Here is a 57671-nt window from a genome sequence, read left to right on the forward strand (position 1 = left end):
CTGGAGGGGCGTGGGTTCAGGACGAGGCGGTTGCGGGTGTCGCACGCTTTCCACTCGTCGTTGATGGATCCGATGCTGGAGGATTTCCGTGCGGTCGCTCGCACGTTGACGTACAACTCGCCGCGGATCCCGATCGTCACCACAGGGGATGTGTGCTCGCCGGATTACTGGGTGGACCAGGTTCGGGACACGGTCCGGTTCGCCGACGCCATCAGGGATACGGATGCGCAGGCGTTCCTGGAGCTGGGCCCGGACGGCGTGCTGACCGCCATGGCTCAGGAAACGGTCACTGAAGCGGTGCTGGTGCCCGCGCTGCGCCGAGACCGGGGCGAAGAGCACACGATCATGTCGGCGCTGGCCGCCCTGCACGTCCATGGCGTCCGGCTCGACTGGTCCGCCGTGTTCCCCGGCGCGACCCGCGTGGACCTGCCCACGTACGCCTTCCAGCGGCGGTGGTTCTGGCCCGGCCCCGCAGGCACGGGGGATGCCCGGAGACTGGGCCTGGCCGCCGCGAGCCATCCGCTGCTGGGCGCGGCCGTGGGACTGGCCGACACCGATGAAGTCCTGCTGACCGGCCGGATCTCCCTGGGATCACATCCCTGGCTGGCCGATCACGCGGTTGGCGGCACCGTGGTGTTCCCCGGCACCGGTTTCCTGGAGCTGGCGATCCGGGCAGGGGACCAGGTCGGATGCGACGTGGTCGAGGAACTGACCCTCACCACGCCCCTGGCGCTGGGGGGCGACGAGGCCGTCACGGTGCAGGTGCGGGTGGGACCGGCCGGTGAGGCGGGCCGTAGAGAACTGAGCGTGCACGCCAGGACGGGCGAGCACGACGCGTGGGTACGGCATGCCGAAGGGGTCCTGGCGAGCGGCGCGGGGCCCGAGCAGGAGCCCGGCGGCGCGCAGGAGTGGCCGCCCCGGGGCTCGTCCGTGATCGAGCTGGACGGGCTGTACCGGCGGCTGGCCGAGATCGGGCTCGGCTACGGGCCAGTGTTCCAGGGGCTGCGGGCGGCCTGGCGTGGCACCACTGGTGAGGTGTTCGCCGAGGTCGTGCTGCCCGAGCCGGTGACTGACACTGGTACGTTCGGGATGCACCCGGCGCTGCTGGACGCGGCGTTGCACGTGGTGCCGTTCGCCGGGTTGGGCGGTTTCGAAGGTGTCCTGTTGCCCTTCTCCTGGGGCGGTGTGCGCCTGTATGCGGGCGGCGCGTCGGTGTTGCGGGTGCGGTTGGCCCGGGAGGGTGATGACGCGGTCTCGCTGAGCGCGGTGGACGCCTCCGGCGAGCCTGTGCTCTCGGCGCGGTCGCTGGTGTTGCGGCCGTTCTCTGTTGGTGACCTGCCCGTCTTCGGCGATCAGGAGTTGTTACACCTGGAGTGGGCGACGTTGCCCGAGCCTGTGTCCGGACCACGCGGCGACGTGGCCGAGTTGGCGGCGGCTCCGGGCGCCGACCTCGCGGCTGGATTGGCTGCTCTTCAGATGGTGCCGGACGTGGTGACGGTCGCGCTCGGATCGGACGGTCGCGGCGACAGGGGCGGGGCGGTTCACGAGCCGGCCGCCCAGGTGCTCGGACTGGTGCAGGCGTGGCTGGCCGACGACCGGTGCCGCGACTCCCGCCTGGTGTTCGTGACCTCCGGTGCCGTGGCGGTCGATGGCAGCGAGGACACGATCGATCTGGCCGGCGCGGCGGTGTGGGGCCTGGTACGGAGCGCGCAGACGGAGAACCCTGGCAGGTTCGTCCTGGTGGACATCGGGGAGCCCGGGCCGGGGGCGCCGTTGCCCGAGGTGCTGGCCGCGGTGCTGGCATCGGGCGAGCCGCAGGCAGCGGTGCGTGACGGGGCGGTGACGGTCCCCCGCCTGGCACGGCTGGTGACGGCCGGTGCCCCTGCAACTCGCGCGTGGGACACGGAGGGCACCGTGTTGATCACCGGTGGCACCGGCGGTCTGGGAACGTTGGTGGCGCGGCATCTGGTGGCCGAGCGAGGGGTACGGCACCTGCTGCTGGCCGGCCGCCGTGGAATGGCAGCTCCAGGCGCGGCGGAGCTGCGGGCCGAGCTGGTCGCGCATGGTGCCGAGGTCACCGTCGCCGCCTGTGACGTGGCCGACCGGGACCAGGTGGCCGCGTTGCTCACGCGGGTGGATCCCGCGCACCCGCTCACGGCGATCGTGCACACCGCCGGTGTGCTGGCCGACGGCACCGTCCCGGCACTGTCGGCGGAGCGGCTGGCAGCCGTACTGAAGCCGAAGGCGGATGGTGCCTGGCACCTCCACGAGCTGACCCGCGATCTGGACCTGGCCGCGTTCGTGCTGTTCTCATCGGTGGCGGGCACATTCGGTACGGCAGGCCAGGCCAACTACGCTGCTGCGAACGCCTTCCTGGACGCTCTGGCCGAGCACAGACGTGCTCTGGGCCTGGCCGGATCGTCGCTCGCTTGGGGCCCATGGGCACTGGACACCGGGATGACCGGTGGGCTGAACGACGCCGAGCTCCGCCGTATGACGAGAGCCGGGATGCCGCCGCTGACTGCCGAGCAGGGGCTGGCGCTGTTCGACGCGGCGATTACGGTGGATCGTGCGGCGGTGGTGGCGGCCAGGTTCGACGAGGCGGCCGCGCGGGCGCAAGGCTCGGTGCCTCATCTGTTGCGGGGACTGGTGCGCGGAGCACGCCGGTCGGCGGCTTCGGCACCGGTAGTCGACAGGGCGCTGGCCGGCCTGGGACGGGCTGACCAGGTCCGGTCCGTGATGGACCTGGTGCGGGGCCAGGTGGCGGCGGCGCTGGGGCATGCTTCGCCGGAGCAGGTGGAGATGCGGTGGGAGTTCCGCGAGCTGGGCTTCGACTCCCTCACCTCGGTGGAACTGCGCAACCGGCTGAGCACGGCCACGGGGCTGCGGCTGCCCGCGACGCTGGCGTTCGACTACCCGACACCGGTGCAACTGGCCGATTTCCTGCTGGCGGAACTGCTGGGCGAGCAGGCCGGCCCGGTGGCTCCTGCCGTCGTGGCCCCGGTCGCGGACGATTCGGTCGTGATCGTGGGGATGGCGTGCCGTTATCCGGGTGGGGTCGAGTCGCCGGAGGATCTGTGGCGGCTGGTCATGGACGAGACCGATGCCATCACCGATTTCCCGACGAATCGGGGTTGGGACCTCGATGCGGTGTACGACCCGGACCGGGAGAGCCGGGGGACGTCGTACACCCGTCATGGTGGGTTCCTGCACGAGGCTGATGAGTTCGACGCGGGGTTCTTCGGGATCTCGCCGCGTGAGGCGTTGGCGGTTGATCCGCAGCAGCGGTTGTTGCTGGAGGTGTCGTGGGAGGCGGTGGAGCGGGCGGGGATCGAGCCCGGGTCGTTGCGCGGCAGCCGTACCGGCGTCTTCACCGGGGTCATGTACAACGACTACAGCGTGCCCCTGGCCGCCGCTGCGCAGGGTGAAGAGTATGAAGCCACCGGGAGCGCGCTGAGCGTGGCCTCCGGGCGGGTGTCGTACACCTTGGGGCTGGAGGGCCCGGCGGTGACCGTGGACACGGCGTGCTCGTCGTCGCTGGTGACGATGCATCTGGCGGCGCAGGCGCTGCGGTCGGGCGAGTGCTCGCTGGCGCTGGCCGGAGGCGTGACGGTCATGTCCACGCCGCAGACCTTCATCGGGTTCTCCCGTCAGCGCGGGCTGTCGGAGGACGGGCGGTGCAAGTCGTTCTCCGACAGCGCCGACGGGGTGGGATGGTCCGAGGGCGTCGGGGTGCTGGTGCTGGAGCGGCTGTCGGACGCCCGGCGCAACGGTCATCAGGTGCTGGCGGTGCTGCGCGGGTCGGCGGTGAACCAGGACGGCGCGTCCAACGGCCTGACGGCGCCGAACGGGCCGTCGCAGCAGCGAGTGATCGCTCAGGCCCTGTCCGGTGCGGGGCTTGCCCCGGCCGATGTGGACGCGGTGGAAGGCCACGGGACCGGGACCACGTTGGGCGACCCGATCGAGGCCCAGGCGCTGCTCGCGACCTACGGGCAGGATCGGGAGCATCCACTGTTGCTGGGGTCGATCAAGTCGAACATCGGTCACTCACAGGCTGCGGCCGGTGTCGCGGGTGTGATCAAGATGGTCATGGCGATGAGACACGGCATCCTGCCCAGGACGCTTCATGTGGACGCGCCGTCGTCGCACGTGGACTGGTCGGAGGGTGCGATCGAGCTGCTGACAGAAGCCAGGTCCTGGCCCGAGACCGAGCGACCCTGGCGGGCCGGCGTGTCGTCGTTCGGGATCAGCGGGACCAACGCGCACGTGATCATCGAGCAGGGGCCGGCGGTTCCGGGGACGGGTGCGGGACTCGTGCCGGCGCCGGTCCCCGTGGTGGTGTCGGGCCCGACCGTGCAGGCGCTCCGGGCGCAGGCCGGGCGGCTCGCGTCCTTCCTGGACGGTGGGTCCGGCTTGGCCGATGTGGCGTTGTCGCTGGCCACGACGCGAGCGGCGTTCGAGCACCGGGCCGTGGTCGTCGCCGGAGACCGAGAGAGCGCGCAGGCGGAGCTGAGCGCGCTCGCCGAGGACCGCCCAGGCACCGGCGTGGTGCGCGGCGTGGCCGCCTCGGAGCCACGGCTCGCCTTCCTGTTCACCGGACAGGGCAGCCAGCGGGCGGGCATGGGCCGCGAGCTGTATGACCGGTTCCCGGTGTTCGCTCGGGCGTTTGATGAGGTGGCGGCCTGGTTTGGTCCTTTTGTCGAGGAGGATCTGGATCGGACGGGGGTGGCGCAGCCTGCGCTGTTTGCGTTGGAGACGGCGTTGTTCCGGTTGGTGGAGTCGTGGGGCCTCAGGCCGGATGTGCTGGTGGGGCATTCGATCGGTGAGCTTGTGGCTGCGCATGTGGCTGGGGTGTTGTCGCTTGAGGATGCGTGCACGCTGGTTTCGGCCAGGGCTCGGTTGATGCAGGCGCTTCCCGCCGGTGGAGCGATGGTGGCGGTGCAGGCTGGCGAGGCGGAAATATCCAGCTTTACCGGGGTATCGGTCGCGGCGGTGAATGGCCCGTCGTCGACGGTGATCGCGGGTACCGAGGCAGCGGTGCTGGAAGCGGCTGCCGTTCTGGAGGGGCGCGGACACAAGACCCGGCGGCTGCGGGTGTCGCACGCTTTCCACTCGCCGCTGATGGATCCGATGCTGGAGGACTTCCGGGCCGTCGCCGAGACGCTCACTTACCACCGGCCGACCATCCCGGTCGTGTCCACCTCGTCCGGAGACCCGTGCTCGCCTGACTACTGGGTGAACCAGGTCCGCCATGCCGTACGGTTCGCCGACGCCGTCCGGGACGCGGACGCCCAGGTGTTCCTGGAGCTCGGCCCCGACGGCGTCTTGAGCGCGATGGCCCAGGAGACGGTCACTGACGCGGTGCTGGTGCCCGCGCTGCGCCGAGACCGGGGCGAAGAGCACACGATCATGTCGGCGCTGGCCGCCCTGCACGTCCACGGTGTGCGGCTCGACTGGGAGACGGTTCTTCCGGGAGCCCGCCGCGTGGACCTGCCCACCTACGCCTTCCAGCGTCGTCGTTACTGGCCGAAGCCCGCCCCCATCCGTCCGGGAGACGTGACCGCCGCAGGTCTGCGAACCCCGGATCACCCCTTGCTGGGCGCCGCCGTCGAACTGGCTGGCGGCGACGAAGTGATCTTCACCGGCAAGCTCTCGGCCCGATCCCACCCCTGGCTCGCCGACCACATGGTGTCCGGCCAGGTGGTCGTCCCCGCGACCGTCTTCCTCGAACTGGCGGTCCGGGCCGGCGACGAGGTCGGCTGCGCCAGGGTTGAGGACCTGACCCTCGCGGCACCGCTGACCCTGCCGGACCAAGGCGTCCAGGTGCAGGTACGCGTGGGCGGACCCGATGCGGCCGGCCGCCGCCCGCTGAGCGTGCACGCGCGGTCGGAGGGCGAGAAGGACCGTCCCTGGGTACGGCACGCGGCCGGCCACCTGGCGATGGAACTCACCACGATGCCGCCCTTCGACACCATGGCATGGCCACCGCCCGGCGCCGAGCCGGTCTCCTTGGAAGGCTTCTACGAGGAACGGTCGGCCAGCGGGTTCGACTACGGGCCCTCGTTCCGTGGCCTGACCGCGGTGTGGCGGCACGGCGCCGACATGATCGCAGACGTGGCCCTGCCAGAGGACGCGGCCCAGGAGGCGGCGTCGTACGGCCTGCATCCCGCGTTGCTCGACGCGGTGCTGCAGTTGTGCCTGCTGCTGGACCGGAGCGATACGGCCGGACGCAAGGTGCCGTTCGCCTGGGAGGGCGTGTCGCTGGCGATGACGGGCGCCTCGGCTGTCCGGGTACGGATGTCCTGGGCGGGGCCGGACACGATGTCGATCGCCATCTCCGGCGCCGGAGGCCCCGTGGCCTCGATCGAGTCACTGACCATGAGAATCCTCGCGGAGGAGGAGAACACCGGCACACGCACGATCGGAAGGGACTCCCTGTTCCGGCTGGACTGGGTCCCGCTGGCCGTGCCGCAGCCGGTGGTGGACGACGAGAAGCCCGTGGAGATCAGGTCGGTCGACGACCTGCGGTCACTCGGCGAGGTGCCGCGGACACTGCTGTTCACCGTGACCGGCGCTGATGCCGTGCCCGCGTCCGCGCACAGCCTGGCGCCGTCCGCGCTGGCTCTGGTCCAAGCCGCGCTCGCAGAGGAGCGGTTCGCGGAATCGCGCCTGGTGTTCGTCACCCGGGAGGCGCTGGACGGCGGCGATCTGGCGGCCGCGACCATCTGGGGTCTGGTCCGGGCAGCACAGGCGGAGCATCCCGGTCGCTTCTTCCTGATCGACCTCGACCAGGAAGCCGGAGGCCACCAGGTGGTGTCGGCTCTGGCCGCGGGTGAGCCGCAGGTCAAGGTCAGGAACGGCGTCGTACTCGCAGGTCGACTGGCCAGAGTCGCCCCGCCCGCCGAGCCGGCAGGCCCGGCCTGGGATCCCCAGGGCACCGTCTTGATCACCGGCGGCACCGGCGGCCTGGGCGGCACGCTGGCCCGCCACCTCGTCACCAGGCACGGCGTCAAGCACCTGATGCTGGCGAGCCGGAGCGGAGACAGAGCCAAGGGAGCCCGGGAGCTGGTGGGGGCGCTCGCCGGAGCAGAGGTGACCATCGTGGCCTGCGATCTGGCGGATCGTGCCGCCGTCGCGGACCTGCTGGCCAAGGTCCCGGCCGAACACCCGCTGACCGCGGTGGTCCACGCCGCCGGCGTGCTGGACGACGGTCTCATCGACACTATGACACCGGAGAGCCTGGAGAAGGTGTTCCGGCCCAAGGTGGACGCGGCCTGGCACCTGCACGAGCTGACCCGTGACCTGTCCGCGTTCGTCCTGTTCTCGTCGGTGGCGGGTACGTTCGGTACCCCAGGACAGGCCAACTACGCCGCGGCCAACGCCTTCCTGGACGCGCTCGCGCGGCGCCGCCGGGCAGAGGGGCTGCCTGCCCTCTCGCTGGGATGGGGCCCGTGGGCCCAGAACGAAGGCATGACCGCTGCCCTGAGCCAGGCTGAGATGGACAGGCTCGCCAGGCGCGGCATGATCCCGTTGGCTCCCGAGCACGGCCTGGCCCTGTTCGACGTCACGGTCACGGGCGAAGAGCCGGCCCTGGTGCCCGCCCGCCTCAGCCTGGCGGCATTCCGCGCGGACGTCCCACCCCTGCTCCGTGGGCTGATCCGGCCGACGGCCGAGCGATGGACGCCTGCCGTACTGAGTGACCGGCTCGGCCCGGACGCGCGGCGGGCCGCCCTGCTCGACCTGGTCCGCACCGAGATCGCCCTGGTCCTCGGCCACGACGACGGTGCCTCCATCGAGCCGCTGAGCGGTTTCCAGAGCATGGGATTCGACTCGCTGACGGCCGTCGAGGTGCGGAACCGGCTGGCCGCGGTCACCGGGTTGCGGCTGCCGGTCACCTTGGTGTTCGACTACCCGAACGTCACGGCACTGACGGACCTGCTCCTGGCCGAGTTGTACGGCGAGGCGCCCGCTCAGGAGACGGCGACGCTCACGCCCACCGACGATGATCCCGTGGTGATCGTATCGATGGCCTGTCGCTACCCGGGCGGAGTCACGTCGCCCGAGGAGCTGTGGCGGCTGGTCGCCGAGGGCGGCGACGCGATCTCGGCGTTCCCCGACTCCCGGGGCTGGGACCTGGACGCGTTGTACGATCCGGCCCGCGAGCGACCAGGCACCAGCTACGTTCGTCAGGGCGGGTTCCTCCATGAGGCGGGGGCGTTCGATGCCGCTTTCTTCGGCGTCTCGCCACGCGAGGCGCTCGCGATGGACCCGCAGCAGCGGCTGCTGCTTGAAGCGTCGTGGGAGGCGATCGAGCGGGCGGGCATCGACCCACTCGCCCTGCGCGGCAGCCGCACGGGTGTGTTCGCCGGAGTGATGTACCACGACTACGCCACGAGCGCGGAGTTCCCGCCCGACGTGAAGACCTTCATGGGCACCGGCACGGCAGGCAGCGTCATGTCGGGACGCCTGTCCTACACCCTCGGCCTGGAAGGCCCCGCGGTCACGGTGGACACCGCCTGCTCCTCCTCGCTGGTGGCGTTGCATCTCGCGGCCCAGGCACTGCGCAGCGGGGAATGCTCCCTCGCCCTGGCGGGCGGGGTCACCGTGATGGCCACACCGGGGGCGTTCGTCGATTTCAGCGCGCAGGGCGGGCTGGCCGGTGACGGCCGCTGCAAGTCGTTCTCCGAGGCGGCCGACGGCGTCGGCTGGTCGGAGGGCGTCGGCATGCTGGTGCTGGAACGGCTGTCGGACGCCCGGCGCCACGGCCACCAGGTGCTGGCCGTCGTGCGCGGGTCGGCGGTCAACCAGGACGGCGCCTCCAGCGGGCTGACCGTGCCGAACGGGCTGTCGCAGCAGCGGGTGATCCGGCAGGCGCTGGCCTCCTCCGGCCTCTCCCCGGCGGACGTGGACGCGGTCGACGGGCACGGGACGGGGACGAGGTTGGGCGACCCGATCGAGGCTCAGGCGCTGCTGGCCACGTACGGGCAGGATCGGGAGCAACCGCTGCTGCTCGGCTCGGTGAAGTCGAACCTCGGCCACACCCAGGCCGCCGCGGGTGTCGCCGGTGTGATCAAAATGCTCATGGCCATGCGTCACGGCCTGCTGCCGAGAACCGTGCACGTGGACGCGCCCTCATCCCACGTCGACTGGGAGCGGGGCGCGGTGCGGCTGCTCACCGAGGACACCCCGTGGCCGGAGACCGGGCGGCCGCGACGGGCCGCGGTGTCGTCGTTCGGCATCAGCGGCACCAACGCTCACGTGATCATCGAGCAGCCGTCGGAGCCGGTACCGGAGCCGCGGACCGAGCCGGCACCGGGTGTGGTGCCCGTGCTGCTGTCCGGGAAGACCCACGACGCGCTTCCTGCCCAGGCCGCGGCCCTGCTGGCGCGGATCCAGGACGATCCGGACGTGTCGCTCGCGGACGTGGGCTTCTCGCTCGCGACGACCCGCTCGACGTTCGAGCACCGGGCGGTGGTGCTGGCGGGTGACCGGGAGGAACTGCTGGTCAAGCTGGCCGACCTCGCGGGCGGTCAGGCAGTGCACGGTGGTGTCGCACGGCAGGGCAGGCTCGCGCTGTTGTTCACCGGGCAGGGGGCGCAACGGGCCGGCATGGGTCGTGGGCTGTACGAGCGCTTCCCGGTGTTCGCCGACGCCTTCGACGCCGTTCTCGCCCACCTGGGGCGTCCGCTCCGTGACGTGATCTTCGGCGACGACGACCTGCTGGACCAGACCGCGTACACCCAGCCGGCGATGTTCGCGCTGGAGGTGGCCTTGTTCCGCCTGATGGAGTCCTGGGGCATCAGGCCGGATGTCCTGGCCGGGCACTCGATCGGTGAGATCGCGGCCGCGCACGTGGCGGGCGTGCTGTCACTGGAGGACGCGTGCCGGCTGGTGGAGGAGCGTGGCCGGCTGATGCAGACGCTGCCTCCCGGTGGCGCGATGCTTGCCGTACAGGCTGCCGAACAGGACGTCCTGCCGCTCCTGGACGGGCAGGAGGTTTCGCTCGCCGCTGTGAACGGTCCCGCCTCCGTGGTGATCGCCGGTGCCGAGGCGGCGGTCGGCAGGGTCGCGGCGCTCCTGGAAGCGGACGGGCGCAAGACGACGCGGCTGAAAGTGAGCCACGCGTTCCACTCGCCCCTCATGGAACCGATGCTGGGCGAGTTCCGCCAGGTAGCCGAGGGGCTGACCTTCTCTCCGCCGCGGATCCCGATCGTGTCGAGCGTGACCGGCGGACTCGTCACCGGCGAACTGTGCTCGCCTGACTACTGGGTGGAACAGGTGCGGCGCCCGGTCAGGTTCGCCGACGCGGTGGCGGAACTGCACCGGCAAGGGACCACCGCCTACCTCGAACTGGGACCCGACGCCGTGCTGACCCCGATGGCCGCGGACATCGTCACGGCCGAGCCGGTCTCGGCGCTGCGCAGGGACCGCGACGAGCAGACCGCGATCATGACGGCGGTGGCCGCGCTGCACACGAGCGGGGTGACGGTGGATTGGCCGGCCGTGTTCGGAGCCGGTTTCGCCGGTGCCCGCCGGGTGGAGCTGCCGACGTATGCCTTCCGGCGCCAGTGGTTCTGGCCGAGCGGACGGCGTGTCGGCGACGTCCGTGACCTCGGGCTGACCCCTGCGGCGCACCCGCTGCTGGGCGCCGTCACGACGCTGGCAGGGGCGGAGGCCCTCGTGCTCACCGGCCGGCTCTCACCACGGGCGCAGCCGTGGCTCGCCGATCACGTCATCGGCGGCACGGTGGTGTTCCCCGGCACGGGCCTGCTGGAGCTCGCCATCCGGGCGGGGGACCAGTCCGGGTGCGACCGGGTGGAGGAGCTCGTCCTGGCCGAACCGCTCGTGCTCGGCGAGGGTGAGACGGTGGCCATCCAGGTGTCGGTGGGCGCACCGGACGCGTCGGGTCATCGCGCCCTTGGCATCTACGCCCGGCCCGCCGACGACGAGCCGTGGACGCTCCATGCCAGCGGCGCGCTCTCGCACGGCGAGCACGTGACCGGCGATCGGGCCGAGGCGTTCGAGGTGTGGCCGCCCCATGGCGCGTCGCCCGTCGAGCTGGAAGGTCTCTACGACCGGTTGGCCGAGGGCGGCTTCGACTATGGACCGGTGTTCCAGGGGCTTCGCGCGGCCTGGCAACGCGACGGCGAGATTTTCGCCGAGGTCACCCTGCCTGACGACGTCGGTGCGTACGCGATGCACCCGGCACTCCTGGATGCCGCCCTGCACGCGGTGCCGTTCCTGGAATCGGCGGAGCCCGAGGTGGGGCGCGTGCCGTTCGCCTGGAGCGGGGTGCGCCTGCATGCCTCGGGGGCGACGGCCCTGCGCGTGCGGGTGACCAGGACCGGCGAGGATGCCGTGTCGATGACCGCGGTGGACCCGGCGGGCGCCGCCGTGCTCACCACCGAGTCGCTGGTCACGCGTACGGCCCCGGCGGCCGGTGATCGGCGCTCGGCGCGGGATGCGCTGTACCGCCTGGAGTGGACGCCGTTGCCGCAGGCGACCGGTGCCGTCGCCGGACCGTCCGTGGAGATACTGACCGGCGACTGCGACACCACGGAGAGCCTGGCGGCCGTGGTCGTGAGCCCGTCCTCCCGTGCCGACGTCATCGCCGGGACGCGCGAGGCGACCACCCGGGTCCTGGGGCTTCTGCAGCGACGGCTGGCGGGAGACGCCCCGCTCATCGTGGTGACGAGCGGCGCGGTCGCGGTCATGGACGGCGACGACGTGACCGACCTGCCGGGCTCCGCGGTATGGGGCTTGGTCCGCGCCGCGCAGGCCGAGCACCCCGGCCGCTTCGTGCTCGTCGATCTCGATGCGCGGCAGGAGCCGTCCAGCGCGCTGCTGTCGGCCGTTCTGGCCAGCGGCGAGCCGCAGATCGCGGTACGCGACGGGGTCCTGAGAACGGCGCGCCTGGTAGCCGCGCCGCCGGAACAGGGCGCCGCCCGACCGTGGGATCCCGAAGGCACGGTGCTGATCACGGGTGGCACGGGCGGACTCGGCGCCGAGGTGGCCCGCCATCTGGTGCGCAAGCACGAGGTGCGGCACCTGCTGCTGGCCGGCCGCCGGGGGCCGGACGCGCCGGGCGCACCCGAGCTGCGAGCCGAGCTGGCGGACTGCGGCGCCGAGGTCACCATCGTCGCGTGCGACGCCTCCGACCGGGACGCTCTCGCCGCCCTCCTGGCCACCGTCCCGGCCGAGCATCCGCTGACCGCGGTGGTCCACGCCGCCGGCGTGCTGGACGATGCGACGATCACCTCCCTCACGCCCGAGCGGCTGGACCTCGCGCTGAGGCCCAAGGCGATCGCAGCCTGGCACCTGCACGAGCTCACCCGGGACCTGGATCTGGCCGCGTTCGTGCAGTTCTCGTCGATGGCGGGCCTCGCGGGCGGCGCGGGGCAGGGCAACTACGCCGCCGCCAACGCCTTCCTCGACGGCCTGGCCTGCCACAGACGGGCCGTCGGGCTGCCCGCCCAGTCCCTGGCCTGGGGCCCTTGGGCCGGGGGCACCGGGATGACCGGCGGACTCGACGATCCCGGCCGGAGACGGATGGAGCGCGCGGGCATCCGCCCGCTCTCGGTGGAGCAGGGATTGGAGCTGTTCGACGCCGCCTGCGCCGTCGACCGCCCGGTCCTGGCACCGGTCCGGCTCGATCCGCGTCCGCGCGAGGCCGTCCCACCGCTGCTGCGCGGCCTGGTGTCCACCAGACGCCGCACGGCAGCGGGCCGTCAGGAGGAGCCGGACATCCTGGTCCGCCGGCTGACCTCGCTGGGCATCGCGGAGCGAGCCGAAGCGCTGGTGAGTCTCGTACGGGCCGAGGTGGCCGGCGTGCTCGGGCATGCCGGCGCCGACACCGTCGAATCCGACCGCGCATTCGCCGACCTGGGCTTCGACTCCCTCACCGCCGTCGAACTGCGCAACAGGCTGAACGACGCCACCGGGCTGCGCCTGCCGGTCTCCCTGGTGTTCGACCACCCCACGCCGCTCGCCCTCGCCGGCCATGTGCTCGACCGCCTCGGCCTGAGTGAGCAGGCCGGGTCCGCGGCGCTCCTGGCCGAACTCGCGAAACTGGAGAAGGCTTTCACCGAGCTGACCATCGACATCGATGTTCACAAGCAGGTCGCCGCACGTCTGGACGTCTTGAGAAGCAAATGGGCGGCACGTCTGCACGATTCAGGCGACGTGAACCCTGACCTCGACGCGGTCACGGACAGCGAGATGTTCGACATCCTCGACAACGAACTCGGCCTGTCATGAAGACGGGAAATCTGGTCGCGGTGAGCGACCTTCACGTCGCGTATGCCGAGAACCGGCTCTTCGTCGAAGGATTCAGGCCGGAGCACGAGGACGACTGGCTGATCGTCGCCGGTGACGTAGGTGAGCGCACCGAGGACATCGAGTGGGCGCTCGGCCTGCTGGCACGCCGCTTCGCCCAGGTCATCTGGGCGCCCGGCAACCACGAGCTGTGGACGCCGAAGGACGACCCGATCCAGCTTCGCGGCGAGAGCAAATACCGCCATCTCGTGGCGATGTGCCGCCGCCTGGGTATTCGCACGCCCGAGGATCCGTACCTGGTCTGGGAGGGTTCCGGGGGCCCGGTCACCGTCGCGCCGCTGTTCGTGCTGTACGACTACTCGTTCCGCGTCCCCGGAGTGAGCACGAAGGCGGAGTCGCTGGCGCGGGCGTACGAGACCGGCGTGGTGTGCACGGACGAGATGCTGCTGGATCCCGCTCCCTACCCCAGCCGGGAGGAATGGTGCTGGGCCAGGGTGGCACAGACCGAGCGCCGGCTGGCCGAGTGCGATCCCGATCACCCGCTCGTGCTCGTCAACCACTATCCGCTGGTGCGCCAGCCCACTCGCGTGCTGCGCCATCCGGAGTTCGCCCAGTGGTGCGGGACGGAACTGACCGCCGACTGGCACCTCAGATACCGGGCGGCCGTGGTGGTGTACGGCCATCTGCACATCCCGCGCACCACGTATCACGACGGCGTTCGCTTCGAGGAGGTCTCGTTGGGCTATCCACGGGAGTGGCGGCGGCGCGGCATGCTTCCCCGCCCGGCACGGCAGGTCCTCCCGACCCGCGAGTTCACGCGATGATCGAGGCCCTGCTCCCCGGCGCGATCATGGCGTCGGAGGCGTTCGACGACGCGCAGCCCTGCCCGTTGTTCCCCGAGGAGGAGGCCGTCATCAGCGGGGCGGTGGACAAACGGCGGCGCGAGTTCGCCACCGCGCGCCGGTGCGCCCGCGACGCCCTCGGCCGCCTCGGCCACCCGCCGGCGCCCGTGCTGCCGGGTACGAGAGGCGCACCGATCTGGCCAGAGGGGATCGTCGGCAGCATCACCCACTGCGGCGGATACCGCGCCGCCGCCGTTGCCCGGTCGAGCGACATCGTGACCCTGGGGATCGACGCGGAGCCGAACCTGCCGCTACCCCGGGGGGTTCTGGAGGCCATCGCGGTCGAGGAGGAGCTGTGCTGGGTGACCGACTTCCTGCGCCGTGATCCGTCGGCGCGGTGGGACCGGTTGCTGTTCAGCGCGAAGGAATCCGTCTACAAGTCGTGGTTCCCGCTGGCCCAACCCCGGCAGGCGCACCTCGACTTCACGGAGGCGTCGATCACCTTCGACCCGGCCGGGGGCGGCTTCCTGGCCCGATTACTGGTCAAGAGCCTCAGGCTGAGCGACGGCAGCGAACTGAAGGAGTTCGCCGGCCGCTGGCAGGTGCGACGGGGCCTGATGACGACGGCCATCGCTGTCGCGGCCCCGAATCGCATGTACCCACAGAATCGGGTATAAACAAACGCAAAGCACCATTGAAACGGCGGTGAATCCACACCATGTACGCCGAGGAACGACAACAGGACATCCTGAACGCGGCACGGGCCGTCGGTCGGGTCGACGTTGTGACGCTCGCGGAGCAGTACGGCGTGACGACGGAGACGATCCGCCGCGACCTGACCGCGCTCGAACGCGCGGGCGTCCTGCGGCGTGTGCACGGTGGCGCGATCCCGGTCGAACGGCTCGGCTTCGAACCCGCCCTCTCCGCGCGGGACGAGGTCATGACGGTGGAGAAGGAGCGCATCGCCAAGGCTGCACTGGCCGAACTGCCGCAGGACGGCGCGATCCTCATCGACGCGGGTTCGACCATGAGCCGCCTGGTCCAGTTTCTGCCGCACGACCGCGAGCTCACCGTCGTCGTCAACTCCCCGCCGCTGGCCGCCGCCCTCGCGACCCGTCCCGCGCTCACGGTCCTGATGCTGGGTGGCAGGGTCAGGGGTCGCACACTCGCGACCGTCGAAGGCTGGGCGCTTCAACAACTTTCGCAGTTGCACGTGGACGTGGCCTTCATGGCGACGAATGGCTGCTCGGTGGCGAAAGGGCTGACCACGCCCGACCCGGCGGAGGCGGCCGTCAAACGGGCGATGATCGCCTGCGCGCAAAGGTCCGTGCTGCTGGCCGACCATACGAAGTTCGCCGGAACCTACCTGGCTCGTTTCGCCACGTTGTCGGAGATCGACATGATCATCACGGATGTGGAGCTCGACCCGGAACTCGCCGCCGCCCTGGCCGCCTCAGGCCCGGAGGTCGTCCGGGTGTGACCGCCCAGGGTGCGGCGAGTCGCCATGCCGCGAGCCGGTCTACAGCACATCGGCGGCCGCGGCACGGCACTCGTCGAGTGTGACCTCGGCCAGGGCCTCCCGTACGGCGGGCACGCTCGTGGCGGACATCGACAGGCTGGTGACGCCGAGCCCGACCAGGACGGGAGCCAGCCGGGGGTCCCCGGCCGCCTCGCCGCAGACGCCGACCGGCTTGCCCGCCTCCTGCCCGGCCCGCGCGCACGCGCCGACCAGCCGGAGCAACGCCGGCTGCCACGGGTCGAGCAGGTCGGCCAGCGCGGCGTGCTGCCGGTCGGCCGCGAAGGTGTACTGGGACAGGTCATTGGTGCCGATGCTGAGGAAATCGACGTGTTCGAGCAACTCGCGTGCCATCAGGGCGGCGGCGGGCACTTCGATCATCACGCCGGCGCGGGTCACTCCGTGTGCCCTGGCCCGGGAGGCGAACGCGGCGGCCTCCTGCCAGGTGGTGACCATCGGCGCCATGACCCACACCTCCGCCGACGGGTGCGTGGCGGCGGCGCGGACGATGGCGTCGAGCTGGGTGTCCAGGACCTGGGGCAACACCCGGTCGACGCGTAGCCCGCGGATGCCGAGCGCCGGGTTGTCCTCCTCGGCCAGGCTCAGGAAGGGGAGTGGCTTGTCGGTGCCCGCGTCGAGTGTGCGGACGACGACCTTGCCGCCGCGCGAGAAGACCGCGGCGTAGGCAGCCTCCTGCTCCTCCAGGCTGGGTGCGGTGCGCCGGTCGAGGAAGAGGAGCTCAGTACGGAAGAGCCCCACCCCTTCCTCACCGACCGGGTCAGCGGCCGAGCCGATGTTGCTCATCAGCGGCACCGCGTGCCCGTCGGCGGTACGGCCGGGGCCGCGGGCGGCCAGCAGGCGTGTCCTGGTGGACTGGAAGGCGTCGCGGATCTCGGTGACCTCGCCTGCGGTGACGTCCCGCCGTACGGTCCCGAGAGAGCCGTTGACGGCGATCAGTTCGCCGTCGGCGAGTGCTCCGGCGGCCGGGCAGGCGACGACGGCGGGGATGCCACGGGCCCTGGCCAGGATGGCGGTGTGGCTGGTCGGTCCGCCGCGCCGGGTGACGATGGCCAGCACGGAGGAGTCCAGCGTGGCGGTGTCGGCGGGTGACAGGTCGTCGGCGACCAGGATGTACGGGTGGCCGGGCTCGGGCAGTCCGGGCATGGGCTGCCCGAGCGCTGCGGCGACGGCCCGGTGACGCAGGTCCTCCAGGTCGGCGGCGCGTTCGGCGAAGTAGCCGCCGAGGTCGAGCATGACCTTCTCATGGGCGGAGAAGGCCCGGTCGAGAGCGTGGGCGGCGTCCAGGCCCTCGGCGGTGAGCCGTTCGGCCTCCTGCCGCAGCTCCGGGTCCTCGACCATCATGATCTGGGCTTCCAGGATCTCCGCCGCTTCGCCGATCGCCCGGCCGCGGAGCTGAAATGCCACTGTGGAAAGCGCCTCCGCGACGTTGAGCACCGAGGAACCAGTGAGTGTGGGAGGCCCGGCCATCCGGGCCACGGGTCCGGCGATCAGGCCGGGGCTCACCCCGATGCCGGTCAGCCGCTCACTCATCGTCGAGATCCCTTGCCAGTAGCGTGGTCAGCACGTCGAGAGCGTGCTCGGAGTCGGAGCTCAACGTCACCACGGTGCCATGGGTCGCGCCCAGCGACAGCACGCCGAGCATGCTGGTCGCGGGCACGCTCTTGGCGCCGGAGGCGATGCGCACCGGAACCCCGAGCTGCTGCGCCGCCTGGACGAAGATCTTCGCAGGGCGGGCGTGCAGGCCGCTGCGCGAGGCGACGGCCACGGTCCGTTCGGACATTCTCAGCTCCCCGGCTCGATGGTGACCTTGATGGCCGCGCCGCGGGCCACCAGGTCGATCGCGTCCAGGACGCGGTCGAGGGGCAGCCGGTGGGTGATCAAGTCGGAGACCGGCACGGCCCGGGACGCGATCAGCTCCAGCGCGGCGGCGTTGTGCGCGGGGGAGGACCCGTTGGCGCCGACGATGGTCAGCTCCCGGTAGTGCACCAGGTTGGAGTCGATCGAGGTGATCGGGTTGTCCTTGGGCAGGCCGCCGAAGAAACTGATGCGTCCCTGGCGAGCGGCGATCCGGACCGCGGACTCCTGGGCGGCGCCCGAGGCCGCCGCGGTGATCACCACGTCGGCGCCGCGTCCGCCGGTGAGCTTGAGCACCTGCTCCTCGACGTCGCCGTCGATGGCGACGTCCGGGTGCACGATCTCGGCGGCCATCGCGAGCCGCGCCGGGTTGACGTCGACGAGGAAGACCCGCGCCGCGCCGCGCGCCCTGGCCAGCCGCACATGCAGGCAGCCGATCGGGCCCGCGCCCATGACGACCACGTCGTCGCCCTCGCCGACCCTGGCCAGTTCCTGCCCGTTGAGCACGCAGGCCAGCGGCTCGGCCACGGACGCCTCGGCGAAGGAGACGTTGCCGGGGACGCGGTTGACGCCGTTGACGGCCAGGACCTTGTCAGGGATCGCCATGTACTCGGCGAATCCACCGTCGTAGTGGTAGCCCATGGACTCCTGGTTCGGACAGACCGTCATCCGGCCGCGCTTGCACTCGGCGCACACCCCGCAGGGGATCGCGGCGATCACCTGGACCCGCTCGCCAGAGCCGACGACCTCGCCGGCGATCTCGTGCCCCATCACGCGCGGCGGCCTGATGTGGTGGTGCCCGTGCTGGTAGATCTTGTTGTCGGTGCCGCAGGTGGAACAGTTCACCACCCGGATGACCAGGTCACCCACCGGCATCGGGGCCTCTTCGATGCGGATGTCTCCGGGGGCGTGGAATCGGGCGACCTTCACGACAGCTCCTTCAGAATGGTCTCGACGTCCTGCGCCTCGCGCAGCGTCCTGGCCCGGTCGGGGTCGAGCAGGACCTCGGCCAGCTCGGCCAGCAAAGCGACGTGCCCGTCGCCGAGGGCGGCGATGCCGACGCAGAGCACGACCCGCTCGCCGTCCCAGTCGACGCCGTCCGGGAAACGTACGACGCAGATGGCGTCACGGTTGATGTGCTCGCGCGAGAGGCCGTGCGGGATGGCCACGCCCTCGCCCACGTACGTGGAGATCGACTGCTCGCGATCGAGCATGGCCTGGACGTACGGCTCGGCCACCGCTCCGGTGGCCACCAGAAGGCGACCGCACTTCTCGATCGCCTCCTCCCGCGAGGCCGCACTCTCGTCGAGGAGTACGGCACGCGGCTCCAACACCTCACGCACCGACCGTTCCACCCTTCTTGATGGTGTCGACGAGCCTGGTGACGGCGGGATCCCCGAGGAAGATCTGGAAGGAGATGACGACCTTGCCGGGTGCGATGGCCCGGGCGCGTTCGGCCAGTCCGGCGTGGGTGACGACCACGTCCGCGTCCGCGGGGATCTCGTTGACGGGCGTGTGGGCCACCTCCACGCCCGTGTCCTTGAGTTGCTTGCGCAGAGTGCTGGCGAGCATGACGCTGCTGCCCATGCCGGCGTCGCAGGCGACGACGAGTTTGCGGATGTCCTTGCTCTCGATGGTGCTCACTTGGCCTCCAAGGGCTCAGGCTCGGGTGCCTCGGCCTTCTCGCCCCTGCCGAACCCGAGCAGGGCGGACGCGACGGCGAAGGTCACCCCCGCGGCGATGAGGATGCCGAGCAGCACGCCGAACCAGTCGCCCTTGGGGGTGACGGCGATGTAGGCGAAGATGCTGCCGGGCGAGGGGGTGGCGACCAGACCCGAGCCGGTGACCAGGAAGGTCGCGACACCGGCGGCGCCGCCCGCGATCATCGCCAGGATCAGGCGCGGCTTCATCAGGACGTACGGGAAGTAGATCTCGTGGATGCCGCCGAAGAAGTGGATGATGATCGCGGCGGGGGTGCTGGGGCGCAGGGCGCGCGGGCCGAAGAAGAAGAACGCCAGCAGCAGGCCGAGCCCGGGGCCGGGGTTCGACTCGATCATGAACAGGATCGACTTGGTCTGGGCGGCGGCCTCGGCGACACCGAGGGGGCCGAGCACGCCGTGGTTGATGGCGTTGTTCAGGAACAGCACCTTGGCCGGCTCGACCAGGATCGAGGCCAGCGGCAGCAGGCCGGTCTCGACCAGCCAGGCCACGCCTTGACCGGCGACCCGGGTCAGCGCCGCGACCACCGGGCCGACGCCGAGCATGCCGGCGACGGCCATGATGCTCGCCACGATGCCGGCGGTGAAGTTGTCGACCAGCATCTCGAAGCCGGCCTTGGTGCGGTCCTGGACGAGGCCGTCGACGAGCTTGATGACGTAGGCCGCGAGCGGGCCGATGATCATCGCGCCGAGGAACATGGGGGTCGTGCCCTCGGGTGTCGTGACGCCGACCACGACCCCCATCGTGGCGACCGCGCCGACGACCGCGCCGCGCTGGCCGTGGACCATCCGGCCGCCGGTGTATCCGATCAGGACGGGCAGCAGGATGCTGATCATCGGGCCGACGAGCTTGGCGAGTGTCTCGTTCGGCAGCCATCCGGTGGGGATGAACAGCGCGGTGACCAGGCCCCAGGCGATGAACGCGCCGATGTTCGGCATGATCATGCCCGCTAAGTAGCCGCCGAGGCGCTGGACGTTGGCTTTCACCCCGGTTCCGGTAACCGGGGGAGTGTAGGTGTCGGCCATCGGTTTCTGCTCCTCTTAGTGAAGGGGGTGGAGAGGATCGGGGGGGTGGATGACGACGGTGTCGTGGTTGATGTGTTCCGGGCCGGGCATCCGGCTGCCGGGCAGCGCGACCGCTGCCGCGCCCCAGGCCAGGCCGGTGGCCAGGGCCTCGGGTCCGTGTGCGCCGGCCGACAGGAAGCCGGCGAGCAGCGCGTCCCCCGCGCCGACCGAGCTGCGGGGTTCCGCGTGGGCGGTGCCGTACCAGATGCCGTCGTGCTGGAGCAGGAGCGCGCCGTCGGCGCCGAGGCTGGCCAGGACGGTGCGCGCACCCGAGGCGCGCATCTTCTCGGCCGCTTCGATGGCGTCACCCAGGCAGGTCAGGCGCATCCCGGTGACCTCGGCCAGCTCCTCCCGATTGGGCTTGACCAGCTCGGGACCGGCTTTCAGGGCGGTCTGCAGCGCCGGGCCACTGGTGTCGACCGCGACGCGCAACCCCGCGGCGGCGAATGATCGGCACATCGACGGGTAGACCTCGGCGGGCATGTACAGGGGCAGGCTGCCGGACAGGACCACCCAGTCGGCCACGTGCGCGGCGCCCAGGACGGCCTGCGTGACCAGGGCGAGCTCGGAGCCGTTCAGTGCGGTGCCGGGCTCATTGATCTTGGTGGTGGTGCCGTCGGGTTCGGCGAGGGCGATGTTGGAGCGGGTGCAGCCCTCGATCGGGACGGTCACCATGTCCAGGCCCTCGGCGGTCAGCAGGGCGATGATCCGTTCGCCTTCACTTCCCCCGTACGGTACGACGGCGCGCGAGGCGACGCCGTTGGCCAGGAGCGCGCGGGAGACATTGACGCCCTTGCCGCCGGGATCCAGCCGGGCGGCGGCGGCCCTGATGACGGTGCCGCGCTCGAGTTCGTCGATCTCGACGGTCCTGTCGAGGCTCGGGTTGAGGGTGACGGTGAGGATCACGTGCGGATCACCTCGGGCCCGGCGGCGGCCAGCCGGGAGGCTAACCTGAGGTCGATGCCGGTGTCGGTGATGATGACGTCGATCTGCGCCAGTGTCCCGAACCCGGCCAGGTAGGTTCCGGTGAACTTGGTGTGGTCCGCGAGCAGCACGCTGCGTTCCGACGCCTCGATCATGGCTCGCTTGATGGCGGCTTCCGCCGGGTCGGGCGTGGTCAGCCCGTGCTCGACCGAGCAGCCGTTGGTCGCGATGAACGCGACGTCGGCGTGCAGGTGCCGCAGCGGTTGCAGGGCCAGGTCGTCGACCGTGGCCAGGGTCTTACCGCGCACCCTGCCGCCGAGCATGATGACCGTCAGGTTCGGTCGCGTCACCAGCGCGGTGGCCAGCGGCGGGGAGTTGACGATCACTGTGAGCTCGCGGTCGGTGGGCAACACGTGGACCAGGCGTCCGGTGGTGGTGCCGGCGTCGATGATCACTGAGCCGTCGTCGGGGAGTTCGGCGAGCGCGGCCTTCGCGATGCGCTCCTTCTCGCCGGTCATGACCTCGTCGCGGGCGGCCAGGCCTGGCTCGAAGCCGAGGCGTTCGACCGGGATCGCTCCGCCGTGGACGCGGCGCAGGACTCCTGCTCGCTCCAGCACCGTCAGGTCGCGCCTGATGGTCTCGGTGGTGACTTCCAGCTCTTCCGCCAGCCGTACGACATCGACACGTCCGGCTTCGCGGGCTCGTCGGAGGATCTCCTGCTGCCGTTCCTCGGCGTACATGATGTTGATTTGCCTCCGTTTCATTTGGTTTAAGCTTTGTTTAGATGAGATTGAGTGGTGGGTCAAGGGCGTGCGAAGCCCCGGAGCAAGGTCTAGGGAAACTGCTAGTACTTGCGCGACCGGGGCGTCAGACGGCGGGCAGAGCCGGCCGTATGATCGTGCCTCCACCTGGTGCGGGCCGACGCCGACACCGCGCCGCCATAGTTGTCCACGATCTGCTTGACGATGGCGAGCCCGAGCCCCGAACCGGGCATCGGGCGGGTGGCTGCAGCGCGGTAGAACCGCTCGAAGACATGGGGAAGGTCGCCGGGACCCTGGTCGCGGACGGTCAGCATGCTGCTAGGCAAGCCGAGGCCAGGACACCTGCGCTCTGCGGCCAGCCGTCGATCCGATCATCCGCCGATGCCCGCTTGACCACGACTTGAGCGCCCCGCTTCACCGCTGCTTCGATCAAGGGCGCGATGAGGCCATGAGGCTTCTTCGCTGACCTGCCAGTGTGATCAGGATGGGACGATCAAGGTGCTCAGCAGAGCCAGGGCTTCGGCGGAACGGGATCCTCGCGCGGCTGGTTGTGCGATCAGGTGTTGACCGGGGCTGCTGGTGATCGGAAAGACCTCGGTTTTCAGATGTAGTTCACCGACGTCGGGCTGGAAGAAGTGGCTGCCGTAGGGAGTTACGCCGCGTGGTTCGGGCCCGGCCCAGAGCCTGCGGAAGTCCGGGCTGGCGATCGACAGTTCGCCGACCAGTTCGCGTACGGTGCGGTCGTCGGGTGCCTGATCGGCCGCCCGGCGTAGTTCCCGCACGGCGGCCCGGGCGGTGAGGGACCAGTCGCGGAAGAACTCGCCGCCGACTGGATCCAGGAAGACCATGCGCAGCAGATTGTCGCCGAAGACGAAGCGGCCGTGGAGCGCGGTGGCCAGCGGGTTGCGCAGGAGAACGTCCAGGGACCGGCCCAGAACGTAGGCGGGAGCCACGGTCCAGTCGTTCAGCAACGCGTGTACGTCCGCGCTCACCCGCTCCACCTGGATCGGCCGCCGCCGTTGTGACGTGGGGCGTGCGAGGCGGTACAGCGTGACCACGGCGTTGCCGTTCAGCTGCAGGGCACGGGTCAGGCCCGCCAAGGTCTGGTGAGTCGGACGGAGCTCGCGCCCCTGTTCCAGGCGGACGTAGTAGCCGAGGCTCAGCCCGGCCAGCCGGGCGACCTCGTCGCGCCGCAACCCCGGGACCCGGCGCCGGCCTTGCACGGCCGGCCCGGCCTGGTCGGGCTGTAGCTGTGCGCGGCGGGCGCGCAGGAAGTCCCCGAGCCGGTTGTTGCGCTCGTTGTCCATGGCCTCGAGATTAGGGGCGAATCCGGGCTCTGTCGGCGTTGGAGAGGGGGTGGGTTACACCCAGGTTGGCGGCGATCGGGCCGTCAACGCGGAGGGGCCGGAAGCAGGTTCGCGCTCGTTAGGATTGCTCTGCGATGACCTACTCTCAGCTCGACCTCATGGCGCCGGTCCTGTACGGGCGGCAGAGGGAGAGCCGATTGTTCGCCCGGCTCCTCGGGCGCGTCCGCGAGGGTCACGGCGAAGCGCTGATCCTGCATGGCACGCCCGGAATCGGAAAGACGGCCCTTCTGGACCACCTGCGGGCGCAGGCGACGGATTTCCGTACCCTGTGGACGGCGGGAGCCGAGTTCGAGATGGACTTCACGTTCGCGGCGGCCCATCAGTTGTTCGCCCCCTTGGTGGATGAGCTCGGCCAGGTCTCCTCCCAGCTGCGAGAGGCCGTGGAAAAGGCCTTCGCCTTGCGCGACGGCGATCCAGACAGTCGCGTGGTGGGGCGCGGCCTTGCTGCATTGATGGCTCAGGCTGCCGGTGAGCGGCCTCTCCTGTGCGTCATCGACGATGCGCAATGGCTGGATCCGGCCTCCGCGCACGCCCTGGGCACGATGGCCGGGGACCCGGCGGCGCGCACCCTCATGGTGTTCGCCGTCCGGGAGCCGGCGGAGCGCCCGGAGCTGACAGGTGTGCCCGCACGGCACATCAGCGGGCTGACCCGTGCGGCGGCTGCCGAGTTACTGGCCTCCCCACGGCAGATTCCCCTGGGCCCGCGAGTGCGCGGCCGCGTTCTCGCTGAGGCCGAGGGCAATCCTCGAGCGCTCCTCCAGCCGCCCTTCCCCGCGGACATCATGAGACGGGCCCCAGGTTCCGGCTCCCAGGAACGGCAGCCCGTCGACGGCGATCCGCTCAGCGGGCTGGGCGCCCTGCCAGCGGGCAGCCGGACCGTTCTGCTCGCGGCGGCGGCCGATCCCACGGGTGATCCCGTCCTCCTTGAGCGCGCCGTGCAACGGCTGGGCGTGGGCGGGAGGGTGATGGGCGCCGTGGTGTCGGCGGGGCTGCTGGAGATCTCCGGCCCGGTTCGTTTCCGGCCCTCGGCGATCCGGCCGGTGATCTACCAGGAGGCGGCGCCCGCGGCAAGGCGGGCGGTGCACCAGGCTCTCGCCGAGGTCATCGAGGCCAAGCGCGACGCGTACTGGCGCGCCTGGCATCGTGCACTCGCGACGCTCGGCCAGGACGAACAGGTCGCGGCCGAGCTCGAATCCACGATCGATCAAGCTCGGGCCGGTGGTGGGGCGGTGGCGGCGGCAGCGGGCTTGACGATGGCCGCCGTGTTGACCTCCGACCCCCGCCGCCTCAGCAGGCGTGCACGCGCCGCGGCTCGCCTGAGAAGGGAACTGGGCGATCTGGATGGCGCCCTGAGGCTGCTGGATCTGGTGGAGCCGCAGCAGGCTGATCCGGAGGCGGCGGTGGAGCGGGCCGGGATTCAGTTCGCGATCAAGCCGGACACGACAACCTGCCGTGATCTCCTGCGGGCGGTTCGCGCGCATCCCGGAAATGCGGGTGAGAGCCTGCTCGAGGGGTTCGGAGTGGTGATCTCATCGGGCCGGTACGCACCCGCGTGGTGGGGCATCGGCATGGCACAGGCCGTCGGGCCGAGCGCGGACCCTCTCCTGTTGGCGTTGGCGACACGGACCTTCGACGGCCACACGCCCGCCTCGCCCCTCATGCGACTGGCCGTCGAGACCCGTCACCCTCCGGCGCACAAGCTGACGGCCCTGGCCGCGCTCGACCTCTGGGACTTCGGTCAATGGCGGCGGCTCACCGAGCTCCGGGTGGAATCAGCCCGAAGGTCTGGAGCTCTTCCCGACCTCGTGGACGGGCTGAACGAGCTCGTCCTCATCGACATCTACGCGGGCGATCCGGCAGCGGCCGGGAAACACCTCCAGGAGAGCCACCTCGCCCTGGCGGCGATGAACCGGGTGTCCATCTCCTGGGGGGATCTTCTGCATGTCGCCTGGACGGGCGGCACGATCCAGCCCGAATTCGTGCTCAAGGCGGCGGCACGCGCTCGCGCGGGCAGGCAGATCACCCTCGCCGAGTACGCCCAGGCTGTGCGGCTGAACGGCCTGGGCCGCCATGACGCCACGCTGGCGGTTCTGCGAACCGCGATCGAGCTGGACGAACCCGGCCTGACGCCGTTCGTGGCCACGGAGTTTCTGGAGGCCGCGGCCAGGACGGGACGCCACGACCTGGCCGCGCCCGTCCTGGAACGGCTGCGACAGCACGCTGTGACTACGGGTACCGACTGGGCGATCGGACTGCACGCCGTCGCCAAGGCGCAGCTGACGACCGGGCCCGCCGCCGAACCCTGGTACCGCGAGGCGGTGGACCGGCTGTCCCAAATGCCGGCGGTAACCTGCTTGGCCCGTACCCGGCTCGTCTATGGAGAGTGGCTGCGCCGGGAAGGGCGCAAAGGCGAGGCGGCAGCCCATCTGCGGGCGGCGTACCAACTCCTGACAGCCGCGCGAGCGGGCGCGTTCGCCGGGCGGGCGGCACGCGAGCTGAGAGCCGGCGGCGAGAACCTGGAGGGCGTCAGACGCCCCACCTGCCTGACGCCGCAGGAAGAGAACATCGCCCGCCTGGCCGCGGCGGGAGCCACCTCCAAGGAGATCGGTCTTCAGCTCTTTCTGAGCCCGCGCACGGTCGATGCCCATCTGCGTGGCGTCTTCAAAAAGCTTCACCTCACCTCTCGCAGACAACTCAAGGAGATGGAGTTCTGAGCGGCGATGCCCGTGGCCGAACGGCCCGAGGAATGATCCTTCCCAGACGGGAGGCCGCACAGGTCGCAGCCCACCTGGAGAGGGCGCGACCGGGCCACGGAGGCGCCCTGGTCCTGCATGGCGAAGCCGGTCTGGGCAAGAGCGTCCTGCTGGAGACGGTCCTGGGCTCGGCCGCAGAGGCCCGGATCCTGCGGGCGAGCGGCGCAGAGTTCGAGCGGGAACTGGCCTTCACCGCTCTTCATCAGCTCTGCCTTCCCGTGCTCGACCTGCTCGGGCGGATTCCCGCACCGCAGGCGAGGGCCCTGCGGGTGGCGTTCGACCAGGAGGCCGGTCCCGCGCCGGATCGGTTCCTCATCGGCCTGGCCGCGCTCAGCCTCCTGTCGGAAGCGGCGACGCACGGCCCGGTGATCTGCGTGATCGACGACGCGCAGTGGCTGGACGCAGGCTCCGCGCAGGCGCTGGCATTCGTCGCGAGGCGCATCCAGGCCGAGCCCGTCGCCGTGCTCATCGCCACACGCGATCCTGAGGCCGTACCCGCGCTGGCCGTACTCCCTCGTCTCCTCTTGACCCCGCTGACCGACGAGGAGGCCACGACATTGCTGACGCAGACGCTTCGTGCCCCGCTCGAAGGCGAACTACGCCGGCAACTCCTCGCTGAGGCACGGGGCAACCCGCTGGCGCTGGTGGAGCTGCCGAGATCGTACGGACCGGCGGGCTTGTCCGGCACCCCCGGCCAGCCGGTCCCGGATCTGATCGAGCGCGAGTTCCACGAGCGCCTGAGCGCGCTCCCGGAGCGCACCCGGCGACTGCTGGTGATTGCCGCCGCCGAGTCCTTGGGTATCCCTGGGGTGCTCGAGCATGCCGCTGGCCTGCACGATCTGACACTCGCCGACGCCGAGCCGGCCGAGAGCGCAGGACTGCTGGAGATCGATTTCCGGATACGGTTCCGTCATCCGCTGGTGCGTTCGGCGATCTACCGGCTGGCCACCGAGACCGATCGCAAGCGCGCTCACCACGCGCTGGCCGAGGCGTTCGAGGCTGACGGCCACCGCGACCGGAGGGTCTGGCATCAGGCGCAGGCCGCGTGGCATCCCGACGAACAGCTGGCCCTGCGCGTGGAGCAGGAAGCGGACAAGGTACGCCGGCGTGGGGGCGTGGCGGCCGCCGCCGCGTTCCTGGAGCGTTCTGTCACGCTCACTCCCGACCCCGCCAGGCGAGCCGAACGAGCGGTGCTCGCGGCCCACGCCCAGCACGAGTCCGGGGCATCCGATGACACCGACACCCTGCTGGAGCTGGCCGATCGCGGACCGCTCACCGACCACTGGCGAGCCCGTCTGCTCCGGCTGCGCGGGCAGATCGCTTTCGCACTGCAACGCGACGACATGGCGCCTGCGTTGCTGCTGAAGGCCGCCGAGCAGGTGGCGCCGCTGGATCCCGCACTCGCGCGGGAAACATACCTGGAGGCGCTGTGGGCAGCGACGGGTGCCGAGCGCAACGGGAACGCTCTGGGGATCAAGGCCGTGGCGGCCGCCATCCGGCGCGACTCCAGGGTGCCGGCCGTACCGCTCGCCTCCGACCACCTCCTCCGCGGCCTGGCCACGCTGTTCACCGAAGGTCAGGGCACCGCGGTACCCCTGCTCCGCGCCGCCGTCGACGGGTTCGGCGGTGCGGCCGACCCACGCTGGCTTCCGGTCGCGTGCCGAGCCGCTTGGGACCTGTGGGACGAGGAGGCGCTGGATCACCTCGCCACCCGATGTGTGCGGCTCACGCGTGCGGGCGGCATGTTGAGCCTTCTTCCCCTGGCGCTCAACTTCCAGGCTGTCGCGGCGACGTACGACGGCCGGTTCGCCGAAGCCGGCGCGATGACGGAGGAGGCGCACGCCATCACCGAGGCCATCGCCGGGGCAGCCACCCCGTACGCGGCGATCGTCTTGGCGGCCTTCCAGGGGGACGTGCGGAGGGCGGGTGAACTCTTCGGTACCTGCCTGAGTGCCGCCGCAGCAGGGCAGGGAGGGTTCGTCACGATCGTGGAGTACGCGACGGCGGTGCTGCACAACGGCCGGGGAGATCACCAGGCGGCGCTGCCGCCCGCTCGGCAGGCGGGTTCGCGCAGCCGGTTGTTCTGGAGCGCGGCCGCGTTGCCCGAGCTGGTGGAGGCGGCGGTCCACATGGGAGAGACCCGGCTGGCCGCCTCCGCCGTGGACGAGCTCGCCGAACTGACCGAGGCGTCGGGCACCGACTGGGGCCTGGGCGTCCTGGCACGAAGCCGCGCCCTGCTCGGCGGCGCTCCGGATGAGCTGTTTCAGGAGGCTCTCGCCCGGCTCGGCCGGTGCCGGGTGGGCGTGCACCTGGCCCGCACCCATCTGCTCTACGGCGAATGGCTGAGCCGTACCGGGCAGCGTGGGCAGGCGCGTACCCAGCTCCGCCAGGCCCACACGATGTTCGACGGCATGGGTGCGACCGGATTCGCCACTCGCACCGCCCGTGGGCTGCGCCGCCTCGGTGAGCACCCGATCCGCGCCACGAAGCCGGCCATCGACGTGCTCACGTCGCAGGAGGCGCACATCGCCCGGCTGGTGGCCGGAGGCAGGACCTCCAAGGAGGTGGCCGCCGAGCTCTTCCTCAGCCCCCGTACGATCGAGGCCCATCTACGCAACGTCTTCCAGAAGCTGGGCATCACCTCGCGCAGGCACCTGCGCGACATCGACCTGTGAGCGTGACGGATCGGCCCGTCACGCTAACGGCGCCTACTTCTGGCCGAGGAGCTGGAACTCCCAGGCCAGAGCCGGCCCGAAGCTGCCGCCATGCGCGAAGAATATCTCGGCCATCCCCGGCGCGGTCTCTTGCCTGGCCCAGTCGCGCTGCCATTCGCCGAGCATGGTGATCGCAGCCGACGGGATGACGCCGGCCTGAATCATCCGCTGGACAGCCCGTTCGTGCGCTTCCATCGACGTGGCACCGGACGCGTCCGTGACCGCGATGACCCGGTACCCGTCCGCCATGGCGTGAACCGCGGGAAAAGCCACGCAGATGTCGGTGTACAGGCCGGCGATGACCAGGTCCTTGCGCCCCGTGGCCGCCACCGCCTCCACGACCCGTGGATCCTCCCAGCTGTTCTGCGTGGTGCGATCGATCGGTGTTTGCTCGGGGAAGACGTCCTGCAACGCGCGCAGGAGATGACCACCACGCTCGGCGACCACGGTCGTCAGAATGGTGGGGATGCCGAAGAGCTTGGCGGCCTTGGCCAGGGCGAGGGTGTTGTTGATCACGATTGTGGCGTCATGGCTCTGCAGGCCGGCGAACTGTGCCCCCTGATGGTCGATCAGCAGCAGAACTGCGCTTTCGGGGGTAGAGAGCGCTTCCAGGCCGATGTACGGGTGAGCAGTCACGTGCGTCTCCTTCCGAGCGACGATGTGATCTTCGCATCGGCGCCGGACCTTCGCCTCCGTGAAAACTACCTAATCTTCCGCTGTCGGCGCGGACCGCCCGTACCTGCCGGATCTAGGTATGTTTCGCCGATGTCCTCAGGGCGAGCCCTTGGCAGGCTGTCTTGCTTCGGCCACCCGAACAGGAGGCGCCCATGAAGGCTTTGGTCGCGCACGCGTACGCGCCGTTGGAGGACCTGTCTTTCGAAGACCTACCGGTCCCCGTCCCCGGCCCGGGACAGGTACTGCTCCGGACCGAGGGGGCGGCACTGAACGCGGCCGATGTGAAACTGGTGACCGGGGCGATGCGCGACATCATGCCGGTCACCCATCCGTTCGTGCCCGGGGTGGACGTGACGGGTGTCGTCGAGGCCGTGGGCCAGGACGTCACCAGGTTCGCCGCCGGCGACGCCATCCTGGCCTGGAACGGCGCCCGGTTCGGCACTCTCGCCGAGTACGCACTGGTCGATGATGACTTCTCCAGCGCACGGCGTCCCGCGGAGCTGTCGGTACGGCAGGCGGCAGGTCTGCCCACCGGCGCGATGACCGCGTCAGCACTCGTCACGGCCGCGAAGCTGTCACCCGGCATGAACGTTCTCCTCGTCGGAGCCGCCGGTGGGGTCGGCTCCTTCCTGGTGCAACTGGCCAGGCTGGCCGGAGCACGCGTCATCGCCACGGGGAGGGCAGAAGACGAGCACTACCTCGCCGGCCTCGGCGCCGCCGTGGTCCTCGACTACGCCCGGGCTGACCTGGCCAAGAAGGTGGTCGCGCTGACGGAGGGCGGCGTCGACGTGGTGCTGGACGTGACCAACGCGGGGCCGGGTCTTGCTCGTACGGCCGCCGCCGCCCGTCCGGGTGGCCTGATGGTGTCGCCGCTGGGTGGTCCGGCCCGGTTTCCCCGTGCGGTGAACGCGGTCTACACCGGGACCGCCGCGGCAGAGGCTGGGCGGCTCGAACTCCTGGCCCGCCAGGTGGTGGACGGCGCGCTGCGCGTCCCCATCAGCACCGAGTACACGTTCGCCGAGGCCCGTCAAGCGCTCATCGACTTCCGCGAGCGCCACGTCCGGGGCAAGATCATCATCACTTTCTGAACGGCGGAGACGACATGATGGACGCTGCACAGGTGACCTTCGCCAGCCGGAACGGGCCGCTGACGGAGCGGAACGTCACGAAAATCGCGGGCGGGATCCGGATCTGCGGGATGGTGGCCAGATGAGCGGTGGCACACCTTTGGGGGACTTCTTGCGCGCGCGCCGCGAGGCACTCAAGCCCCAGGACGTGGGGCTGCCGGAGTACGGGCGCCGACGGGTCAAGGGGCTCAGGCGTGAAGAGGTGGCCATGCTGGCCGGGATGAGCAGCGACTACTACGTGCGGTTGGAGCAGGGACGCGAGTCCAGCCCGTCCGCGCAGGTGGTCGAAGCGGTGGCCCGCGCGCTGCGCCTGGATCCGGCGGCCACCGACCATCTGTGGCGGCTGACCCAGCCACCGGCGGCCCGTACCTGGAGCCGGGTCCATGGCACGACGGTCAGCCCGCAGCTGCTCCAGCTCATGGACGGCTGGTCATCGTCTCCGGCGTTCGCGCTGGGCCCGGCCCTGGACATCCTGGCATGCAACACCTGGCCGACGCGTTGCACGAGGGGTTCACCCCCGCCGACAACCTGGCCCGCATGGTCTTCCTCGACCCTGCCGGACGTGACTTCTACCAGGAATGGGAGCGCGCCGCGCACTCCTGCGTGGCCGAACTGCGCGCCGCCTTCGGTCACGATCCGCAGGCCGTGCGTCTCGGCGAGGTGGTGGAGGAGCTGTCGGCCGGCAGTCCGGAGTTCGCCGCGTTGTGGGAGCGCCATGACGTGAAACCCAAGACGCAGGAAGGCAAGCACCTGCGCCACCCACACGTCGGCGACCTGCACATCCAGTTCTCGGCGTTCACCGTCAACGGCGCCCCTCACCAGCAGCTCGTCGTCTACCAGGCCGAGCCCGCCTCGGACACCGCCGCGGCGTTCGAACGGCTACGGGCGCGAGCGGACCTGGCGATCGGCCAGGCTGACGGGCCGCGAGCGCCGGGTTCCTAGGTAAGGCGCTCCCAGGAAATCCGCGACCTTCTTCCGCGGCGCTGACCTCGGAAAACTCCTTCGTGTCAGGAAACTACGGCACGAAGGACACCGCAATGACCACGTGGTTCATCACCGGAGCATCCCGAGGGCTGGGTGCCGAACTCGCCCGCGCCGCCGCCGTCGCGGGTGACAACGTCGTGATCGCGGTACGCGAACCGGCCCGCGTACCGCGAGATCTCGCCCAGGCGAGCAACGTCCATGCCGTTGCTCTCGACGTCACCGACGGCGCGGCCGTCCCCGCCGCCGTCCAGGCCGCCGTCCACCGGTTCGGCACCGTCGACGTGCTGGTCAACAACGCCGGCCGTGGCCTGCTCGGCGCCCTGGAGGAGATCACCGACGCCGAGGCCCGCTCGCTGTTCGACCTGAACGTCTTCGGGCTCGTCGACATGACCCGCGCCGTGCTGCCCGTCATGCGCCGTCAGAGCTCCGGCAAGCTCGTGCACATTGGCTCCCGATCCGGCTTCGAGGGGGAGCCGGGGGTGAGCATGTACTGCGCCTCGAAGTTCGCGGTGGCCGGGATCAGCGAGGCGCTGTCGAAGGAACTGGCCCCGTTCGGCATCCAGTCCATGGTGGTCGAGCCGGGCGTGCTGCGTACCGACTTCCTCGACGCCAGTTCGCTGTCGCTGGCCGCGAACAGGATCGCCGACTACGACGGCACCCCCGCCCACGGGACGCTCGACTGGGCCGCGACGGCCAGCCACACCCAGCTCGGCGACCCGGTCAAGAGCGCGGCGCTGATCTACCACGTGACCACGCAGGACACGCTTCCCGCGCACCTGTACCTCGGACCCGACACCATCGACCGGCTCCAGGTCAAGCTCGGCCAGATTCACGATGACCTGAACGCGTGGTCGGACCGATCGGCCGCCACCGCCCACGACGACGTCGACGCCTGATCCGCGCACCACTTCGCCCCGCCGAAAGAGGTTTCGTCATGCCTGTCCTGCTCACCGGTACCCCGCTGGCCGGCCGTGTGGCCGTCGTCTCCGGCGCATCCAGCGGCATCGGCGCCGCCACCGCCCGGCGCCTGGCCGGACTCGGGGCCAAGGTCGCCGTGCTCGCCCGGCGCAAGAAGCAGCTCGACGCGCTCGTCGAGAGCATCCAGGCCGCCGGTGGCCCCGCCTTGGCGCTGCCCGTCGACGTCACCGACCGGGACGCCGTCCACTCTGCGGCCCGCCAGGGCGCCGCGGAGCTCGGCCAGGCGGACCTGGTCTTCAACAACGCCGGTGTCCAGCTCGTCTCTCCCATCACCGACCTGCGTCAGGACGACTGGCAGCGGCAGATCGACCTCAACGTCACCGGCGTGATGAACGTCATCGCCGCCTTCCTGCCGCACCCGCTGCCGCGTAGACGTCGATCATGGGCACGAAGCGGCTCCTTGCATGGAGGCGAGAGGATGGATGGGTGGTGCTCGGCGGCGGATGAGCGCTCTCCGGTCTTGGGGTGATCGCGGAGTTCCTGCGCGCTTGTCGGCACCGCTCTACTGGTTGGTGCCGAGCAGGTCGTAGGCGGCGAACCAGAGCGTGTAGGGGTTGGCCAGGTCCGGGTAGATCTCGCTCATCCTGGCGATGAGGTCGGCCGGGGTGGAGCTGTCGGCCAGCGCGGCCTCGAAGTGGGTGATGTAGCGGCGGCTGTCGTCGATCTGGCGGCGCGCGTCGTCGTCGACGGCCGAGGGGTGGCGATGGCCCGCGACCAGAGTGGTCGCCTCCAGCGTCGCGACGTCGTCCAGGGCGCGCAGCCAGCTCACTCGAGAGTCGGGGGTTGAGCCCATCATCCACATGTGCGTCTGGTTGTAGACCACGTCCCCGGCCACCACCAGGCTCAGGTCGGGCACGTGCAGGACGGTGGAGTGCACGGTGTCGGTGGTGCCGACCGGGATCACCGTGGCGAAGGAGGCCCCGATGGGGATGGTCGTGCCCTCCAGCGGCGCCGGGACGACGGGCTTGTCGGTGAGCTGTCCGGGGAAGAACCGGCCCCAGATCTCCAGCCAGCCCGGCGAGACCTGTTCTTGCATCGCCGCGATCGACTCGGCCAGCGCGACGGGCTTGACCGCGGGGAAGGCCGCCATGATCTCGGCCAGCCCCAGCAGGTGGTCGGAGTGAGGGTGGGTGATGTAGACATGGTCGGGCTCGCGGCCGTGCGTGCTCACCCAGGTCGCCAGGTCGCGCGCTTCCTGCTCGGTGATGAGGCAGTCGACCAGCAGGGCGCCGGAGTCGTCGCTGATCAGGGTCGCGGTGGACGGCGGCCAGGTCGCCGGGCCGGCGGCTTCCTCAAATCCCGGGATCGCGCTCGGGATCGGCTTGGGGTCCACCACGAACACGTCGAATTCAAGGCTCATCGGGTCCTCCCGCGAAGTGACGGTCTTCACGCCCCATCGTGATCGCCGGGCATCCGGCGGAGTATCCGCATGATGACTGCAGTCAGATTGCCGATACCCCTCGGGGCAGCGCCCGCATCAGCATGCGTCCATGAGCATGAACACCGACTCCGCCGACGTGGGGCGCTCGCCGATTCTGGACGCCGCCCAGCTCGACGTCCTGCGCGCCTACGGCAGCGAGCGGGACATGGCCGCAGGCGAGGTGCTCTTCGCCGAGGGCGATGAGATCTACGATCTGATCGTGCCGCTGGCGGGCACGGTCGACATCGTGCAGGGGTACGGCAAGCCGGCAGCCTCCGTCGTGGTCAGCTACGGCCCGGCGGAGTTCCTAGGCGAGATCGGCCTGCTCACCGGTCAGCGCGTCTTCCTCAGCGCGGTCGCCACCTCCGACGGGCGCATCCTCATCGTCCCGGTGGCGCAGGTGCGCCAGGTGATGGCGCACGAGCCGGGCCTGAGCGACCTCATCCTGCGGACCTTCCTGCTGCGCCACTCCATCCTGATGCGCCGCAGCACCGGCCTGACCCTGATCGGTTCGCGCTTCGACGGCGACACCCGGCGGCTGCTGGAGGTCCTGGCGCGTAATCGGCTGGTGTGGAACTGGCTGGATCTGGAGAGCGCGCCCGAGGCCGAGCGGATCCTGCGCTGCCTGGAGATCCCCGTCACCGAGCTGCCGATCGTCATCGTGCCGGGAGGGCTGGTGCTGCGCAATCCCGGCAGCCGCGCGCTGCTGGAGGCCTTGGGCATCTCCGGCGAGAGCGGCGCGCACCCGCCGGGGACCTGCGACCTGCTGGTGGTCGGCGCGGGCCCGGCCGGACTGGCCGCGTCGGTCTTCGGCGCCTGCGAGGGGTTAGCCACCACGCTGGCGGAGGACGCCGCGCTTGGCGGGCAGGCCGGAACCTCCTCCCGCATCGAGAACTACCTCGGCTTCCCCGCCGGGCTGTCCGGCGAGGAGTTGACCGCCAGAGGGACGCTCCAGGCCCAGAAGTTCGGCGTCCGGATCAAGCTGGCCGCCAAGGCCACCGCGCTGTCGTTGCAGGACGGCCTCCACCAGGTCACCTTCGACGACGGCCAAGCCGTACAGACCAAGGCCGTCATCATCGCCACCGGCGCCCACTACAACCGGCTCCCGGTGGAGCGGCTGGCGGAGTACGAGGGTGTCGGGGTGTACTACGCGGCGACCCAGGCTGAGGCCCTGGCCTGCGGTGACGGTCCGGTCGCGATCGTGGGCGGCGGCAACTCCGCAGGACAGGCCGCGCTCTTCCTCAGCCAGACGTGCGCGCGGGTGCACCTGATCATCCGCCGGGAGGCGCTGGCGGCCACGATGTCGCGTTACCTGGTCGACCGGATCGAACGCGAACCGCGCATCGTCGTCCAGTCCTCGACTCAGATCACAGCTCTCACCGGAACCGGCCGCCTCGATGCCGTACGGCTTGGCCGTACCGGCGAAGCGGAGCAGGAGCTGGCGGTGGCCGGGCTGTTCGTCTTCATCGGTGCCACGCCCGGGACCGGGTGGCTGGCGGGCCAGCTCGCGCAGGACGCCGACGGCTTCTTGCTCACCGGGGACGCCATACCGGCTGACCGGACTGAGCACGAGGGGCAGCCGGTGTTGTTCCTGGAGACGAGCAGGCCGGGCGTCTTCGCGATCGGCGATGTGCGCAGTGGCGCGGTCAAGCGGGTCGCGGCAGCCATCGGCGAGGGGTCGGTGGCCGTCCGCCTCGTCTTCGAACGTCTCCAGGCCTCAGGCCTGGCATGAGCGCATCCACCACTCACCAACCCCAGGGAGAACCATCATGACCAGAAGTGATGAATCACTACTGACGGTTGCCGAGGCCCGGAGAATCTCCGCGCCGCTCTACGAAGCGCTGAACCGGCCGGCCGAGAAGGACGTCCCTGCCCTGCTCGCCGCGGCCTGCCAGGACGACTACCGCTCTTACCACACCAACCAGGATTTCCTCACCCGTGATCAGCTCGCCGAAGTCTTCCAGGACCTGGGCAAGACCGTGCCGGACCTGGCCTGGCGGGTTGTCGGCATCACCGTGGTCGACGACTTGATCATCGTGCGTGGTGAGGCGACAGGTACGCCGATCGCAGAGTTCTGGGGAGCGGCGCCGACGGGAAAGTCGTTTCGGACGATGGCCATCGACCTGTTCACCGTTCGCGAGGGGCGGCTGGCCACGGCCCATCACATCGAGAACTGGATGACCGCCCTTCAACAACTGCGGGTTGAATAACCCGGCCCGGGGCGCGGTGCCGAGTCCCCGTACGGCAGAAAGTCCCCGTGCGACGGCGAGTGCGGTGCGAGCGGCCAGTCCGGCGACGCCGACCGGAACAGGTCGGGCCGGTCGCCATCGCCAGGAAGGATCACGCGGGACAGACGGTGGGTGCTGTTGTCCACTGAGGTGATGGCGTAGGAGAGCGCCACAAAGGCCACGCGGGCCTGGGAAGCGGGCGCATGCCCGCCCCGGGTGGCCGACCGCGGCCGAAGCGTGGACGAGCTGCGATGACGTCGATGCGTCATGTTCGCGATGCCCGCCGCCAGGCAGGACGATCAGATCGTCATGTGCTGAGGAAGGCGGTGACATCGGCGGCGAACTCGGCGTGGTGCTGGAAGAGGAAGCCGTGCGCCGAGTCCGGGTAGATCTTGACCTGGGCGTGCGGGATGAGCCCGGCGAGCAGGTGGGAGTAGTGCGGCAGGATCATCGGATCCTGATCGCCGTTGGCCACCAACACCGGCATCGTCAGGCTGCTCAGCCGCTGGAGCCGTCCGTGGTCGGGCAGGCCCCAGGTGCAGATCGCGTCGTATTGTGCTTGGCGGGTCGCCCAGGTGGTCGGCGCGTCGCGGTCCGCCGTACGGGCATGGATGCGGCCCAGCACCTCGCCGCCCGCTTGCCTGCTCGTGGGCGAGGCGGTGAAGAAGACACCGAGGTAGTCCTGCGGGCTGGTCTCCGGTGCGCCGATGGCGCCGATGACCTGCGGCGCCCAGCCGTGCATCCCGGCGGCCCCCTGGGGTGCCGAGGAGGCGAGGACCAGCCGCCTGACCTGGGCCGGTCTGGTCAGGGCGAGCTGTTGGGCGACGAAGCTGCCCAGGGAGAAGCCCAGCAGGTCGATCTGGTCGAGGTCCATGGCGGCGATGAAGGCGATGGCGTCGTGGGCCATCTGCTCGACGGTGTTCGGCGTCGTCCCGGTCGAGCCGCCCACGCCCGCGTTGTCGAAGGCGATGACCCGCCGGGAGGTCGCCAGCGCGTCGACGAGGGCGGGATCCCAGTTGTCGAGGTTGCCGCGGAAGTGCTGCAGGAGCACGAGCGGCACCGTGTCCGCAGTGCCGGGGCCGGTATCGCGGTAGGCGTAAGCAACACCGTTGTCGGCCTTGACCTGGTCGTTGGGCAGGCTGGCATAGGAGGGCATGACGCCCATGGTCGGCTCCGTGGCGACGGGGCGGCATCCGTATTGTGACTGCACCTATATTGAGCGGGATGACAGCAGGACAAGCCGCTCTGATCGGCAGGGCGGCGGAGCTCGCCCGATTAGACGAACTCCTGGCCACCCCGGACGAGCATGGCCACGTCCTGGTCGTGCTGGGCGACCCCGGGATGGGCAAGAGCGCGCTGCTGTCCCAAGCGTCCGGTAGAGGCAAGGCCGCCGGGATGCGCGTGCTCGAGGCGGCCGGCCGGGAGTCGGAGCAGGACCTGGCCTTCGCTGGGCTGCACCAGCTGCTGCTGCCCAAGCTGGACCGCCTCGCGGAGCTGCCCGCGCGCCAAGCTGACGCCATACGCGGAGCGTTCGGGCTCACCCAGGACCCGGTACCGCCCGATGCCCTGCTGACGGGCATCGCCGTGCTCACCCTGCTGTCGATGATCGCCGACGATGCGCCGCTCCTGCTGATCGTCGATGACGCTCAGTGGCTGGACACAGCCTCGCTGGGCACGCTCGCCTTCGTGGCCAGGCGGCTGGCGTCGGAACCGATCACCCTCCTGGCCGGAGCACGCGGCAGCATTCCGCCCACCGGCTTCGATCGGGATATCCCGGTGATGGCATTGCAGCCGCTCAGTCTCCCCGAGGCCGGACGACTGCTGCAGGCTCAGCCGCACTCGCCGCGTGGCCGCGCCCGTGAGCTCGTCCTGGCCCAGGCCGTCGGCAACCCGCTGGCCTTGATCGAGCTGACGAAGGCCGTGGCCGCCGATCAGGACGCGGGCCGTCACTGGGAGGCGGAGGTGCTCCCGCTGACCAACGTGCTCACCGGCGTGCTGGCCGCCCGCTACGCCGCCCTGCCCGACGACACACGCCGGGCCCTCCTGCTCACGGCTGCCGCCGACAGCCCAGACCGCACAGTTCCTGGACTGTCCGCCGAGGTTCTCGCCCCGGCGGAGCTCGCTGGGCTGATCCGCCTGGACCAGCGAGGCGCGCACTTCAGCCACCCGCTGGTGCGATCGGCCGTCTATCACGCCGCGCCGTTCGCCGAACGGGCCGCCGCGCACCGGACCATCGCGGCAGCCCTCCTCGAGGAGCCCGACCGGCGTGCCTGGCACCTGGCAGCCGCCTCGCTCGGAACAGACGAGAACGTGGCCGCCCTGCTGGAGGCCAGTGCCGCCCGAACCCAGCGCCGTGGTGGGGCAGCCGCCGCGGCCCGCGCCCTGGAACGCTCTGCCGAACTGAGCGTGAGCGGGCAAGACAAGGCCCGCCGCCTGCTCGGCGCCGCCGGGCTGGCGCTCTCGGCCGGCCAATCCGACTGGGTTCGCGAACTCGCCGGCAAGGCCCTCACCCTCACTTCAGACCAGGACGCGCGCATCACGGCCCGGCTAAACATCGGCTGGTCGCTGCTGTGGTCCAACCGCAACTCCGAAGCCCTCGACACCCTCCTGGCCGTCGCCGCTGAAACTCTCTCCTACCGGCCCGCCATCGCCTGGGACGCCCTCGCGCTGGCGGCCACTGTCGCTCACCAGACCGCCCTGGCCGAGGAGCGAGCAAAGGTCCGGGCGGTCCTGAACCTCCTGGAAGGTACGGCTGCGCGCCCAGAAGAGCTCGCCCAGATCGAGGAATACCGGCTGTGGATCGGCGCGTGCATCGGCTCCTTCAGCGACAGACCCGAAGCGGCCACACAACTGCGCCTCGTGGCCGACCGGCCCCTGCGCGAGCCGTCCATGGTGGGCGGAGCGGCTTGGATCCTCGATGAGACCGAGATCGCCATCAAAGTCCTGCGAACCGAGCTGGATCGGCTGCGGGCACCCGGCGTCCGTGGCGCCAGCGGCGCCACCCTGTCCGTCCTGGAATGGGCCTACATCGACAGCGGCCGCTGGGACGAAGCCCTCGCCGCCGCGCGCGAGGCGGCCGACATCGCCTCCGCCTACAAGATGGAGACCGTCGCCGGCTCCGCCGACCTGACCGCGGCCACCATCGCCGCCATGCGCGGCGACCACGACCAGGTGCCGCCGCTCCTGCAGCAGGTCCTGACCACGCTGGATGTGAGCGAATACGGCGGGTTCGCCGCCCGAGCCTGGCACGCCGCCGGGCTCGACGCCCTCGCCCGCGGCAGCTACCAGACCGCCTACACGCAGCTCAGCAAGCACTTCAAGGTCAACGGCGTCCCTCTGCACCACAACTTCTCCTACCTCGCCATCGCTGATTTCGCCGCTGCCGCGGCGCGCGCCGGCAAACAGGAGGAGGCAGCCGCGCTCCTGGAGCAGGTGCTGGCCCGGATGGACTTCACACCCGGACCCCGGTTCGAACAGCTCGCGGCCCGAGCCCGCGGCCTGCTCGCCGACCCTGCCGACGCCGAGATCCACTTCGTTGCCGGGCTGTCGGACCCAGCAGGGGCTCGCTGGCCCTTCGACCGCGCCCAGCTGCAAGTCGACTACGGACAGTGGCTACGGCGGCAGCGACGCATCAACGACGCCAAACCGTTCTTCGTAGCAGCACTCGACACCCTCGTCCTGCTCGGCGCGGCTCCCTGGGTATGGCGGGCCGAGGGCGAGCTACGCGCTTGCGGAATCAGCGTCCACACCCCGTCCGCCTCGCCCGGGATTCTGTCCCGGCTCACCGCCCAGCAGCGCGAGATCGTCACCCTCGCCGCCAGCGGCCTCACCAACGCCGAGATCGCCGACCGCCTCTACCTGTCACCCCGCACGGTCGCCTCACACCTCTACCGCTCCTTTCCGAAGCTCGGCATCTCCAACCGCAACCAGCTCCGCAATCTGATCGACGGCTCGCCGCCCTGACGGAGTCACCACCACACCCCGTCAGCTGGGTCCCGGGCGGGATCGCGTATTTCGGGTGCCACACCGGCAGGAGCCAACGATCGAGTGATCTGTGTTTCCTCTTGATCGCCTGGAAGAGGTCACTGTTGTGGACGCCGGGACGTAGCGGCTCCATGGGCTTCCGGCCGCGCTGGCGAGCCGGGTAGCGGTTCCCGCCCGACCACGCACGGCTGCGCCGGCCGGTCGGCTCAGGGCCTACCTGATTGGTGATCATTAACGTAGGCTGGCGCTCGCCCGCTGAGGGAAGGGAGCGAGCTCATCGCTGACGTGGCCGGCTTCGCACAGGTGCTGCGCCTGCATCGGCAGGCGGCCCGGTTGACGCTGGAGCAACTCGCCGAAGCCTCCGGGGTCAGCGCCCGCACGCTGTCGGACCTGGAACGCGGCCGTAGCAAGAGCCCGCAGCACCGGACCGTCACCGCCCTGGCCGACGCTCTGTCGCTGGGGCAGGCCGATCGTGAGCGGTTCCTCGGCCTGGCCCGCGAGGGCCGGTTGCGGGATCACTGGGCCCGCCCGACCGGTCTGGGTGAGCTGCCCCGGTCGGTGGATGACTTCACCGGCCGCGACGCCGAGCTGGCCTGGATGGACGACTTCGTGCACGCCGGTGACGCGCCGGGGGCAGCCGGGGTCGCGCTCGTCACCGGGGCGGCCGGGCTGGGCAAGACGACCTTCGCCGTCCGGGCCGCACATGTCCTGCGCTCCGCCTTTCCCGGCGGGGTGTTCTTCGTGGACCTGTTCGGCATGTCGGCCCAGCCACTGGCCGCCGATGACGTACTGGCGCAGGTGCTGCGCGCGCTCGGCACGGCCGAGCGGCAGATCCCTCGCGATGTCCTCGAACGCGCCTCGCTCTACCGCTCGCTCCTGCGGGAGCGGCGAGTGCTGGTCGTGCTCGACAACGCCAGGTCGGAGGAGCAGGTCCGGCTGCTGCTGCCGGGCGGCGGGTCGAGCAGGGTGCTCGTGACGAGCCGGCGATTGCTGGCCGGGCTGGAGGGGGTGCAGCGGCTGGGCCTGGGCCCGCTGCCGTCGGGGGAGGCAGCCGAGCTGCTGACCGGGATCCTGGCCAAGCGCGGCTCCGCCGACGGTGAGGCGGCGATCGGTGAGCTCGCTCGATTGTGCGGCGGTCTGCCGTTGGCGTTACGCATCGTGGGCAACCGGCTGGTCAGCCGGCCTGGCTGGAGCGCCGACGGCTCGCGTCCCGGCTGGCTGACGAGGAACGCCGCCTGGGCCAGCTCCGGGCGGGAGACCTGAAGGTCGCCAACGCGTTCGGGATGTCGTACGAGCAACTGGCCGCGTCCGCGCGTCGGGTCTTCCGGCGACTGGCCCTGGTGCCCGGCCACGACTTCGACGCGGCCCTGGCCGCGGTCGTCGCCGGGGTCTCGATCGCGCAGGCATGGGACGCGCTGGACGAACTGGTCGACCTCGGCCTGCTGCACGACAGTGCTTCGGGCCGTTACCGCTTCCACGACCTGGTACGACTGTTCGCCCGTGAGCGGTTGCACGCCGAAGAGCCGGCGGCCGACCGCGAGGCGAGTGCCGAGGCCATGATCTCGTGGTTGCTGCGCATGGCCGTCACGGCCGGGCGGTGGTTCGAGCCCGCCCATGGCGGCCGGCCGGCCGCCGATCTCTCCTCGCCGGAAGAGGCGGAACGCTGGCTGCGCGCCGATGCCGACAACTGGCTGGGCGCCTTATGGCAGGCGGCCGGGGACGGGCGGCACGCGCTCGTGCTGGAATGCGCCGAGTCGATGCACTGGTTCTCCGACCGCTGGATGTACTGGCCGTTTTGGGAGGAAGTGTTCACACTCGGCGCGCGGGCGGCTGAGGCGCTGGGCGACGCGGCTCAGCAGGCCACCCAGCTCAACTACCTGGCCTGGGTTCATCTGGTGCCGCCCACGGACCTGCAAGGGGTGCTGCGGCTGGCGGCCCAGGCGCTGGACCTGGCCACCCGGAGCGGCTCCCAGGCGCAGATCGCCTGGGCACACCAGTACGCGGGGACGGCGCTGCGGCAGCTCGGCCGGCTCGGTGAGGCCGCCGACTCGCTGACGATGGCGGCGCGGATGTTCCACGCCGACTCCGACATGGACGCCTACGTCCAAAGCCTTAACGCCCTGGGTGACATCCTCGTCGCGGACGGGCGCCACGAGGCGGCGCTGGAGCAGTTCCGTCAGGTGCTGTCCTTGGTGGATGACAAGGATTCGGGCATGTCGCTGGACATAGCCGCGTTCACCCGGTCGCAGACTCTGCCCCGGATCGGCCACTGCCTGAGCCTGCTCGGCCGTCCCGTCGAAGCGATCGGCATGCTGAACGAAGCCATCACCCTGCTGGAGAAGTTCAACGCCCACAGCTCGCAAGCCCGCGCGCTCGAGACGTTGGCGGGCATCCTGGCCGGGGAGGGCCGCGGTGAGGAGAGTCGCCACACCTTTGCTCGGGCGGCAGAGATGTTCGACATGATCGGTGAGGGACAGGCGGCGGCGCGCTGCCGCGACCAGGCGGTCGTTCAGGGCTGAACCGCTCATGACGGCAAGGTTCGTGATCTCCGGCGCGACAGTTCGGCGCCGTCCGCGTCTCCATGCGGGCCCCGAAGTGATGAGCGCGACTCGTTCGGGACCCGCATGTGTCGTTACAGCTCGGTGTGGTTCCAATCGCCGCTCGGGCCCTCTTGCGGAAGGTTGAGGTTGAGCAGGATCAGGGCCAGGTAGCGTGCCACGTCGTTCCAGGTGTAGAGCGTGCCTACCCCGTTCACGGTGAGCGGTGCGGAGCCGGGGTTTCCGGAGATTCGCTGCCCGAAGCCGGAGATCGCCGCCCAGCTGTTCTCCAGGTACTGCTGCAGAACGGGTAGTCCGTTGTAGTAGTTGTTCCAGTTCAGCATGATCGCGGACATGACGCCGTACACGTCGTTGAACCGGGCGGCCTCCGCGGTGTACTGGATCATGAACAGTAGCGAGCGCGCCACGTCCACCTGGTTGCCGCCGTAGGGGTTGGTCGTCCATGCCAGGTTGAAGACGGAGTTCCACAGGTCGTTGAAGGAGATGGGCATGTTCTCCCGCCCACGGCCGGCGGCCTGGACCATGGAGTTGTAGTTGCTGCCGAATCCCAGGGTGGAGACGGCTCCCACGCCGTTGCTGGGGATGTTCTGCAACGTGTGGGCGAGGCTGAAGTCGGCGTCGTTGAACTGGAACGTATCGCCATGGGTGTTGGTGAATCCCCGTACGTACAGGTCGTTCGGGGTGATCCACAGATCGAGGTGGGTGTCGCCGTTGGCCAGACTGAGCCGGATCAGGCTGTTGAAGTCGGTGTACTGCGCTGCCCGTACGCCGTTGCGGTAATCGTGACCGGCGGCGGCACGGAGGCTGTCGATGAGCTGGAAGTATTGGCTCTGCGAGCTTGCGCTGGGATTGTTGAGGTTCATGTAGACGTGCGTGATGCTGTTGGCGGGGACATCGGCTCGGGCGCTGCCGGTGCCGCCGATGATGACACCTACGAAGACCAGAAGTGATGCCCCCATCGTGAGCAGCGTCTTCCTCATCGGTCGTGAAACTGATGACCTTGGCATGTCGTGTCTCCTATCTGGACGACTGCGAGGGTTGCCCCTCTTCGCGCATGTCAGGTGACTCACGTCGGTTCTCGTCCTGCACGGCGGCGTCGAGGGCGCCCAGGACGCCGAGCTGCGCCAGGATCACCGTTCCTGACGGGTAGCAGTCGAAGCGCCTGATCTTGTCGTCGACCAGCTCCCACACGTCGCAGCAAGGGGCGTCCATGCGCTTCCCGGTGGGCGGGAGGACGCCTCCGGCCGTGGTCAGCGGGCCGTCGTGCGTGCCTTGGAGTGCGAGCTGTACCACCACGATGTCGCCGCTGACGTAGAACTCGTGGAGCTCGCGGTGCATGTCGGGAAACGCCTTGGCAAAGTTCTCCAGCGGGAAGGCCCGATTGGCTCCCCGGTAGGTGACGCCGGCGGACATGTCGGTGAACGTCCCGTCCTCGGTGAAGACCGCGAGCCAGCCCTCGCTGTCCTTCTCCTCGGCGATCCGGTAGGCCCTGCGGATGATCTCTTCGTTGGTCATGTCAGTTGGCCGGCGTTCCGTCGAAGTCGATGGTCAGGTGAGTGCCGTCGCAGAACGGCTTGTTGCCCGACTGGCCGCACCGGCACAGGGACATCTCATCCGGATGCGCGATCTCCCGGCCGTCGGCGTCGGTCAGCTTCACCGGGCCGGTCACCAGGTAGGGCCCGTCCTCGGTCAGGGTGATGGTCACTTCGTCAGCCATGGGCTCAGGGTCGTGGCCGAGAAGGTGATCGGGCGTCACTTGATTCCGGTGATTTCGGGAGATTTTGGGTTACGCTGGCCCCACGATGATCGACCGTCGTGATCTGGTCGCCGCGCTGGACCGTGCCGCGCGGAAGGCGGTGACGATCATCTCCGCGCCCGCGGGCAGCGGGAAGACCACCCTGCTGAAGTCCTGGATCGCCGGCCTTGGCCGGTCGCGCCGTGTCGTGTTCACGACAGTGCGGCCCGGCCAGCAGGACGCGCAGCTCTTCTGGCTCACGCTCCTGGGAGCGGCGGGCGGGTCCGCGGAGCCCGCTCCCGGGTTCGACGGCGGGGCGATGGTCGACCGGGTGCGGGAGCAGCTCGGCGCGCCGGCTGTACTGGTCATCGACGATCTCCACGAGCTCGGCTCCACCGAAGCCCTCAGCCAGCTCACCATGCTGCTGACGACGTTGCCCCACGAGGTGAACGCCATCCTCGCCACCCGCCGCGACCCTCCGCTGCGTCTGCACCAGCTCAGGCTGGCCGGAGAGCTGGCCGAGCTTCGCGCCGCGCAGTTGCGTTTCACCGAGGCGGAGACTCGCGAGTTTCTGACGGCGTCGGGAATCGTACTGACCGACCGCTCGGTGGCGGAGCTGCACCGGCGGACGGAGGGCTGGGCGGCGGGGCTGCGGCTGGCGGCGCTCTCGCTCGCCGGCCACCCGGATCCCGAACGGTTCGTGGCCGCGTTCTCCGGCAGCGAAAGGACGGTCGCGGAATACCTGGTCGCCGAGATGCTGGAGCGGCAGCCGGCCGACGTCCAGCGGCTGCTCCTACGGACGTCGCTGCTCGATCGGGTCAACGGCGAGCTGGCCGACCTGCTCACCGGCGCCTCCGGGTCGGAGCGGATCCTGCTGGAGCTGGAGGACGCGAACGCGTTCGTCGTGTCGCTCGACCCGGAACGCACCTGGTTCCGATACCACCACCTGTTCGGCAGCCTGCTCCGGCTGGAGCTGCGCCGTACGTCTCCGGGGGAGACGGGCAGCCTGCACAGGATCTCGGCGCGGTGGCTGACCACGCACGGGCAGATTGTCGAGGCGGTCGGGCATCTGCAGGCCGCGGGCGACTGGCCCGAGGCGGCGCGCCTGCTCGCCGATCACGCGTTCAGCCTGACGCTGAACGGCCAGGCGGGGACCGTCCGCACACTTCTCGCCGCCTTTCCGGACAGGACGGACGAGGCGCTGGCCCTGGTGTTCGCGATCTCCGACCTCGACCAGCTGCGCCTGGCGGAGGCGGCGGCGCGGCTGGAGATCGCCAGGCCGTACGCGGCGCCGCCGGCGATCGCCTCGCTGGAGCTGCTGCTGGCCAGGCTCCGGGGTGACTTCGCCACCATGCTCGGACACGTCGCCCCGGCCAAGGCCGAGACCGGCGCGGACGTCGCGCTCGGCGGTGACCTGCGCGTCCTGGCGCTGCTGAACCTCGGCGTCGCCGAGGCGTGGTCGCTGCGCTTGGCCGAGAGCCGCCGCCACCTGCGGGAAGGTGCAGCTCTCGCCCGCGAGCTCGGCCGGCCCTACCTTGAGGTGGCCTGCCTGGCGCAGCTCGGGTTCGCCTCGATGGTCCCGTCACCGGCCGTCGCCAAGCAGCGGTGCGAGGAGGCGATCGCGCTGGCCGGACAGTACGGCTGGGCCGAGCGGCCGGTGATCGCCCCGGCGCTGGCGACGCTGGCCGGAATCATGATCTGGCGAGGCGAGTTCGGCGAGGGCGAGCAGTGGCTCGACCGCGCCCTGTGCGCCACGCGATCCGGCAGCGAGCCCGGACTCCGGCTGCTGCTGCACCTGATCGCCGGGATGCTGCACGCCGGGCGAGGCCGTCACGGCGAGGCGTTGGAGGAGTTCGACGCCGCCATCGGCGTCCAGGCCGGCATGACCGGTGAGCATGCGTTGTCGGTGCGGGTCATCGCCTGGAACATCGCCACCCGGGCCCGCCTCGGCCTGCCCGGCGAAGCGCCCGCCGTACCGGATGGCGAGATCCGTAACGCGGCGGCGGTGATCCGCTTGACCGAGGGCGATCCCCGGGGCGCCCGGGAGGCACTACGGCAGGTGCTGAACGGAGAGGCGCCCGTCAAGCACGTCCTCACCCTGATCGAGGCGCATCTCCTGGACGCGCTCGCCCATCACGACCTGGGCGATCAACGGGCCGTGCGGGAAGCGGTCGAGCGGGCACTGGACCTGGCCGAACCCGAACGGCTCATCCTGCCGTTCGCCATGACCGGTGCCTGGGAGCTGCTGGAGAGCCTGCCGCCGCACGGAACCTCGCACGCCGCGCTCGTCGCCGACATCCTCGACGCGGTCCGGGGCATCGCCCCCGCCCCGCGGCCGGTCGAGGAACTCAGCCCCAGCGAACTGCGCGTGCTGCGCTTCCTGCCGACCAACCTCACCCGGCCGGAGATCGCCCAAGAGCTGACGGTCTCGTTGAACACCGTCAACACCCACCTGCGCAGGATCTACGCCAAACTCGGCGTCACCGACCGCTCAGGAGCCGTACGGCGTGGCCGCGAGCTGCGGTTGCTCACCGGATCCTGGCGATGACGGTTCACCTGCCGGGTCCGGACGATGGTCTCGTGGACAACTACCTGATCCGGGTCGGCGGTCATCTCGGCCCGATCACCCTGGCGGCCTTCCCCGCGTTGGCGGCCCGGCTGGAGGGGCCCGACACGGTGCTCACCGGCCCGCTGCCCGACAGCCCGGCGTTGTACGGCGTGCTCGCCCAGCTCGAATCGCTCGGCCTCGACCTCATCGAGCTGCGCAGGCTCCGGATCACCTGAATCAGGTGACGTCCCCTCACCTGATCGGCGATCAGCCTGGAGCGCGTGAAACTGACCGTGAACGGTGCCGAGGTCGAGGTCGACGATCGGCACGCGAAGACGCCGCTGCTTTGGGTTCTGCGGGACGTGCTGGGGCTGACCGGGACGAAGTACGGCTGTGGCATCGGCTACTGCGCCGCCTGCACCGTCCTGATCGACGGGGCCAACGCCAAGGCGTGCCAGACTCCGGCCGAGCGTGTGGTGGGAAAGGCCGTCACCACCGTCGAAGGAGCGTCGGGCCCGGTCGTCGACGCGGTCCGCGACGCCTGGCACCGCGGCAACGTCGTCCAGTGCGGGTACTGCCAGCCCGGGCAGACGCTGGCCGCGGCGGCGCTCCTGGACAAGGACCCGGCGCCCGACGACGCCACCGTAGCCCGGTGGATGAACGGGAACCTGTGCCGGTGCGGCACCTACCCGCGTATCAGGCGGGCGATCAGGGAAGCCGCCGCGGGCGGTCACCCCGAGCCGCTGCGAGCACGTCCGGAGCCGGAGCCGCGCCCGCTGACGCCCGAGGACCTCGCCGACCCCGTCCATCCGTACATCCGCATCGGCGAGGACGGGACGATCGTCGTCCACTCCAGCCAGATCGAGATGGGCCAGGGGATCCATACGGCTCTGGCCACCATGGTCGCGGAGGAGCTCGACGCCGACTTCGGGGCCGTTCAGGTCGTCAACGCCGCCAACGGGTCCTTCCCCGGCGGCGACGTCTACGGCAACCCGGAGACAGGCGGCTTCTTCCAGCTCACCGGTGCCTCCACCTCGACCAAGGGCGCCTGGGGCCGCTACCGGCTGGCGGCGGCCACGGCGCGGGCGCGGCTGGTCGCCGCCGCCGCGCAGGCGTGGCAGGTGCCGCCGGAGGAGATCCACACCGAGTCGGGCGTTCTGTCCCACCCCGGCGATCTGTCGCATCCTGGCGGTCGCAGCGCCGGTTTCGGCGAGTTCGCCGCGCGCGCCGAGCGGCTGCCTGTCCCCGCGGACATCCGCCCGAAGGACCGGAAGGGCCACCGGCTCATCGGCCGCGAGGGCAGGCTGCGCGTCGACGCTCCGGCGAAGATCCTCGGCACTGCCCGCTTCACCATCGACGTGCGGCTGCCAGGCATGTTGACGGCCGTGGTGCTCCATCCGCCGCGGTTCGGTGCGGCGGCGGCCAGGGTCGGCGCGCTCGGGGAGCCGGGTGTCGTCGCGGTCGTGCCCGTCAGCGAGGGCGTCGCCGTCGTGGGGGAGTCCTTCGACGCCGCCCAGCGCGGGCTGCGCGCCCTGAACGTGGAGTGGGACGACGAGCACGCCGAACGGCGCAGCTCGGAGGAACTGCTCGCCGAGCACCGGCGGCTGGTGCAGTCGGGGGAGCGGGCCGTGGTGGCGCGCGAGGACGGCGACGTCGAAGCCGCCCTGGCGGCGGCGGAGCACCGGATCGACGCGCTGTACGAGCTGCCCTACCTCGCGCACGCGCCGATGGAGCCGAACAACGCCGTGTGCCGCATGGGCGACGACGGCGTCCTCGAGGTCTGGGCCGGTACGGAGTCTCCCGAGTACACGCGTATGGCCGCCTCGGCCGCCGCGGGTATCGACAAGGACCGGGTCAGGGTGCACGTCACGTACGCCGGAGGCTCGTTCGGCCTGCACAGCAGCGCGGAGAAGGACCCGACCACCGAAGCCGTGGAGATCGCCCGCGCGCTCGGCTGGAAGCACCCGGTCAAGGTCCAGTCGCCGCGTGAGGAGGAGTTCAAGGCGGGACGCTACCGCCCGATGGCCGTCCACCGCGTCCGCGCCGGCGCCGACGCGCAGGGCCGACTCACCGCGCTGCACCAGCAGATCGCCGCCCAGCCGACGTCGATCAACCTGCCCTACGTGCGCGACGTGATGTTCACGAACGGGGTCGACTTCTTCACCACCACAGGGGCGGCCGACCCGCCGTACGCGATGCCGAACTTCAAGCTGGAGTCCACCAACGTCGAGTCCGGCGTGCCCACGATGGTGTGGCGCTCGGTCGGCAACTCCCACACCGAGTTCGCTCGGGAGTCGGCGCTCGACGAGCTGGCCGTGGCCGCCGGGCGGGATCCCGTGGACCTGCGCCGCGACCTGCTGGCGGACAACCCGCGCACCCTGCGGGCTCTTGAGCTGGCCGCGGACCGGGCCGGCTGGGGCACGCCGGTGTCCGCGGGTCGCGCGCGCGGCATCGCGTGCAGCAGCTTCCTGAGCCACAGCGCCCAGGTCACCGAGATCTCCCTCGACGCGCGTGGCCGCCTCCACGTCGAGCGGATCGTGTTCGCGCTCGACTGCGGCATCACCGTCAACCCCGACCTGGTCCGGTCCCAGGTCGAGGGCGGGCTCATCTTCGCGCTGAGCGCGGCCGCATGGGGCGAGGTCGTCCTCGGCGAGGGCGGCGAGATCGTCACGCAGAACTTCGACCGGTATCCGATCGTCCGCATGCAGTCGACGCCCGAGATCGAGGTGCTGCTGATCGACTCCGACGAGCCACCCACCGGGGTCGGTGAGGTCGCGGTTCCGACGGCCGCGCCCGCCTTGACGAACGCGATCTTCGCGCTGACCGGGACCCGGATCAGGCGGCTGCCCGTCGCACGTACCATCAAGATCAACTGATGGGCGCCTCGAATCGATCCGATCGGGACTCCACCATGGCTCCCGGACCACCGCGGACTTCCCTCTCGGGGCGAGGTCCGTGCGCAGTCGTCCGGCCGGTCGCCGTGAGCGTGTTATGGCCCCGCCGCGACGCCCGCATCCGCGCTCGGCGATCCCTCGACGTGGACGACAGGCCGGGGAGGACGCCGATGCGAGTGGCCGTCTCGCCGGACATTTCTGCGTGCTGTTCTGCATGGTCTGCCTGCTCGCCCGCGACTTGGATTGAGCGCACGGGGACAGGCGTCGGGCCTGTCCATCCAGGTCAGGAGTGACCATGACCACCATCAGGAACATCGTGCTCGTGCACGGTGGCTTCGTGGACGGATCCGGCTGGCAGGGCGTCTACGACGAGCTGACCAGGGACGGCTTCCGCGTCCACGTGGTGCAGAATCCGACGTTGTCGCTGGAGGACGACGTCGCCGTGACCCGCCGCGCACTGGACTCCCTCGACGGCCCGGCCGTCCTGGTCGGCCACTCCTACGGCGGCGTCGTCATCACCGAGGCCGGCACCCACCCCAACGTCGCCGCTCTCGCCTACATCGCCGCCTTCGCCGCCGACAAGGGCGAGTCGGTCAACACGCTGATCGCCGACCCGCCGCCCGGCGCGCCGGTGCCGCCGATCCTGCCCCCGGCCGATGGGTTCCTGTTCCTCGACCGGGACAAGTTCCACGGCTCGTTCGCCGCGGACCTGCCCGCCCAGACCGCCGCGTTCATGGCCGACTCCCAGGTGCCGTGGGGCGTGGACGCGCTCGGCGGCACGGTCACCGAACCCGCCTGGCGGCACAAGCCCACCTGGTACCTGGTCTCCACCGAAGACCGCATGATCCCGCCCCCGGCGCAGCGCGCGATGGCCGAGCGAGCGGGCGCGATCGTCGTTGAGGTCATCGGCAGCCACGCCGTGTACGTCTCCCAGCCCGCCGCCGTCGCCGACCTGATCCGCCAGGCCGCAGCCTGACGACGACACAACACCAGAAAGATCGTTGATATGAACCGATTCCGCGTCACCAGGGCCCTGGCCGTCGCCGCCGCGCTCGTCCTGTCAGTGGCGGTGACCGGACCGGCCGGCGCCGCTTCGGCCGCCGGCTCCGGGAGCAAGCCCACCATCGTCCTGGTCCACGGCGGTTTCGCCGACGCCTCCAACTGGAACGGCGTGATCCAGCGGCTCCAGCGCGACGGCTACACCACGATCGCCCCGGCCAATCCGCTGCGCGGGCTGCCCACCGACGCGCCGTACATCGCCAGTGTGCTGAAGTCGATCGAGGGCCCGATCGTGCTGGTCGGACACTCCTACGGCGGCGCCGTCATCACCAACGCCGCCGCCGGGATCGACAACGTCAAGGCGCTGGTCTACATCGCCGCGTTCGTCCCCGACGAGGGCGAGCAGCTCGGTGTACTGATCAACAAGTACCCCGGGACACAGATCCCCGCCGCCGTGCGGGAGGTGCCGTACCCCGGTGGCACCGATCTGTACCTGCGGCCCGACAAGTTCCGGGCCGCGTTCGCCGCCGACCTGCCTGCCTCCGTCACCCGGATCATGCAGGCCACCCAGCGGCCCTTCAGCGCCTCTTCCTTCACGGACGCCACCACGGCCGCCGCCTGGCACGACATCCCCTCGTGGGGTCTGGTCGCCACCGAGGACAAGGCCATCCCGCCCGCGCTGGAGCGCTTCTTCTACCAGCGTGCCAAGGCCCACGTCGTCGAGGCCAAGGGCGCTTCCCACGTCGCGATGATCAGCCAGCCGGACCTGACCACGCGCCTCATCGAGTCCGCGGCCAAGGCGACCGACTGACCGGCGACCGCGAACTCCACCCGGTCCCGTGTTACACGGGGCCGGGCCCGCGTGCCTCAGCCCCTCGGGGTGTCGGTGATGCCGGCGGCGACCTTGACCGAGGTCCTGCCGGTGCCCGCGATGCCGTTGACGCCGGCGGGCAGGCCGTTCGGGGCGGCGAAGAACTCGACCACGACCGGGCCGTTCTTCCTTCGTACGCCGCGGTGGATGTGGCCGTTGGTGGGTGCGGCGATCCGCTTCCATACGGTGGCGAAGTGTGCCCGGGCGCCGTTCGCCCAGGCTGCGCGGCCGTCCTTGTCGCCGACCACCGTGCCAGGTGCGGGAACCTCCTGGCGGCCATCGGCGGTCGAGCCCGCGTCGACGGTGATGCCGCCGGAGAACAAGGCGTAGGCGCTCGCCAGCGAGGAGAACGCTGCGCCGGATGGGGGAGGCGAGCTCTCTCGACCGCACGATCTACCCCGCGGTCCCGCTGCACGTCGAGTACTCCCTCACCGAGTTGGGCCGCAGCGTGACGGTGCCGCTGGCGATGGTGCGCGAGCCTGCTCACGCCGTTCCAGCCGTCCTCGGCGAGGAGGACGGCGCCGAGAGCGGCGGCCTCCCCGGCGAGCGTTGCCCGCGTTCGCCGAACTGGACGGCAACCCCAGCAGCCAGGTGAGCAGATTCCACAAGATCGCGCCGACCAGCCCGGCGAACAGCATCGGCGGGGTCACCCAGGGTCTCGTCCACGATCCCGCCCGAGACCGTCTTGGCCACCTCCACCGACAGGAACGCGCCGGCCAGGTTCAGCACGGCCGCGATCGTCACCGCCACCCTCGGCCGCAGCGCACCGGTGGCGATGGAGGTGGCCATCGCACAGGCCGTGTCATGGAAACCGTTGGTGAATCGAAGACCAGCGCCGTGATGATCACCACGACGACCAGGAACGTCGCGTGCTCCATGTCCTCTCCTCGCGGTCATGAGGGAGCCCGGCCCGCCGAGCCGCGGGTCTGGCGCTCAGATCTCCTGCCTGAGACGGCCAGAAACTGCTCATGACGGAGCGAGGGTCGGATGCCGCCTTCGCCTCAGGCGGTGGTAGGCCGCTTGGGCGGCTCTATGTCCTGGAACGAGCTGGGCAGGTGGCCGGCGATGCCGGCTCGAGGCGCTGCACCGGCTGCGGCTGGGGTCCGGACGGCCAGGCATCGACGTGGTCGGACAACTCGCCAACGCGGTACTGCCACCGGCTCCTGCCCTTCGCATCGACGCCCGCGTAGACGAACGCCACGTCGCCGGCGGTGGCCGCGTCCGCGGCAGCGCTGTCCAGTCTCGCCGCCAGTTCGGCCAGTCTCGCCGCCAGTTCTGCCAGGATCCGCCAGCCCGGCGAGGTCCCGCAGTAGCCCAGGATCACCTTGCTGCCATCCGTCAAGGCGGCAGACAGCACGTCGTCACCGCCGGCGTCCGCCGCTTCGGCGCGGGTGCCGCTCACCCGCCAGTTGTTCACGGTCATGGACACGATGCGGTCGGCGCGCACCAGGCCCACCGCCTCAGTGCAGAGCCACACCCGGTGCAGCGCCGTCGTCGGTTCGGGCGTCATGCTCGCCTCCCTCGGCCTGGCCCGGCATCGCGGTGCCCGCGGTGACCGCGGCGGCCCGCCAACGCGACCGCGTCCAGCACGGCGGCCGGGCGCTCGCGCGCGCCCGGCTCCAGGCCGACTTCGCCGGGCTGGTGAATGAGCAGGTCCAGGTGTGGGGCCAGGCGCCGGCAGGCGTCGGCCGGGCCATGGGCCGGGGCGGCGGAGATCACGCCGGTGACGGTACGCCAGACCTGGCGTGCACAGAGCGTCAATGGCGCAACGTCCCTGCCATAGGCCTTCGCCAAGACCTTGGCCAGAAGCGACGTTAGGGCTGCAGCGGCCGAAAGGCCCGACCGGCACCGGGTTCGGTGCCGTTGCGCTGATGTTGAACCGGGGATACTCGTGATTTCAGCCGCCTGGTCTCGGTGCGGTGTGGGTTTCGCGCCCATCCGTATTGATTACTGTGAGTTCTCACCTGAGGTGGCGGGTTCACCGTCGGTCCGCGTCTGCCGGACGCCCCGGAGGCGGCGTGTCGTCGTTCGTCAGCGAGGTGTGTCCGCTGAGGGCTGCAGTGCCCGGTACTGTTTGCGGCGCAGCCGGATGTCAACGCGTCACAGGATCTCGATGGCGTCGACCTTCGGCGGGCGGTTCGGGTAGCTGATGTCGGTCCAGCGGTTGATCCTCACCGAGTCGCCGTTGGCGTCGGAGTAGATCAGGTCGTTGTTGCCGGTGGAGATCCGGTCGACCCACCATCCGCCGAAGTTCATCTTTCCGCGGTTGGCGAAGCATCTGACGCGGTCGGTGCCGTTCATGTGCGACCAGATCTTCAGGAAGTTCTCGCCGGCACGGCATTCGACTTCGTTGATGGCGAAGGCGGGGCTGGCCGGAAGGGTGAGGGTGAGGGTGGTGATTGCGGTGAGGGTGGCCAGTGCGGCCAGAGTGCGTCGCATGATCGGGGTTTCCTCGTCAGTTCTGGGGGTGCGGGGGTGGCAGGCGCCGCCCTCGACTAACCATGAACGTACTGTAGTTGATTGACTACTAGCTGCAATGGGAGGTCGTTGTGGCTTGTCGTTGGGCGTGCGTAGCCGACCAGCGCCGGTCGCCAGGGTGCGACGCCGATCGAGGGAGAAGCCGTGCGTAAGGAATGGACGGCGGCTATCGGTCGGACAGGGTCTCGGCGGCCTGGGGGATGACGCTCGCCACCGCGGCGGGGTTGGAGAGGTAGACCGCGTGGCTGCCAGGCGTCTCGGTGACAGTTGAGCCCGCACGTTCGGACATGGCGCGCTGAGAAGGCGACGGGATCATCCGGTCGTCGGTGGCGACCAGGTACCAGGACGGTTTGCTCCGCCACGCCGGCCTCGCCACTGCGCCGGCGAGGGCGTCGATGCCCCACGGCACCCGGGAATCGGCCATGAACGCCGCGGCCGCGGCGGGGACGTCGGCGGGGCGATTGCCTGACAGGTAGGCGATCTGACACCGCAGGCGGATTTGCGCATTCGTTTGAGCCGGCTGTTGATGGCGGCCACGTCCTCCGCGAGGTACGACATGAACCCGCAGGTGCGGTCGTGATCGCGTCTGGGTACGCTCAGCCGGCCCCGCGCCCCTCCACAGGAAAGGCCACCTCGTCCAGGGCCGCGAGCCGAAGCGCGCTGCTCGCCAGTTCTAGATGGTTCTAGACGGGACGGTGATGGACGTACTCCACCACTGTCCCGTCGGGGTGCCGGGCGTTGAAACCGGCTCCGGTCGGCACGTCCTGAAGCGGGAACACGATCTCCGCGCCCTCAGCCACCAGCCGCTCGTAGTACGGCCGCACGTCGTCCACCAGCAGGGTGCCCACAGTGTCCCGGAACGGGCGCAAGGCCGCCTCGTCACCGGAGATGATCAGGAACGCCCCCACCGTGGCCAACTCCAGCCCCACCGCCGCGAAGGCGAACCGCGCGTCGACCGCCGTCCTCTGCAACCGCTCGTAGAAGTCGATGCTCTGGTCCAGTTCCTCAGACGGCACGAACACCCGGATCAGCACGCGGGGTTCGGCCAGGTCGGAGGAGTCGTCGCGCAGTCGCCACATGTCATCGCTCATGGCATCCAGAGTGGCGCCGGGCGCCGCCGACAGGCAGGGGAGAGTTCATGGGATGAGTGGCACTCATAGGCTGTCGGTCATGAACGAGACCCTTCGCCGCGAGCTCGGCGCCCACCTGCGCGCGGCCCGCGAGGTCGTCGACCCGGCGAACGTGGGTCTGACCGGCGGCGGGCGGCGGCGTACCCCCGGACTGCGCCGCGAGGAGGTCGCGACGCTGGCCGGGGTCAGCGTGGCCTGGTACACCTGGCTGGAGCAGGGCAGGGCGAGCACCACCCGCCAGGTGCTGGACGCGATCTGCCGGGTGCTCGGCATGGACACGGCGGCGCACCGCCACACGCTGGCACTGGCCGGGTTCCTGCCCGCCTCCCCGGCAACGGCCGCGGGCGCGGCCGTGCTCGGGGCGCCGACCCGGACACTGCTGGACAGTTGGACGTCCACACCGGCCGCGGCCGTGGACGTGCGCTTCGACGTGCTGGCCGGCAACGCCGCCTACCGGCGCTTCTGGGGCGATCCGGATAGCGTGCCGATCGAGCGGCGCAACCTTCTCATCATGCTCGCCACCTCCGGGGGCCACCGCCTGACCGACGCGGAGCCGCTGCTGCGCGGCCTGTACGAGCAGTTCCGGGCCAACATCGGGCACATCCCGGACGACCCACGCGCCGCGGCCGTCGTCGATCTCCTGAAGCGCGAACGGCCCGACGCGGGGCACTGGTGGAGCTGCCGGGCAGTGCGGGAGTTCGCCCCTGTCACGGTCGGCGGGTTCACGTTCTGCCTGCTGCGGCCGGTCGGCGAGGAAGGCGTCGTCATCTTCGCGCAGCTCCCGGCCTGACTGTCCGGAACCGCCGGATCAGGAGTCCTGAACAGGTAGCCCTGAACGCCTGCAAGCACGGCATCGATCCCGGCATGCTCGTCTTGTGTCGGGCGGGTAGGAGCGTCAGTTGAATGGCGCCCGGTCCTGCAAAGGGGGCGACCGGCAACGTGCTGCCTCTGTCACCCGTTTCCGGGCAGCACGTATCGGAACGTCGAGCCGTGATCGCTGACGTTCGGTGTGGTGTCTGTCTGCTATTCCTGGACGCGGAACAGGCCCCGGCCGCCGTACTTCTTGTGCACCGCCTGCTTGCTGATGCCCAAAGCGGCGGCGATCTCCGTCCAGTGGTCGCCCTGGGTCCGCGCCCGGCGGACCGCCACCGCCTCTTGTGCGAGCACTGCGATGCGGTCGCCCTCCATGCCGTCATCCCAGGTTGACGATTGGTGGTGCGTCAACCAAAGATGACGATGCGCAGACGTCTGGTCCGGGCCCGGTCCGGCACCTGATCACCCTGGGCGCCGACGCGTCCGCATCGACCAGTCCCGAACGGGCGCGAGCCCCCACCAGGGGGCCACGGTGTGCGCCGAGCGCTGGGGGCTCCCGTGTGCTGCTGACACTCTCGTGGCGGATTCACTGACCTTCGATGGCAGAACCCCCTGGCACTCGCGTGGCACTTGGCATAGGCGGGGAAGTGCCGGGTGCGTTCCGGGGTGACCGACACGGCGCCCGTTGAGCCGAGCGTGATGAGCGCGTGCCGCACGCCGCGCTCGAGGAACCAGGCGGCGGCCCGCTCGGCCGACTCGACGTCGATGACTTCCACGCCGGTCAGCGCCCTGGCCTCGCTCTCGTCGGGGGTGACGATGGCGACGTGCGGCCAGACGCGGTCGGGCAGGGGCCGCGCGGGCGCGGGATCGAGCACCACGGTCAGGCCGGTCCGCGCACCCGTCTCGGCCGTGTGACAGGCGACCTCCGCAGGGATTTCGAGCTGGAGGAGAAGCACGCGCGCACGGCCCGGATGCTCTCGTCCACCATCTCGGTGCCGAGGTCCGCGTTGGCGAGAGGGGTCATGACGATGTCGTTCTCACCCGACGCGTCCACCCTGATGTGCGCGACGCCCGTACGGTTGCCGACGGAGCGGACCTCCGACAACCCAACGCCGTGGGAGCGGAGCGCCGACGAGACGATCCCGCCGAACGGGTCCGTGCCGACGCAGCCGACCAGCCAGGTGGGCGCCCCCGCACGGGCGGCGGCGAGTGAAGGCGGTGACATCCGCGGAGATGCTCCCGACGACGACCCGTGCGGTTCCATGACGTTTCTCCTGTTTCGAACTGTCAACGCTGAGTCGAGCGTCCCCACAGGGGCTGGCTCCCCGGCCCTCAGGAGGCCCGACCGAGCGCCTCGATCGCGCCGATCACGAGATCCCAGAACCGGTCGCGGTCCAGCCCGATCCCGACGTTCGCGTTGGGCTCCCAGTCCATCCGCC

The 57671-nt window shown here is 70.5% G+C and carries 49 protein-coding genes and 1 pseudogene (1 of these 50 running past the window's edge); 23 read left to right on the forward strand and 27 right to left on the reverse strand.

The window, feature by feature from the left end; translation table 11 throughout:
• From ACWCSU_RS48165 to ACWCSU_RS48180, 4 genes are read left to right on the forward strand one after another with little or no spacing between them, the layout of a single operon-like run.
• Positions 1-13257 carry an SDR family NAD(P)-dependent oxidoreductase gene (locus ACWCSU_RS48165; protein WP_449943290.1) on the forward strand — a complete coding sequence of 4419 codons (13257 nt, stop codon included), beginning with the start codon at positions 1-3 and terminating at the stop codon, positions 13255-13257.
• On the forward strand, positions 13254-14099 hold the full coding sequence (locus ACWCSU_RS48170) for a metallophosphoesterase family protein (RefSeq protein WP_449943292.1): 846 nt from the start codon (positions 13254-13256) through the stop codon (positions 14097-14099). Before ACWCSU_RS48165 ends, ACWCSU_RS48170 begins: the two co-directional genes overlap by 4 nt.
• Positions 14096-14794, forward strand: a complete 699-nt coding sequence (locus ACWCSU_RS48175; protein ID WP_449943295.1) for a 4'-phosphopantetheinyl transferase family protein — start codon at positions 14096-14098, stop codon at positions 14792-14794. Before ACWCSU_RS48170 ends, ACWCSU_RS48175 begins: the two co-directional genes overlap by 4 nt.
• Positions 14795-14835: 41 nt before the next feature.
• On the forward strand, positions 14836-15597 hold the full coding sequence (locus ACWCSU_RS48180) for a DeoR/GlpR family DNA-binding transcription regulator (protein WP_449943298.1): 762 nt from the start codon (positions 14836-14838) through the stop codon (positions 15595-15597).
• A 39-nt stretch (positions 15598-15636) separates the two neighbouring features.
• On the opposite strand, the gene ptsP is transcribed toward ACWCSU_RS48180, so the two are convergent.
• From ptsP to ACWCSU_RS48230, 10 genes are all read right to left on the reverse strand, one after another.
• Positions 15637-17184, reverse strand: a complete 1548-nt coding sequence (gene ptsP, locus ACWCSU_RS48185) for a phosphoenolpyruvate--protein phosphotransferase (protein WP_449943300.1) — start codon at positions 17182-17184, stop codon at positions 15637-15639.
• Positions 17177-17434, reverse strand: coding sequence for an HPr family phosphocarrier protein (locus ACWCSU_RS48190; protein ID WP_449943302.1), 258 nt, complete (start codon positions 17432-17434; stop codon positions 17177-17179). Before ACWCSU_RS48190 ends, ptsP begins: the two co-directional genes overlap by 8 nt.
• Positions 17435-17436: 2 nt before the next feature.
• Positions 17437-18438 carry a zinc-dependent dehydrogenase gene (locus ACWCSU_RS48195; protein ID WP_449943305.1) on the reverse strand — a complete coding sequence of 334 codons (1002 nt, stop codon included), beginning with the start codon at positions 18436-18438 and terminating at the stop codon, positions 17437-17439.
• Complete coding sequence (locus tag ACWCSU_RS48200; RefSeq protein WP_449943308.1) at positions 18435-18851, reverse strand: PTS sugar transporter subunit IIA; 417 nt, start codon at positions 18849-18851, stop codon at positions 18435-18437. The genes ACWCSU_RS48195 and ACWCSU_RS48200 overlap by 4 nt, the downstream gene beginning before the upstream one ends.
• A complete protein-coding gene (locus ACWCSU_RS48205) occupies positions 18844-19152 on the reverse strand; it encodes a PTS lactose transporter subunit IIB (RefSeq protein ID WP_449943311.1) in 309 nt (102 codons plus the stop codon). The genes ACWCSU_RS48200 and ACWCSU_RS48205 overlap by 8 nt, the downstream gene beginning before the upstream one ends.
• Positions 19149-20252, reverse strand: coding sequence for a mannitol-specific PTS transporter subunit IIC (gene mtlA / locus ACWCSU_RS48210; RefSeq protein WP_449943314.1), 1104 nt, complete (start codon positions 20250-20252; stop codon positions 19149-19151). Before mtlA ends, ACWCSU_RS48205 begins: the two co-directional genes overlap by 4 nt.
• 15 nt (positions 20253-20267) lie before the next feature.
• The gene (gene pfkB, locus ACWCSU_RS48215; RefSeq protein WP_449943316.1) at positions 20268-21197 is read right to left on the reverse strand and encodes a 1-phosphofructokinase; all 930 of its coding nucleotides are present in this window, start codon (positions 21195-21197) and stop codon (positions 20268-20270) included.
• Positions 21194-21955 (reverse strand): DeoR/GlpR family DNA-binding transcription regulator, encoded by a 762-nt coding sequence (locus tag ACWCSU_RS48220; RefSeq protein ID WP_449943452.1) that lies wholly within the window; start codon positions 21953-21955, stop codon positions 21194-21196. The genes pfkB and ACWCSU_RS48220 overlap by 4 nt, the downstream gene beginning before the upstream one ends.
• A gap of 104 nt (positions 21956-22059) precedes the next feature.
• Positions 22060-22302, reverse strand: a complete 243-nt coding sequence (locus tag ACWCSU_RS48225; RefSeq protein WP_449943319.1) for an ATP-binding protein — start codon at positions 22300-22302, stop codon at positions 22060-22062.
• A gap of 153 nt (positions 22303-22455) precedes the next feature.
• Positions 22456-23283 carry a helix-turn-helix domain-containing protein gene (locus ACWCSU_RS48230; RefSeq protein WP_449943322.1) on the reverse strand — a complete coding sequence of 276 codons (828 nt, stop codon included), beginning with the start codon at positions 23281-23283 and terminating at the stop codon, positions 22456-22458.
• Positions 23284-23417: 134 nt separating this feature from the next.
• Between ACWCSU_RS48230 and ACWCSU_RS48235 the strand changes: the two genes are divergently transcribed.
• Both ACWCSU_RS48235 and ACWCSU_RS48240 read left to right on the forward strand, forming a co-directional pair.
• Positions 23418-26057, forward strand: coding sequence for an AAA family ATPase (locus tag ACWCSU_RS48235; RefSeq protein ID WP_449943323.1), 2640 nt, complete (start codon positions 23418-23420; stop codon positions 26055-26057).
• Positions 26058-26089: 32 nt separating this feature from the next.
• Entirely contained in the window at positions 26090-28771 is a 2682-nt protein-coding gene (locus ACWCSU_RS48240; RefSeq protein WP_449943325.1) for an ATP-binding protein, read from the forward strand.
• 33 nt (positions 28772-28804) lie between these two features.
• Here the strand turns inward: ACWCSU_RS48240 and ACWCSU_RS48245 are convergent, their stop codons facing one another.
• Positions 28805-29446: a hydrolase gene (locus ACWCSU_RS48245; protein WP_449943328.1), complete on the reverse strand. Its 642-nt coding sequence runs from the start codon at positions 29444-29446 to the stop codon at positions 28805-28807.
• Positions 29447-29637: 191 nt separating this feature from the next.
• On the opposite strand from ACWCSU_RS48245, the gene ACWCSU_RS48250 reads away from it, so the two are divergent.
• Both ACWCSU_RS48250 and ACWCSU_RS48255 read left to right on the forward strand, forming a co-directional pair.
• Entirely contained in the window at positions 29638-30573 is a 936-nt protein-coding gene (locus tag ACWCSU_RS48250; RefSeq protein WP_449943330.1) for an NADP-dependent oxidoreductase, read from the forward strand.
• A 121-nt stretch (positions 30574-30694) separates the two neighbouring features.
• A pseudogene (locus ACWCSU_RS48255) lies at positions 30695-30889 on the forward strand (helix-turn-helix domain-containing protein); the annotation flags it as partial.
• Here the strand turns inward: ACWCSU_RS48255 and ACWCSU_RS48260 are convergent.
• On the reverse strand, positions 30847-31032 hold the full coding sequence (locus tag ACWCSU_RS48260; RefSeq protein WP_449943333.1) for a hypothetical protein: 186 nt from the start codon (positions 31030-31032) through the stop codon (positions 30847-30849). The pseudogene ACWCSU_RS48255 and the gene ACWCSU_RS48260 overlap by 43 nt on opposite strands.
• Before the next feature lie 57 nt (positions 31033-31089).
• Between ACWCSU_RS48260 and ACWCSU_RS48265 the strand changes: the two genes are divergently transcribed.
• The 3 genes from ACWCSU_RS48265 to ACWCSU_RS48275 all read left to right on the forward strand — a co-directional run bounded on the left by ACWCSU_RS48265 (position 31090) and on the right by ACWCSU_RS48275 (position 33043).
• Entirely contained in the window at positions 31090-31554 is a 465-nt protein-coding gene (locus ACWCSU_RS48265; RefSeq protein WP_449943336.1) for an MmyB family transcriptional regulator, read from the forward strand.
• Between the two features lie 95 nt (positions 31555-31649).
• Positions 31650-32492 (forward strand): SDR family NAD(P)-dependent oxidoreductase, encoded by an 843-nt coding sequence (locus ACWCSU_RS48270; protein WP_449943339.1) that lies wholly within the window; start codon positions 31650-31652, stop codon positions 32490-32492.
• Positions 32493-32530: 38 nt separating this feature from the next.
• Positions 32531-33043 carry an SDR family oxidoreductase gene (locus ACWCSU_RS48275; protein WP_449943341.1) on the forward strand — a complete coding sequence of 171 codons (513 nt, stop codon included), beginning with the start codon at positions 32531-32533 and terminating at the stop codon, positions 33041-33043.
• Positions 33044-33076: 33 nt separating this feature from the next.
• Here ACWCSU_RS48275 and ACWCSU_RS48280 read toward each other — a convergent pair whose 3' ends face one another.
• Entirely contained in the window at positions 33077-33934 is an 858-nt protein-coding gene (locus ACWCSU_RS48280) for an MBL fold metallo-hydrolase (RefSeq protein ID WP_449943344.1), read from the reverse strand.
• 130 nt (positions 33935-34064) lie between these two features.
• Here ACWCSU_RS48280 and ACWCSU_RS48285 point away from each other — a divergent pair, with 130 nt between their 5' ends.
• Complete coding sequence (locus tag ACWCSU_RS48285; protein WP_449943347.1) at positions 34065-35726, forward strand: FAD-dependent oxidoreductase; 1662 nt, start codon at positions 34065-34067, stop codon at positions 35724-35726.
• A 37-nt stretch (positions 35727-35763) separates the two neighbouring features.
• Positions 35764-36204 (forward strand): ester cyclase, encoded by a 441-nt coding sequence (locus ACWCSU_RS48290; RefSeq protein ID WP_449943349.1) that lies wholly within the window; start codon positions 35764-35766, stop codon positions 36202-36204.
• A 325-nt stretch (positions 36205-36529) separates the two neighbouring features.
• Here ACWCSU_RS48290 and ACWCSU_RS48295 read toward each other — a convergent pair whose 3' ends face one another.
• Positions 36530-37387 carry an alpha/beta fold hydrolase gene (locus ACWCSU_RS48295; protein ID WP_449943352.1) on the reverse strand — a complete coding sequence of 286 codons (858 nt, stop codon included), beginning with the start codon at positions 37385-37387 and terminating at the stop codon, positions 36530-36532.
• 59 nt (positions 37388-37446) lie between these two features.
• Here ACWCSU_RS48295 and ACWCSU_RS48300 point away from each other — a divergent pair, with 59 nt between their 5' ends.
• The 3 genes from ACWCSU_RS48300 (at position 37447) to ACWCSU_RS48310 (ending at position 42725) form a co-directional block, all read left to right on the forward strand.
• Positions 37447-40185: an AAA family ATPase gene (locus tag ACWCSU_RS48300; RefSeq protein ID WP_449943455.1), complete on the forward strand. Its 2739-nt coding sequence runs from the start codon at positions 37447-37449 to the stop codon at positions 40183-40185.
• Positions 40186-40491: 306 nt separating this feature from the next.
• Positions 40492-41469: a helix-turn-helix domain-containing protein gene (locus ACWCSU_RS48305; RefSeq protein ID WP_449943354.1), complete on the forward strand. Its 978-nt coding sequence runs from the start codon at positions 40492-40494 to the stop codon at positions 41467-41469.
• Between the two features lie 77 nt (positions 41470-41546).
• Entirely contained in the window at positions 41547-42725 is a 1179-nt protein-coding gene (locus ACWCSU_RS48310; RefSeq protein WP_449943356.1) for a hypothetical protein, read from the forward strand.
• Positions 42726-42838: 113 nt separating this feature from the next.
• On the opposite strand, the gene ACWCSU_RS48315 is transcribed toward ACWCSU_RS48310, so the two are convergent.
• Genes ACWCSU_RS48315 through ACWCSU_RS48325 form a run of 3 tightly spaced genes read right to left on the reverse strand, consistent with a single transcriptional unit; the run spans position 42839 to position 44481 of the window.
• Entirely contained in the window at positions 42839-43744 is a 906-nt protein-coding gene (locus ACWCSU_RS48315) for a ribosome-inactivating family protein (protein ID WP_449943358.1), read from the reverse strand.
• Positions 43745-43781: 37 nt separating this feature from the next.
• Complete coding sequence (locus ACWCSU_RS48320) at positions 43782-44279, reverse strand: nuclear transport factor 2 family protein (protein WP_449943360.1); 498 nt, start codon at positions 44277-44279, stop codon at positions 43782-43784.
• Position 44280: 1 nt separating this feature from the next.
• Positions 44281-44481, reverse strand: coding sequence for a CDGSH iron-sulfur domain-containing protein (locus ACWCSU_RS48325; RefSeq protein ID WP_449943363.1), 201 nt, complete (start codon positions 44479-44481; stop codon positions 44281-44283).
• Between the two features lie 85 nt (positions 44482-44566).
• Here ACWCSU_RS48325 and ACWCSU_RS48330 point away from each other — a divergent pair, with 85 nt between their 5' ends.
• The 5 genes from ACWCSU_RS48330 (at position 44567) to ACWCSU_RS48350 (ending at position 51751) form a co-directional block, all read left to right on the forward strand.
• On the forward strand, positions 44567-47047 hold the full coding sequence (locus ACWCSU_RS48330; RefSeq protein ID WP_449943366.1) for a LuxR C-terminal-related transcriptional regulator: 2481 nt from the start codon (positions 44567-44569) through the stop codon (positions 47045-47047).
• 32 nt (positions 47048-47079) lie between these two features.
• A complete protein-coding gene (locus ACWCSU_RS48335; protein WP_449943369.1) occupies positions 47080-47283 on the forward strand; it encodes a hypothetical protein in 204 nt (67 codons plus the stop codon).
• 45 nt (positions 47284-47328) lie between these two features.
• Positions 47329-49923 (forward strand): molybdopterin cofactor-binding domain-containing protein, encoded by a 2595-nt coding sequence (locus tag ACWCSU_RS48340; protein WP_449943372.1) that lies wholly within the window; start codon positions 47329-47331, stop codon positions 49921-49923.
• A gap of 313 nt (positions 49924-50236) precedes the next feature.
• On the forward strand, positions 50237-50917 hold the full coding sequence (locus ACWCSU_RS48345) for an alpha/beta fold hydrolase (protein ID WP_449943375.1): 681 nt from the start codon (positions 50237-50239) through the stop codon (positions 50915-50917).
• Positions 50918-50947: 30 nt separating this feature from the next.
• Complete coding sequence (locus tag ACWCSU_RS48350; RefSeq protein ID WP_449943378.1) at positions 50948-51751, forward strand: alpha/beta hydrolase; 804 nt, start codon at positions 50948-50950, stop codon at positions 51749-51751.
• 56 nt (positions 51752-51807) lie between these two features.
• On the opposite strand, the gene ACWCSU_RS48355 is transcribed toward ACWCSU_RS48350, so the two are convergent.
• A complete protein-coding gene (locus ACWCSU_RS48355) occupies positions 51808-52134 on the reverse strand; it encodes a CHRD domain-containing protein (RefSeq protein ID WP_449943381.1) in 327 nt (108 codons plus the stop codon).
• A 29-nt stretch (positions 52135-52163) separates the two neighbouring features.
• Between ACWCSU_RS48355 and ACWCSU_RS48360 the strand changes: the two genes are divergently transcribed.
• Complete coding sequence (locus ACWCSU_RS48360; RefSeq protein WP_449943458.1) at positions 52164-52406, forward strand: winged helix-turn-helix transcriptional regulator; 243 nt, start codon at positions 52164-52166, stop codon at positions 52404-52406.
• Here ACWCSU_RS48360 and ACWCSU_RS48365 read toward each other — a convergent pair.
• The 5 genes from ACWCSU_RS48365 to ACWCSU_RS48385 form a co-directional block, all read right to left on the reverse strand.
• On the reverse strand, positions 52295-52708 hold the full coding sequence (locus tag ACWCSU_RS48365) for an inorganic phosphate transporter (protein WP_449943384.1): 414 nt from the start codon (positions 52706-52708) through the stop codon (positions 52295-52297). The two genes, ACWCSU_RS48360 and ACWCSU_RS48365, sit on opposite strands and share 112 nt — an antisense overlap.
• Positions 52709-52841: 133 nt before the next feature.
• Entirely contained in the window at positions 52842-53321 is a 480-nt protein-coding gene (locus tag ACWCSU_RS48370; RefSeq protein ID WP_449943387.1) for a hypothetical protein, read from the reverse strand.
• Between the two features lie 590 nt (positions 53322-53911).
• Complete coding sequence (locus ACWCSU_RS48375; protein ID WP_449943390.1) at positions 53912-54250, reverse strand: beta/gamma crystallin domain-containing protein; 339 nt, start codon at positions 54248-54250, stop codon at positions 53912-53914.
• Positions 54251-54455: 205 nt separating this feature from the next.
• Positions 54456-54713, reverse strand: a complete 258-nt coding sequence (locus ACWCSU_RS48380; protein ID WP_449943393.1) for an alpha/beta fold hydrolase — start codon at positions 54711-54713, stop codon at positions 54456-54458.
• 259 nt (positions 54714-54972) lie between these two features.
• Entirely contained in the window at positions 54973-55380 is a 408-nt protein-coding gene (locus tag ACWCSU_RS48385; protein ID WP_449943396.1) for a VOC family protein, read from the reverse strand.
• A gap of 79 nt (positions 55381-55459) precedes the next feature.
• Between ACWCSU_RS48385 and ACWCSU_RS48390 the strand changes: the two genes are divergently transcribed.
• Positions 55460-56209 (forward strand): helix-turn-helix domain-containing protein, encoded by a 750-nt coding sequence (locus ACWCSU_RS48390; protein WP_449943399.1) that lies wholly within the window; start codon positions 55460-55462, stop codon positions 56207-56209.
• A gap of 233 nt (positions 56210-56442) precedes the next feature.
• Here the strand turns inward: ACWCSU_RS48390 and ACWCSU_RS48395 are convergent, their stop codons facing one another.
• The 4 genes from ACWCSU_RS48395 to ACWCSU_RS48410 all read right to left on the reverse strand — a co-directional run.
• A complete protein-coding gene (locus ACWCSU_RS48395; protein ID WP_449943460.1) occupies positions 56443-56586 on the reverse strand; it encodes a hypothetical protein in 144 nt (47 codons plus the stop codon).
• A gap of 53 nt (positions 56587-56639) precedes the next feature.
• The gene (locus ACWCSU_RS48400; RefSeq protein WP_449943401.1) at positions 56640-57188 is read right to left on the reverse strand and encodes a PfkB family carbohydrate kinase; all 549 of its coding nucleotides are present in this window, start codon (positions 57186-57188) and stop codon (positions 56640-56642) included.
• Positions 57113-57457: a PfkB family carbohydrate kinase gene (locus ACWCSU_RS48405; RefSeq protein ID WP_449943404.1), complete on the reverse strand. Its 345-nt coding sequence runs from the start codon at positions 57455-57457 to the stop codon at positions 57113-57115. The genes ACWCSU_RS48400 and ACWCSU_RS48405 overlap by 76 nt, the downstream gene beginning before the upstream one ends.
• A 107-nt stretch (positions 57458-57564) precedes the next feature.
• On the reverse strand, positions 57565-57671 hold the final stretch of the coding sequence (locus tag ACWCSU_RS48410) for a nucleoside hydrolase (protein ID WP_449943407.1). It continues 835 nt past the right edge of the window; only the last 107 of its 942 coding nucleotides appear in the window; the start codon falls outside the window, past its right edge; its stop codon occupies positions 57565-57567.

Source organism: Nonomuraea sp. NPDC001699 (genome assembly GCF_053596455.1).

Coding starts and splice junctions, on each gene's coding strand:
- ACWCSU_RS48170 (WP_449943292.1), top strand. CDS start 13,254: ATGAAGACGGGAAATCTGGTCGCGGTGAGCGACCTTCACGTCGCGTAT.
- ACWCSU_RS48175 (WP_449943295.1), top strand. CDS start 14,096: ATGATCGAGGCCCTGCTCCCCGGCGCGATCATGGCGTCGGAGGCGTTC.
- ACWCSU_RS48180 (WP_449943298.1), top strand. CDS start 14,836: ATGTACGCCGAGGAACGACAACAGGACATCCTGAACGCGGCACGGGCC.
- ptsP (WP_449943300.1), bottom strand. CDS start 17,184: ATGAGTGAGCGGCTGACCGGCATCGGGGTGAGCCCCGGCCTGATCGCC.
- ACWCSU_RS48190 (WP_449943302.1), bottom strand. CDS start 17,434: ATGTCCGAACGGACCGTGGCCGTCGCCTCGCGCAGCGGCCTGCACGCC.
- mtlA (WP_449943314.1), bottom strand. CDS start 20,252: ATGGCCGACACCTACACTCCCCCGGTTACCGGAACCGGGGTGAAAGCC.
- ACWCSU_RS48220 (WP_449943452.1), bottom strand. CDS start 21,955: ATGTACGCCGAGGAACGGCAGCAGGAGATCCTCCGACGAGCCCGCGAA.
- ACWCSU_RS48230 (WP_449943322.1), bottom strand. CDS start 23,283: ATGGACAACGAGCGCAACAACCGGCTCGGGGACTTCCTGCGCGCCCGC.
- ACWCSU_RS48235 (WP_449943323.1), top strand. CDS start 23,418: ATGACCTACTCTCAGCTCGACCTCATGGCGCCGGTCCTGTACGGGCGG.
- ACWCSU_RS48240 (WP_449943325.1), top strand. CDS start 26,090: ATGATCCTTCCCAGACGGGAGGCCGCACAGGTCGCAGCCCACCTGGAG.
- ACWCSU_RS48250 (WP_449943330.1), top strand. CDS start 29,638: ATGAAGGCTTTGGTCGCGCACGCGTACGCGCCGTTGGAGGACCTGTCT.
- ACWCSU_RS48260 (WP_449943333.1), bottom strand. CDS start 31,032: ATGAGCTGGAGCAGCTGCGGGCTGACCGTCGTGCCATGGACCCGGCTC.
- ACWCSU_RS48265 (WP_449943336.1), top strand. CDS start 31,090: ATGCAACACCTGGCCGACGCGTTGCACGAGGGGTTCACCCCCGCCGAC.
- ACWCSU_RS48270 (WP_449943339.1), top strand. CDS start 31,650: ATGACCACGTGGTTCATCACCGGAGCATCCCGAGGGCTGGGTGCCGAA.
- ACWCSU_RS48275 (WP_449943341.1), top strand. CDS start 32,531: ATGCCTGTCCTGCTCACCGGTACCCCGCTGGCCGGCCGTGTGGCCGTC.
- ACWCSU_RS48280 (WP_449943344.1), bottom strand. CDS start 33,934: ATGAGCCTTGAATTCGACGTGTTCGTGGTGGACCCCAAGCCGATCCCG.
- ACWCSU_RS48285 (WP_449943347.1), top strand. CDS start 34,065: ATGAGCATGAACACCGACTCCGCCGACGTGGGGCGCTCGCCGATTCTG.
- ACWCSU_RS48290 (WP_449943349.1), top strand. CDS start 35,764: ATGACCAGAAGTGATGAATCACTACTGACGGTTGCCGAGGCCCGGAGA.
- ACWCSU_RS48295 (WP_449943352.1), bottom strand. CDS start 37,387: ATGGGCGTCATGCCCTCCTATGCCAGCCTGCCCAACGACCAGGTCAAG.
- ACWCSU_RS48300 (WP_449943455.1), top strand. CDS start 37,447: ATGACAGCAGGACAAGCCGCTCTGATCGGCAGGGCGGCGGAGCTCGCC.
- ACWCSU_RS48315 (WP_449943358.1), bottom strand. CDS start 43,744: ATGAGGAAGACGCTGCTCACGATGGGGGCATCACTTCTGGTCTTCGTA.
- ACWCSU_RS48320 (WP_449943360.1), bottom strand. CDS start 44,279: ATGACCAACGAAGAGATCATCCGCAGGGCCTACCGGATCGCCGAGGAG.
- ACWCSU_RS48325 (WP_449943363.1), bottom strand. CDS start 44,481: ATGGCTGACGAAGTGACCATCACCCTGACCGAGGACGGGCCCTACCTG.
- ACWCSU_RS48330 (WP_449943366.1), top strand. CDS start 44,567: ATGATCGACCGTCGTGATCTGGTCGCCGCGCTGGACCGTGCCGCGCGG.
- ACWCSU_RS48345 (WP_449943375.1), top strand. CDS start 50,237: ATGACCACCATCAGGAACATCGTGCTCGTGCACGGTGGCTTCGTGGAC.
- ACWCSU_RS48350 (WP_449943378.1), top strand. CDS start 50,948: ATGAACCGATTCCGCGTCACCAGGGCCCTGGCCGTCGCCGCCGCGCTC.
- ACWCSU_RS48365 (WP_449943384.1), bottom strand. CDS start 52,708: ATGACCGCGAGGAGAGGACATGGAGCACGCGACGTTCCTGGTCGTCGT.
- ACWCSU_RS48370 (WP_449943387.1), bottom strand. CDS start 53,321: ATGACGCCCGAACCGACGACGGCGCTGCACCGGGTGTGGCTCTGCACT.
- ACWCSU_RS48375 (WP_449943390.1), bottom strand. CDS start 54,250: ATGCGACGCACTCTGGCCGCACTGGCCACCCTCACCGCAATCACCACC.
- ACWCSU_RS48380 (WP_449943393.1), bottom strand. CDS start 54,713: ATGGCCGATTCCCGGGTGCCGTGGGGCATCGACGCCCTCGCCGGCGCA.
- ACWCSU_RS48385 (WP_449943396.1), bottom strand. CDS start 55,380: ATGAGCGATGACATGTGGCGACTGCGCGACGACTCCTCCGACCTGGCC.
- ACWCSU_RS48390 (WP_449943399.1), top strand. CDS start 55,460: ATGAACGAGACCCTTCGCCGCGAGCTCGGCGCCCACCTGCGCGCGGCC.
- ACWCSU_RS48405 (WP_449943404.1), bottom strand. CDS start 57,457: ATGTCACCGCCTTCACTCGCCGCCGCCCGTGCGGGGGCGCCCACCTGG.